Raw genomic sequence first — 54598 nt, forward strand, 5'->3', positions numbered from 1 at the left:
TCTCGAGCGCGAGGTGGCAGGCGAACTCCCCCACGATGGTCTTGCCCGAGCCGGTCGGTGCGGCGACCAGCACCGAGCGACCCTCCTCCAGCTCGCGGCACGCGCGCACCTGGAAGTCGTCGAGGGCGAACTCCTGGCGCGAGGCGAAGTCGGCCAGCACCGGGTGCTCTCGGCGCCGGCGGAACTCGGCGTACTTCTCGGCGGCGGTCATCGGCCGGCTCCCGCCACGACGCGCAGTGCCCGGGGCTCGACACCCACCGACAGCGGTAGCGCGCCGACGCGCTCGCCGTCGGCGTACGCCGTGATGCCGGGCGCCTCGATCCGCACCTGCCGCACCCGGTGGTGGGAGTACGACGGGTGGTCGACGTGGGTGCCGCGGAACAGCTTGGGGTAGGTGCGCACCAGCTCGCGCCGCGACATCGGGGCGATGACCACCACGTCGAGCAGGCCGTCGTCGAGCTCGGCTCCCTCGGTGATGCGCAGACCGCCGCCGAAGGAGGGCCCGTTGCCCACCGCCACCATCGTCGCCTCCAGCTGCTCGGTGCGCCCGTCGAGCTCGAGCACGTAGGGGATCGGGGCCAGGGTCCGCAGCTCGGCCAGCGTTGCGAGCGTGTAGCGGGCCTGGCCGCGCGGCCAGCGCATGGCGTTGGCGCGTTCGTTGACGACCGCGTCGAACCCGGCCGCCATCACGGTCAGGAAGCGCCGCTCACCCGTGGTCCTCCCCGCCTCGACGACCGCCACGTCGAGCCGCCGCTCCTCGCCGTCGAGGAGCACGCCGACGGCCGCGGAGACGTCGCCGCGGGGGACGTCGAGGTAGCGGGCCACGTCGTTGCCCGTGCCCGCCGGCACGAGTCCCAGTCGTACGTCGCTGCCGCTCACGGCCTGCAGCGCGAGGTGCACCATGCCGTCGCCGCCGACGACGACCAGCAGGTCGGGCCCGTCGGCGACCGCGCGACGCACGAGCGCCTCGGCCTCCTCGGCGTCGCGCCCGGCCAGCTCGACGACCTCGTGCCCGCGGGCGCGCAGCAGGTCGGCCGTCCGGGCCGCCACCCGTGCGCCCGTGCCCCTGCCCGAGGTCGGGTTGCTGATCACCACGATCTGCTGGGCCACGCACGCGACCCTAACGCCGACGTCCGTCAGATCGGGGACGCGGTGTCGTCGTCCCACTCCTCCCACTGGTGCTTGCCCTTGCGCTTGTCGAGCAGGCGGCAGATCGCCTCCGACAGCATCAGCAGCACCAGCAGCGGTATGGCGAGGAAGAGCATCGAGAAGGGGTCGGTCGACGGGGTCGCGACAGCCGCGAAGACGAAGGTGCCGACGACGATGAAGGGCCGGTAGCGGCCCAGCGCGCGGCCGGAGACGATGCCGGCGAGGTTGAGCATGATGACGAAGAGCGGGATCTCGTAGGCGATGCCGAAGACCAGCAGCATCCGCACCACGAAGGAGAAGAAGGCGCCGAACTCCGTCAGCTGCACGAGGTCGTCCTGCGTGAAGCCGATCAGGGTCGCGATGGCCCGCGGCAGCACCCAGTAGCCGGAGGCGACGCCCACGATGAAGAGCGGGCCCGCGATGAGGGCGAAGACGCGGGTGGCGCGCTTCTCCTGCTGGTGCAGCCCCGGCACGATGAAGGCCCAGATCTCGTACAGCCACAGCGGCGACGAGGCGATCACGCCCGCCAGGGCGCACAGCTTGATCTGCAGCAGCAGGGGCTGGCCGATGCCGGTGATGACGGGCTCGGTCTGGGTGTTGTCGGGCAGCAGCGCCGCGGCCTCCTGGTACGGCTCCAGGATCAGCGCGAAGAGCTGGTCGTAGAAGAAGAAGGCGATCGTCGTGGTGACGACGAGGTAGAGCGCGATCCGCATGACGCGGGCGCGCAGCTCGCGGAAGTGGTCGCTGAGGGCCATGCGGCCCCCGTCACCCACCGGGTGCCGGGGCTTGCCGCTGAACAGGCCGAGGACGCCGCTGATCGCGGACACGGCGGGGCGGCGCGGGTCAGCTGGTGGAGCCGGGTGCACCCGGCTCGTCGCTCCGGTTGGCCGGGTGGCGACGGTCGAACTCGGCCTCGCGCTCCTGGGAGTCGAGCTCGCGCTGGCGCTCGGTCTTGGCGTCGTCGTCGTCCATCAGGCCCTTGGTCTCGGCCTTGAAGATGCGCAGCGCCCGACCGGAGCCGCGGGCGAGCTCGGGCAGCTTGGAAGCACCGAAGAGCAGCACGATCACCCCGACGATGATGAGCAGCTCGGTGGTCCCGAGTCCGGCGATGTACGGCGTCAGCAGCTGGCTCATGTCGCAACTGTACGCCGCTCGGGCGAACGCCGAGGGTGTGGTGGGCGAGTCGATCGTGACCAGTGGGGCAACGGGTCACCCGGGCTCAGGCGTCGTACAGCGCGAGGGTCCGGGCGGCCTCGGCGGCCACCTGCTCGCGCAGCTCCGGCGGGGACACGACGTCGACGGCCGGGCCGAGCCGCAGTGCCAGCCGGACGACCCACCGGGGGTCGGCGTAGCGCAGGTCGACCTCGCACGCGTCGTCGCCGAGCTCGCGCAGGGCCTCGACGGGGTGGTACTCCGCGACCCAGCGCGCGTGGGGCGCGAGGCGGAGCGTGGCGAGGGCGTCGTCGGGCGAGGCAGCGAAGAGACCCTCGGCGAGGTCGCGCGGGGCCAGGTCGGGGCGGGTACGGGCGGCGTCGAGCACCTCGACGCGCTCGACGCGGTCGAGCCGGAACAGCCGACGGTCCTCGGCCAGGTGGCACCAGGCGTCGAGGTAGTCGTGGCCGTCGCGGGTCAGCAGCGCGACGGGGTCGACCACCCGCTCGGTGGTCTCGTCGCGGACCGGCACGTAGTAGGCGAGCCGCACCTGCCGGTCGTCGGCGACCGCACGCACCAGCTCGCGCGCGTGCTCGGCGCCCTCGGCCGGGCGCGGGGCCAGCTGCGCGGTCGGGAGCGGACCTGCGGAGGCGGCCTCCTCGAGCTTGGCCAGCACGCGGTCGACCACCTCGCGAGACTCGCCGGTGCCGGCCTCCCCCAGCGCCTGCAGCGCCACCATCAGCGCCGCCGCCTCGGAGCTGCCGAGGCGCACGGGACGGGGCAGGAAGTCGACGTTGTCGATGCGGACGGTGCCGCCAGGGTCGACGCGCACGGGCCGGTCGGCGGTGTCGTCGTCCGCGTCGTCGTCCGCGTCGTCGTCCCCGTCGTCCAGGGGCACCTCGAGCGCCTCCATGTCGACCTCGACCATGCGGTCGGGGGTCAGGCCGGGCAGCCCGCACATCCACAGCACCCGCAGGTCGGCGTGGATCTGCCGCGGGCTCACGCCGAACTCGGCCGCCACCTCCGACAGCGTGAGGTCGGTACGCCGCTGCAGGTACGGCACCAGCGCGAGAAGGCGGCTCACCTGGTCGCGTGCCCCGCCGGCCATCAGGCGCTCCCCGTGCCGAGCGCGGCGGTCAGGCCGCGCAGCCGCTCGAGCAGCTGCGCGCGCAGGTCGGCCGGCTCGTCGACGACGAGGGCGTCGGCGTACCCGAGCAGCTCCTCCAGGACCGCCCCGGTGTGGCCGTAGCGCACGCCGAGCCGGTCCCAGTCGTCGCTGCCGTCGGGGCCGGTGACTCCCTCGGCGAGGAGGTCGGCGCGTCGGCGCAGGCCGACGGCCGCGCCCCGACGGGCGCGCACGACGGCGACCCGGTCGCGCGCGGCGGAGGGGGCGAGGCCGGCCGAGAGCGCCCGGAGGTCGGTGCCCTCGGGCACGCTGAACGACCCGGGCCGACCCTCCTCGACGACGTCGCCGACCACGCGGCTGAGCCGGAACATCCGGGTGTCGTCGCGGTCGAGGTCGTGCCCCACGACGTACCAGCGGCCCTGCGCGGTGACCACGCCCCACGGCTTCAGGTGGCGCGTGTCGGCGGCCGCCTGGTCGCCCCGGCGGTAGTCGAAGCGCACCGGCGTGCGGCTGAGCGCGGCCTGGCACATCGGCTCGAAGGCCGGCTCCTGCGCCGTGACGGCGGGCTGGAGGGTGTCGAGCTGGTCGCGGTCGACCGGCAGGCCCGCCGCCTTGAGCTTGAGCAGGGCCTCGGAGGTGGCCGAGGCGAGGCCGGCGTGGCGCCAGACGCGGGCGGCGAGGCCGAGCACGGCGACCTCCTCGGCGCTGAAGTCGAGGGGCGGCAGCTCGAAGGCGTCCCGCGCGATGCGGTAGCCCTGCTCGTCCTCGAAGTAGGTGTCGACCGCGCCCGTCTCGAGGGGGATGCCGAGGGCGCGCAGCTCCTCCTTGTCGCGCTCGAACATCCGCTCGAAGGCCTCGGTGCTCGCCGTCTCGCGGTACGGCTCCATCAGCTCGCGGATCTGCTCCTTGGTGGTGTAGCCCCGCGAGACGAGCAGCAGGATGACGAGGTTGAGCAGCCGCTCCGACTTGCGGGCGGCCATGCCTGCGGCGACCGGGCTCATCGGCCACCGACCCTCGAGGTAGCCGCAGCCGTCATCCGACCCCCAGCACGTCGACGACGAAGACGAGCGTGGAGTTCGGCGGGATGTCCTCCCCCTGGCCCGCGGCGCCGTATGCCAGGTCGGGCGGGCACACCAGCACCACCCGCGAACCCTCGGGAACGCCTTGGAGCAGGCGGTCCCACGCCGGGATGACCCGGCCGAGCCCGATCGAGAAGGTGGTCGGCTCGCCGCGGCTGTAGGAGTCGTCGAACGGCTCGTCGCCGCCCCACACCTGTCCGAGGTAGTTGACCGTGACCCGGTCGGGGTCGGTGATCTCCGGGCCCTCGCCCTCGACGAGGGTGTAGAGGCGCGGCTTGGTGGGCGGGTCCTGGCGAGGGACGGTGAACCCGCTGGGGACGCCGTCGCTCTCCTGCAGTTGCGGCGCGGCCCGGGGGACGTCCTCCTCCTGGCCCTCGGGGGCGTCGAGGACGTCGGCGGGGTCGGTCGAGAGCACGTCGGCCACGATGACGACCGGGTCGCCCGCGTCGAGGCCGATCTGGGGCGAGCCGTCGGGGCCGTAGGCGTCCTCGGCGGTGGAGGCGATGACGACGCGGCTCTTGGCGTTCTGGCCCACCAGGCCCTGCACCAGCGAGGGGAACACCTGCTGGGTCAGGTCGACCTCCTGCGGCGCCTGGCCCTCGTCGTAGGTGCTGATCGCGACCTCGCCGCTCTGGCCGTTGACGATCGTCAGCCCGAGGATGGTCGTCGAGCTGGGCCCGACCTCGTCGCCGTCGCCCTCCTCCGCCGTCCACGAGCTGCTCTCGGAGATCTCGAGGGGCGCCTCGATGGTCACCTCGGGCTTCTCGTCGAAGGCGCCGCTCACCTCGACCTGCGCCCGCGCCTCCTCGGCTGCGGCCGAGTCGTCGTCGGAGGACTGGTCGTCGTCACCACCACCGCCACCGCCGCAGGCGGCGGTCAGCGCCAGCACGGCGGCCGAGGCCACCGCAGCCAGGCGGCGTCCTCGGCTCGTCGTACGGCTCGTGCGGGCGGTCGGACGGATGGGGTGGCGGCGGGTCACATTCCCTCGATGAGTCGTTCGACGCGCTCGTCGTGCGCCCGGAACGGGTCCTTGCACAAGACGGTGCGCTGGGCCTGGTCGTTGAGCTTGAGGTGCACCCAGTCGACGGTGAAGTCGCGGCGTCGTTCCTGGGCCTTCTTGATGAAGCTGCCGCGCAGCCGGGCGCGGGTGGTCTGCGGGGGCACCGACTTGGCGCGGTAGACGGCGAGGTCGTCGACCACGCGCTTGACCAGCCCGCGCTTCTCGAGCAGGTAGTAGAGCCCCCGGTCGCGATGGATGTCGTGGTAGGCCAGGTCGAGCTGCGCGACCCGGGGGTGCCCGAGCGGCAGGCCGTGCTTGGCGCGGTAGCGGTCGATGAGCTTCCACTTGATGACCCAGTCGATCTCGCGGTCGACCATCGACAGGTCGCCGGAGTCGACGGCCTTGAGGCCCCGCTCCCACAGGTCGAGGACCTGGTCGACGACCGGGGTGTGCAGCTCGCGGCGGTCGACGAAGTCGCGGACCCGACCGAGGTACTCCCCCTGGATGTCGAGCACGCTGGCCTCGCGGCCGTTGGCCAGGCGCACCTTGCGGCGGCCGGTGAGGTCGTGGCTGATCTCTCGGATGGCCCGGATGGGGTTCTCCATCGTCAGGTCGCGCATCACCACCCCCTCCTCGATCATCCGCAGCACCAGGTCACAGCTGGCGACCTTGAGCAGGGTGGTGGTCTCGCTCATGTTGGAGTCGCCCACGATCACGTGCAGCCGGCGGAACCGCTCGGCGTCGGCGTGGGGCTCGTCGCGGGTGTTGATGATGGGTCGCGAGCGGGTGGTGGCGCTCGAGACGCCCTCCCAGATGTGCTCGGCGCGCTGGCTCACGCTGTACGACGCCCCCCGCGGCGTCTGCGTGACCTTGCCGGCCCCGCAGATGAGCTGCCGGGTCACGAGGAACGGGATCAGCACGTCGGCGAGGCGGGCGAACTCGCCGTGCCGGCTGACCAGGTAGTTCTCGTGGCAGCCGTAGGAGTTGCCGGCGGAGTCGGTGTTGTTCTTGAACAGGTAGACGTCGCCCGAGATGCCCTCGTCACGCAGGCGTCGCTCGGCGTCGACGAGCAGGCCCTCGAGCACCCGCTCCCCCGCCTTGTCGTGGGCGACCAGGTCGACGACGTCGTCGCACTCGGGCGTGGCGTACTCGGGGTGGCTGCCGACGTCGAGGTAGAGCCGGGCACCGTTGGCGAGGAAGACGTTGCTCGACCGACCCCAGCTGACGACCTTGCGGAACAGGTAGCGGGCCACCTCGTCGGGGCTCAGCCGACGCTGGCCCTTGAACGTGCACGTGACGCCGTACTCGTTCTCGATGCCGAAGATGCGCCGGTCCACGACAGCCACACTATGCGCCCGGGTGATGCGGTGCCCGGCAGCCCACGCCCGCTGGGGATGCGGGAGGAGGCCCAGCGGTCCTAGGTTGGCTCTCCATGAGCGTGTGGCGCACCAAGAGCATCGAGCAGTCGATCGCCGACACCGACGATCCCGACGCCAAGCTCCGCAAGGACCTGGGCGCGGTCGACCTGGTGGTCTTCGGCGTCGGGGTCATCATCGGGGCCGGCATCTTCGTCCTCACCGGGACGGTGGCGGCGTCGAACTCGGGGCCTGCGCTCGCCCTCAGCTTCTTCATCGCCGCGATCGCGTGCGGCCTCGCCGGGCTCTGCTACGCCGAGTTCGCCTCGACGGTGCCGGTGGCCGGGAGCGCCTACACCTTCAGCTACGCCACCCTCGGCGAGCTCGTCGCGTGGATCATCGGCTGGGACCTCGTGCTCGAGTTCACCATCGGCTCGGCCGCCCTGGCCTCCAGCTTCTCGGGCTACCTCGAGCAGGTGCTCGGGATCGTCGGAGTGACGCTGCCGACCTCGCTGTCGTCGGCGTCCGAGGGTTTCGTCGACCTCCCGGCCATGGTGATCGCCCTCGTGGTGATGGGCATGCTGGTGCGCGGCACGAAGTTCTCGAGCCGGTTCAACCAGGTCGTCGTGGCCATCAAGCTGGTCGTCGTCGCCGCGGTCATCGTCGTCGGCATCACCCTCGTCGACCCGTCGAACTGGGTGCCGTTCATCCCCGAGTCGCAGCCCGCCGACAGCGGGGGCGGCAGCTTCCAGTCGCAGCCGCTCATCACCTCGATCTTCGGCCTGGAGCCGGCCGTCTTCGGCGTCGCGGGCGTCATCGCCGGGGCCTCGGTGGTGTTCTTCGCCTTCATCGGCTTCGACATCGTCGCCACCACCGCCGAGGAGGCCCGCAACCCCAAGCGCGACGTGCCCATCGGCATCCTGGGCTCGCTCGCCATCGTCACCCTGCTGTACGCCGCCGTCAGCCTCGTCGTGACCGGCGTGCAGAGCTACCAGGACATCGACCCCGCCGACGGCGCCCCGCTGGCGACCGCCTTCGACGCCGCCGGCGTCACGTGGATGGGCAACCTCGTGGCCGTGGGCGCCTGCGTCGGCCTCGTCGTCGTCGCGATGATCCTGATGCTCGGCCAGAGCCGCGTCGCGTTCGCCATGGCCCGCGACGGACTGCTGCCCCGCTCGCTCGCGCGGGTGCACCCGACGTACGGCACGCCGCACCGGATCACCCTGATCGCGGGCGTCGCGATCGCGCTGCTCGCCGGCTTCGTCGACCTGGCCACGCTGGCCAACCTGGTCAACATCGGCACGCTGTTCGCCTTCACCCTCGTCAGCATCGGCGTGCTGGTGCTGCGTCGTACCCGGCCCGACCTCCCGCGCGCCTTCCGCACCCCCGCCGCCCCGATCGTCGCCACGCTGTCGGTGGTCCTGTGCGTCTACCTGATGCTCAACCTCACGGGCGAGACCTGGGAGCGCTTCCTGATCTGGATGGCCCTCGGCGTCGTCGTCTACGTCACCTACAGCCGCCGCCACAGCCGCCTCGGCCAGCGCGAGGCCACCCCCGCCCCCTGAGAAGCCCCGCGAGGGGCGGGCACGCTACTGCCGCTCCTGAGACGCCCCGCGAGCGGTGAGCACGCGGCTGCCGCTCCCTGAGGAGCCCCGCGAGGGATGGGCGCATGGCTGCCGCTCCCTGAGGAGCCCCGCGAGGGACGAGCGGGGCGTCTCGAAGGGCGCGCCCCCTTCGTGGCTCGCTCCGCTCGCACCTCAGGGAGCGAATGCGCACTCACTGCTCCCCGCGAGGGGCGCACGCGACTGCCGCTCCCCTGAGGAGCCCCGCGAGGGACGAGCGGGGCGTCTCGAAGGGCGCGCCCCCTTCGTGGCTCGCTCCGCTCGCACCACAGGGAACGAATGCGCACTCACTGCTCCCCGCGGGACGAGCGATCGGCTGCAGCTTCCTGAGAAGCCCGCAAGGGCCGGGCACGCGACTGCCGCTCCCTGAGGACCCGCAAGGGCCGGGCACGCGACTGTCGCTCCCTGAGGAGCCCCGCGAGGGACGAGCGGGGCGTCTCGAAGGGTGCGCCCCCTTCGTGGCTCGCTCCGCTCGCACCTCAGGGAGCGAATCCGCGCTCACTGCTCCCCGCGGGGACGAGCGATCGGGCTGCCGCTCCCTGGGTAGCCCGCAAGGGCCGGGCACGCGACTGCCGCTCCCTGAGGACCCGCAAGGGCCGGGCACGCGACTGTCGCTCCCTGAGGAGCCCCGCGAGGGACGAGCGGGGCGTCTCGAAGGGCGCGCCCCTTCGTGGCTGGCTCCGCTCGCACCTCAGGGAGCGGCACCACAACCGCTGCTCCCCGCGAAGAGCGGGGCCAGGAGCCGGTCAGGCGTCGGGGGGGACCTCGCCGGGCGAGACCGACGGTGCGGTGTGGTCGGGGGCGTCGTCGGCGCCCGCGCTGCCGCCGAGCACCTCGCGCAGAGCCGGCAGGGTGAGCCGGCGGAACTTGCGCGGCTGGGTGCGCGTGCGGTCGAGCACGGCGACCTCGAGGTCGTCGGCGGGGATGTCACGGTGGCCGGTCTCGGAGTGGCCGAGCGCGGCCGCGGCGAGGCGCAGCGCGTCGTCGCGGGACATCCCGGCGGAGAAGCGCTCGGCGACGTAGGACGTCACCGCGTCGGCGGCACCGCCCATGACGGCGTAGTCGCGCTCCTCGACGACCTGGCCGTCGAAGGTGAGCCGGAACAGCTGGTCGGCCTCGGCGCTGTCGCCCACCTCGCCGACGAAGATCTCGATCTCGTAGGGCTTCTCACCACCGCTGGAGAAGATCGCGCCGAGCGTCTGCGCGTACGCGTTGGCCAGGCCCCGCCCGGTGACGTCGCGACGGTCGTAGGAGTAGCCGCGCATGTCGGCCAGCCGCACGCCGGCGATGCGCAGGCTCTCGAACTCGTTGTAGCGACCGACCGCCGCGAAGGCGATGCGGTCGTAGATCTCGCTGATCTTGTGCAGCGCCGCGGACGGGTTCTCGGAGCAGAAGACGAGGCCGTCGGCGTAGCGGACGGCGACGACGGACCGCCCCCGGGCGATGCCCTTGCGGGCGAAGTCGGCCCGGTCCTTCATCAACTGCTCGGGCGAGACGTAGAACGGCATGCTCATGCCTGTGGGCTCCTCAGGTCAGGGGGGCGTTGGGCCCGTCGGGCCGCTGCATCCGGGCGGCGACCACGGTGTCGGCGATCGCGGCCACCGCGTCCTGGCCGAGCCGCTCCTGGCCGTCGGCGGTCACGACGTGCACGACCGGGAAGATGCGGCGGGCGAGGTCTGGGCCCCCGGTCGCGGAGTCGTCGTCGGCGGCGTCGTACAGCGCCTGGACCACGGCGGTCACGGCACCCTGGGCGTCGAGGTCGTCGCGGTAGAGCTTCTTCAGCGCCCCGCGGGCGAAGATCGAGCCGGAGCCGACGGCGTGGAACGCGGTCTCCTCGTAGCGTCCGCCGGTGACGTCGTAGGAGAAGATCCGGCCCTGCTCGTGGTCGTGGTCGTAGCCGGCGAACAGCGGCACGACCGCGAGGCCCTGCATCGCGAGGCCGAGGTTGCCGCGGATCAGGGCCGAGAGCCGGTTGGCCTTGCCGTCGGTCGAGAGCGTGGTGCCCTCGATCTTCTCGTAGTGCTCGAGCTCGGTCTGGAACAGCCGCACCAGCTCGACCGCGAGGCCGGCGGTGCCGGCGATGCCGACCGCGGAGAACTCGTCGGCGGCGAAGACCTTCTGGATGTCGCGCTGGGCGATGACGTTGCCCATGGTCGCGCGGCGGTCACCTCCCATGACCACGCCGCCGGGGAAGGTCACGGCGACGATCGTGGTGGCGTGCGGCGCGAGCTGCGCCGCGTCGCCCGGGGGGAGGCTGCGCCGCGACGGCAGCAGCTCCGGCGAGACGGTGCCCACGAACTCCGCGAAGGAGCTGCTGCCGGGGGCCAGGAAGGCCCCCGAGAGCCGGGATCCGGTGGTCGGGTCGCCCATCGGTGTCACTGACCGCCCTTCTGGATGAAGGACTTCACGAAGTCCTCCGCGTTGGTCTCCAGCACGTCGTCGATGTCCTCGAGGATCGCGTCGATGTCCTCGTCGAGCTGCTCCTTGCGCTCGGCCGCGGCCTCGGTGGCGGAGTCCTGCTCCTCGACGGCCTCCTCGGCGTCGTGGGACCTGCGCGGCTGCTTGTGCTCCTGCGCCATGACGACCTCCTGCTGGGGAACGGGCGCCGTGCCCTGGCGGCGACGAGCCCTCTGCCACGACCCTAGCGGCCCGCCACCCACAGTCCGTGCACGCGGAGGGGCGGCTCAGCCGGCAGTCAGCGCCTCGAACAGCGACAACGCCGTCTCGTGCTGCTCGAGCAGCGCGCCGACGTGGGCGCGCGACCCGCGCAGCGGGTCGATGGTCGGGACGCGCTGCAGTGACTCACGTCCCGGCAGGTCGAAGATGACGGAGTCCCACGACGCCGCGGCGATGCTCTCGGGGTAGCGGGCCAGGCACCGGCCACGGAAGTAGGCGCGGGTGTCCTCCGGCGGCTCCGTCATCGCGGACACGACCTCGTCGTCGCCGAGCAGCCGCTCGACCCGACCGGCCCGGACGAGGCGCTGGTAGAGGCCCTTCTCGGGGCGGAGGTCGGCGTACTGCAGGTCGATCAGCGCGAGCTTGGCGTCACCCCAGCCCAGGCCGTCGCGGTCGCGGTAGGACTGCAGCAGCTTGAGCTTCGCGACCCAGTCGAGCTCGCGGGCGCACTCCATCGGGTCGCGCTCGAGGCGGGTCAGCACCGACTCCCAGCGACGCAGCACCTCGGCGGTCTCGGGATCGGGCTCGCCGCCCATGCGCTCGCCGACGTAGCGCTGCGCGGCCTCGAGGTAGAGCCACTGCAGCTGCACGGCCGTCATCATCCGGCCCGCCCCGACGTCGAGAAGGTGCGTCAGCGTCGGGTCGTGCGAGACGTCCTTCAGCGAGGCGACCGAGCGCGAGACGCGCCAGTCGTCGGTGAGGAAGCCGTCCTCGATCATCGCCAGGACCAGGCTGGTCGTGCCGACCTTGAGGTACGTCGACACCTCGGCGAGGTTGGCGTCGCCGATGATGACGTGCAGCCGGCGGTACTTCTCGGGGTCGGCGTGCGGCTCGTCGCGGGTGTTGATGATGGGGCGCTTGAGCGTCGTCTCGAGCCCGACCTCGACCTCGAAGAAGTCGGCGCGCTGGCTGAGCTGGAAGCCCTGGCCACGTCCGTCCTGACCCAGCCCCACGCGGCCGGCACCGCAGACGACCTGCCGGCTGACGAAGAACGGCGTCAGGTGGCGCACCACGTCGCCGAAGGGCGTCGAGCGGCGCAGCAGGTAGTTCTCGTGGGCGCCGTACGACGCCCCCTTGCCGTCGGTGTTGTTCTTGTACAGCACCAGGTCGCCGGTCACGTCGGTGTGCTCGACGTCGCCCGGCACCGCCGCGAAGCGGGCCGCGTCGAGCGCGACCTGCTCCCCCGCCTTGTCCCAGCGCACGACGTCGCGCGGGTTGGTGCACTCGGGCGTGGAGTACTCCGGGTGGGCATGGTCGACGTAGAGCCTCGCGCCGTTGGTCAGGATGACATTGGCGAGGCCGAGGTCCTCGTCGGTCAGCTGCGTCGGGTCGGCGACGGCCCGCGACATGTCGAAGCCCCGGGCGTCGCGCAGCGGCGACTCCTCCTCGAAGTCCCACCGCGCCCGCCGCGCCCGCAGCGTGCTGCTGGCGTAGGCGTTGACCAGTCGCGTGCTGGCCACCATCGGGTTGGCGTGGGGGTGGCCCACGACCGAGATGCCGAACTCGGTCTCGGTCCCCATGACCCGGCGCACGCTCACGCGGCGAGCCTACGCACCGCCGCACGACTGACCGGCACCTGCCGGGTCACTGACGGCGCGGGCGTGACTGGAGGGCGTGCACGACGTTGACCAGCAGGATCATCACCCAGGTGAGCACGATCGCGTCGCGGCTGTCGTGGACGATCGCGGTCAGCGGGATCGCGGCCACCAGGGAGACGATGGCCAGCGCGAGCTGTCGTGCCCCCGCGTTCTGGTCGACGTACGTCGTCACGACCTCGGGCGGTCGTGGGGCGGACCCCTCGGCCACCGCCTTCTCGACGCGCTCGACGAACGCCTCGAGGAGCGCGTCGTCGTAGTCCGGCCCGAGCTCGCGGCGGGTCGCGAGGAGCGCCTCGGCGTCCTCGCGACCCGGCCGCGACGGCTCGGCCATGCTCAGAGGTACTGCCCGGTGTTGGACACCGTGTCGATCGAACGACCCGGCTCGGTGCCCTGCTTGCCGGTGATGAGCGTGCGGATGAACACGATCCGCTCGCCCTTCTTGCCCGAGATGCGGGCCCAGTCATCGGGGTTCGTGGTGTTGGGGAGGTCCTCGTTCTCCTTGAACTCGTCGACGCAGGCCTGGAGCAGGTGGCCCACCCGCAGGCCCTTGCTCTGCTGCTCGAGGAAGTCCTTGATGGCCATCTTCTTGGCGCGGTCGACGATGTTCTGGATCATCGCCCCGGAGTTGAAGTCCTTGAAGTACAGGACCTCCTTGTCACCGTTGGCGTACGTCACCTCGAGGAAGCGGTTCTCCTCGGTCTCGGTGTACATGCGCTCGACGGTGGCCCGGATCATCGCCGCGACGGTCGCCTCGCGGTCGTCGCCGAACTCGGCGAGGTCGTCGGCGTGGAGCGGCAGCCGCGAGGTGAGGTACTTCGAGAAGATGTCGCGCGCCGACTCGGCGTCGGGACGCTCGATCTTGATCTTCACGTCGAGCCGGCCGGGCCGCAGGATCGCCGGGTCGATCATGTCCTCGCGGTTGGAGGCACCGATGACGAGGACGTTCTCGAGCAGCTCGACGCCGTCGATCTCGCTGAGCAGCTGCGGGACGATGGTGTTCTCGACGTCGGAGGAGACGCCGGAGCCGCGGGTGCGGAACAGCGAGTCCATCTCGTCGAAGAACACGATGACGGGCGTGCCCTCCGAGGCCTTCTCGCGCGCCCGTTGGAAGACCAGGCGGATGTGCCGCTCGGTCTCGCCGACGTACTTGTTGAGCAGCTCGGGGCCCTTGATGTTGAGGAAGTAGGACTTCCCCTCCTGGCCGGTCTTCGCCGCGACCTTCTTGGCCAGGCTGTTGGCGACGGCCTTGGCGATGAGGGTCTTGCCGCAGCCGGGCGGGCCGTACAGCAGCACGCCCTTGGGCGGGCTGAGCTCGTGCTCGACGAACAGGTCGGGGTGCAGGTAGGGCAGCTCGACGGCGTCGCGGATCGACTCGATCTGCGAGAACAGGCCCCCGATGTCGCCGTAGTCGATGTCGGGCACCTCCTCGAGCACGAGCTCCTCGACCTCGCTCTTGGGCACCTTCTCGTAGACGTAGCCGGAGCGGGCGTCGAGCAGCAGCGAGTCGCCCGCGCGCAGCCGTGCCTCGCGCAGCGGCTGGGCCAGCCGCACCACGCGCTCCTCGTCGGCGTTGGCGATCACCAGGGCGCGCTCGCCGTCGGCGAGGATCTCCTTGAGCATCACGACCTCGCCCACCTGCTCGAACTCGAGCGCGGTGACGACGTTGAGCGCCTCGTTGAGCAGCACCTCCTGGCCGCGCGTCAGCGCGTCGAGATCGACGTTGGGGCTGACCGTGACCCGGAGCTTGCGCCCGCCGGTGAACACGTCGACGGTGTCGTCGTCGTTGCGCTGCAGGAAGGTGCCGAAGCCGGTCGGCGGCTGCGCGAGCCGGTCGACCTCCTCCTTGAGCGTGATGATCTGGTCGCGGGCCTCGCGCAGCGTCTGGGCGAGCCGCTCGTTCTGCGAGGTGACCGCGGCGAGCGAGCGCTGCGTGTCCGCGAGGCGCTGGTCGACCGACTGGCTCCCCGAGCCGTACGGCGCCTCGTGCACGCGGCGGCGGAGCACCGCGACCTCGGCCTCGAGGGCGACCACCTGTGCGCGCAGCTCGGCCGCGCTCGGGTCCTGGGGGTTCTCTGGCACTGCGTCCACCTCCACCGGGGCTCTCGTCGACCCCGCACGCCGACCCTACTGCGGCCGGTCACGTGGTTCGCGGGTTGTCTGCCTCACACGCCGCACGGTGATGGACCCGTGACCTGCCGGTCACGTGAACGCTCCCATGGCGCGATGTCGCGAGGCTGAGGCCGTCCCCGGGGAGCTTTTCGAACGAGAAGCACGTCGATCCGCACGTTCCGACCGATCCGCTCCCCCTCCCTCGGCGTGTCGGGCGCTTTTCGTTCGAAAAGCCGGGGCGGAGCGCTCAGACGCCCTGCGGCCGGGGGCCCTGGTAGTCGTCGCCGTAGGCGCCGGGGGCGGGGCGGCGGGTCTTGCGCGGGGCGGCGGAGCCGACGCTCATGCGGCGGGCGGTGACGAGGAAGCCGGTGTGGCCGTTCATCTTGTGGCTCGGGCGCACGGCGAGGCCCTCGACGTGCCAGTCGCGCACCAGCGTCTCCCAGGGCTGCGGCTCGGTGAACTCGCCGTGGGCGCGCAGCGTCTCGACGACGCGGCCGAGCTGGGTGGTGGTGGCGACGTACGCGACGACGAGGCCGCCGGGGCGCAGCGCGTCGGCGACGACGTCGACGCACTCCCACGGCGCGAGCATGTCGAGCACGACCCGGTCGACGGTGCCGGGACCGGTGGCGCCGGGGAGCGACTCGACCAGGTCGCCGACGCTGAGCCGCCAGGCGGGGTGGAGCGTGTCGTGGCCGAAGAACTGCCGCACGTTGCGCTCGGCGACGGCCGCGAACTCCTCGCGGCGCTCGAACGACAGCAACCGGCCGGTCGGCCCGACGGCGCGCAGCAGCGAGCAGCTCAGCGCACCGGATCCGGCACCCGCCTCGACCACGGTGGCGCCCGGGAAGATGTCGGCCATCGCGACGATCTGCGCGGCGTCCTTGGGGTAGACGACCGCCGCGCCACGCGGCATGGAGACGACGAACTCGCTGAGCAGCGGACGGAAGACGAGGTACTCGCCGCCGTTGGTCGAGGTCAGCGTGAACCCCTCGTCGTGGCCGATGAGGTCGTCGTGGGCCAGGCCGCCCTTGTTGGTGTGGAACGTGACGCCGGGCTGCAGGCACAGGTTGTGCTTGCGGCCCTTGTTGTCGACGAGCCGCACCCACTCGCCCGGCTGCAGCGGTCCGCGGCGTACGCCGGACCAGTCGGCGCCGTCGGCGGGTGGACCGTCGGCGTCGGGCGGGGTCGGGTCGTGCGGGGCCGGGTCGTGCGTGGTCGGGTCGGTCACGAGCGGGCGGTCTCCTCGAAGGCGCGGTCGACGTCGGTGCTGGCGAGCACCCCGAAGATCGAGCCGTCGGGCTCGACCAGGACGTACTCCTCGGCGGGCAGGCGCGCCATCGCGCGCACCAGCTCCTCGCCGGTCAGGTCGGCGGGCACCAGCAGGCCCGCCTCGAGGGTGCGGGCCACCGAGGTCACCGGCACCCACGGCCGACGCTCGGCGGGGGTGGCCACGAGCGCGCGCTCGCTGACGACGCCGGCGGGGCGCTCGCTGCGGTCGAGGAGCACCACCCCGCCCGCGCCGGCCTCCTGGGCGCGGCGCACGGCCTCGGCCACCGAGAGGTCGTCGGGCACGGCGAGGGCGCGCCGCGCGAGCCGGCGGGCGTCGAGGGCCGGCAGCCGGCGGCGGATGCGGGCCTGCGCGAGCTGCTGGGTCGCACCCGCCCACAGGAACGCCGCCAGCACGAGCACCACCACGTAGGTGAGGACGTCGGCGCGCACGCCGTAGCCGAGCTCGAGCACGACCGGCCACAGCAGCACGAGCACCGCGACGACGCGGCCGCCCCAGGCGGCGGCGACGGTGCCCCGGTGCTGGTCACCACCGACCTGCCACACCACGGCCCGCAGCACGCGGCCGCCGTCGAGAGGCAGGCCGGGCACGAGGTTGAGCACGCCGACGAGCAGGTTGGCGACCGCGAGGCCCTCCACCGCGAGCCGGGGCAGCCCCTCGGGGCTCAACGGCGCCAGCGCCAGGGCTGCGCCTCCCACGGCCAAGGAGGTGAGCGGGCCCACCACGGAGATCCAGAACTCCTGCTTGGCGCTCTCGGACTCGCGGTCGATCTCGGTGGCGCCGCCGAGGAAGTGCAGCGTGATCGAGCGGACGCCGAGCCCGAAGCGCTGGGCCACCAGGGCGTGGGAGATCTCGTGCAGCAGCACCGAGAGGTAGAGCAGGACGGCGAAGACCACGCCCGCGACGTAGCGCAGGCCGCCGAGACCCGGCTGGACGACCTCGATGCGCGGGGCGAGCACCACCGCGATCAGGCCGGCGACCAGCAACCACGACGACGTCACGAGGACGTCGACCCCCGCGACCCGACCGATGCGCACGGCACCGCGTGGGGCGCGGCGCGCCGGGCCGCGGTCGGTCGCTGTCACCCGGCCAACGCTACCGGGGCGGGTTGTCCGACCCCGCACCTAGGTTGGGGCCCGTGGACACCCCGACGACCCCGGCGAGCGACCTGACGGTGGACCCGGCCGAGCGCGCACCGCGCGGCACGGTGGTCGACGGCGAGCAGGTGGTGGGGGCGCTGTCGCCGACGGCGATGGCCGAGTTCCGCGACTGCGCGCTGCGCTACCGGCTGCGGCGCATCGACCGGGTGCCCGAGCCGCGTGCGCCCGAGGCGCTGCGCGGCACCCTCGTGCACCGGGTGCTCGAGCTGCTCTTCGACCTGCCGGCCCCGGAGCGCGAGCCGGGCCGTGCCGACGCGCTGGTCGACGTCGCCTGGGCCGAGCTGGCGGAGGCCGAGCCCGACCTGGCCGACGCCGTCCCCGACGACGAGCGGGCCGCCTGGCTCGCCCCCTGCCGCGCAGCGGTGGCGGCGTACTTCGACCTCGAGGACCCGCGCCGCCTCGAACCCGCCGAGCGCGAGCTCTACGTCGAGGCTCTCCTCGGCTCCCGGCTGCTGCTCCGCGGCGTCGTCGACCGGCTCGACGAGAGGCCCGACGGAGCGCTGCGGGTGGTCGACTACAAGTCCGGGCGGGCGCCGGCCGCGGGCTTCGAGCAGCGGGCGCTGGCCCAGCTCCGCGTCTACGCCCTCGTGCTGTGGCGCAGCCGCGGCGTGGTGCCGCAGGAGCTCCGGCTGGTCTACCTCGGCGACGGCCAGACCATCAGCCACTCCCCCGACGCTGCCGAGCTCGAGGCCACCGAGCGCACGGCCGAGGCGCTCTGGGCGGCCGTCAGCGAGGCGTCCGCGACCGGTGGCTTCGAGGCCAACCCGGGCTTCGCCTGCCGCTGGTGCACCTTCCAGGAGCTGTGCCCGGCCTGGGGCGGCACGCCGCCGCCGTACGCCTCACCCGAGGAGCGCGCCGAGCGCCGCCGGCGTGAGGCCGACGAGGCTGTCGCGCACGACGCGGCGGCCCCCGGCCTCGACCTCGGCGTAGGCGGGCACGACCAGCACGGTGCACCCGGCGGCCTCGGCGGCGGCGGTGCCGGTGGGTGAGTCCTCGACCGCCAGGGTGCGCTCCGCGGTGACGCCGAGCTCGGCCATGGCGCGCAGGTAGGGCTCGGGGTGGGGCTTGCCCTGGTCGACGAGGTCACCGGTGACGACGACGTCGAAGGTGCCGGCGGGCAGCGCGCGCAGCACGGGCTCGGCGAAGCGCCAGTACGAGTTCGTCACCAGGCCGCACCGCACCGCGGCACCGCGCAGCGCGGCGAGCAGCTCCTGCGCCCCCGGCAGCCACGGCAGGTGCTCCTCGACCAGCACCAGCACGTCGGCGAGCAGCTCGTCGACGATCTGCTCCTGCGAGATGGTGAGGCCGGCGACGTCCTGCAGCACTCGAGCCGACGCCTGCAGGCTCTTGCCCAGCAGCCGCCCCTCGTCGGCCTCGGTCCACGTGCCGCCGTGGCGCTCGACGAGCGCGGTGGTGCAGCGGGCCCAGTAGGGCTCGGTGTCGACGAGCGTGCCGTCCATGTCCCACAGCACCGCCGCGGGCAGCTCGCCGCCCATCGGGCCGCCGGCCTCCGGGGCGCCGCCGTCAGTCATCGGGGTCGTAGCCGAGGTTGGCCGAGAGCCACTTCTCGGCCTCGGGCACCGTCCAGCCCTTGCGCTCGGCGTACGACGCGACCTGGTCGCGGCCGACGCGGCCCACCACGAAGTACTGCGAGGCGGGGTGGGAGAAGTACCAGCCGCTCACCGACGCACCGGGCCACATCGCCATCGACTCGGTGAGCGTGATGCCGGTGGTCCCCTCGACGTCGAGCAGCTCCCACAACGTGATCTTCTCGGTGTGCTCCGGACAGGCCGGGTAGCCCGGCGCGGGCCGGATGCCGCGGTAGCGCTCGGCGATCAGCTCGTCGTTGCGGAGGTGCTCGTCGGGCGCGTAGCCCCACAGCTCCCTGCGCACCCGCTCGTGCAGCCGCTCGGCGAAGGCCTCGGCGAGGCGGTCGGCCAGCGACTCGAGCAGGATCGCGGAGTAGTCGTCGTGCTCGGCCTTGAACTTCTCTACCCGCTCGGCGCTGCCGAGCCCGGCCGTGACGGCGAAGCCGCCCACGTGGTCGGCGAGCCCGGTGTGGCTGGGGGCGACGAAGTCGGCCAGCGAGCGGTGCGGCACGCCCTCGCGGTGCTCGCCCTGCTGGCGCAGGTGGTGCAGGACGGTGCGCACCTCGGTGCGGTCGTCGTCGGCGAAGACCACCACGTCGTCGCCTCGCGACGCGGCCGGGAAGAAGCCGTAGACGCCCTTCGCCTCGAGCCAGCCCTCCGCGACGACCGTGTCGAGCATCTCCTGCGCGTCCTCCCACAGCCGGCGGGCCGCCTCCCCGGTGGCGGGGTTGTTGAGGATGTCGGGAAAGCGCCCCTTCATCTCCCAGGCGTTGAAGAACGGCTGCCAGTCGACGTACTCACGCAGCACGGCGAGGTCCTCGGTCACCGCGTGCACGCCGGTGCCGACCAGGGGCGCCGGCGGCTCGTACGCCGCCCAGTCGAGGTCGGGCGCGCCGGCCCGGGCCCGCTCGATCGGCAGCAGGCGCCGCTGCTGCTTGCCGGCGTGGCGCTCGCGCAGCGAGGCGTAGTCGGCCTCGGTCTCGGCGAGCAGCTTCTCGCGGCGCTGCGGGTGCAGCAGCGCGGCCGCGACCGGGACCGAGCGGGAGGCGTCCTTCACCCAGAGCACCGGCCCGCCGTAGCGGGGCGTGACCTTGACCGCCGTGTGGGCGCGCGAGGTGGTGGCGCCGCCGATGAGCAGCGGGATGTCGAAGCCCTGCCGCTCCATCTCGGAGGCGAAGTGCACCATCTCGTCGAGCGAGGGGGTGATCAGGCCGGACAGGCCGATGATGTCGGCGCCGACCTCCCTGGCCTTGTCGAGCACCTTCTGTGCCGGCACCATCACCCCGAGGTCGATGACGTCGTAGTTGTTGCACTGCAGCACGACGCCGACGATGTTCTTGCCGATGTCGTGCACGTCGCCCTTGACGGTGGCCATGACGATGGTGCCGTTGGAGGAGCGCTCGTCGCCCTCCTCCATCTCCTCCTCGATGAAGGGGATGAGGTAGGCGACCGCCTTCTTCATCACGCGCGCCGACTTCACCACCTGCGGGAGGAACATCTTGCCGGCGCCGAAGAGGTCGCCGACGACGTTCATGCCGTCCATCAGCGGGCCCTCGATGACCTCGATCGGCCGCCCACCGCGCTCGGCGATGATGCCGCGCAACTCCTCGATGTCGTCCTCGACGTGGGCGTCGAGGCCCTTGACCAGGGCGTGGGTGATCCGCTCCTCGATCGGCAGCGAGCGCCACTCCTGGACCGCCGCCTCCTGCTTCTCCCCCGACCCGCGGTGCTGCTCGGCGAGCTCGAGCAGGCGCTCGGTCGCGGCCATCGCGTCGTCGGTGCGGTCGAGCACGACGTCCTCGATCGCGTCGCGCAGCGCGGGCGCCACCTCGTCGTACACCTGGAGCGCGCCGGCGTTGACGATGCCCATCGTCAGGCCCGCCTCGACGGCGTGGAAGAGGAAGACCGCGTGGATCGCCTCGCGCACCTCGTTGTTGCCGCGGAAGGAGAACGAGACGTTGGAGATGCCGCCCGAGACCAGCGCGTGCGGGAGGTTCTGCCTGATCCAGCGGGTGCCCTCGATGAAGTCGCGGCCGTACGACGCGTGCTCCTCGATGCCGGTGGCGACGGCGAAGACGTTGGGGTCGAAGATGACGTCCTCCGCCGGGAAGCCCTCCTCCTCGACCAGGATGCGGTAGGCCCGGGCGCAGATCTCCTGGCGGCGCTCGAGGGTGTCGGCCTGGCCGTCCTCGTCGAAGGCCATCACGACGACGGCGGCGCCGTGCTTGCGGCACAGCCGGGCCTGGCGCCGGAAGGGCTCCTCGCCCTCCTTCATCGAGATCGAGTTCACGATGGGCTTGCCCTGCAGGCACTTCAGGCCGGCCTCGATCACCTCGAACTTCGACGAGTCGACCATCACCGGCACCCGACTGATGTCGGGCTCGCCGGCGACCAGGCGCAGGAAGCGCTCCATGGCCGCGACGCCGTCGATCATGCCCTCGTCCATGTTGACGTCGATGACCTGCGCGCCGTTCTCGACCTGCTGCGCGGCGACGCTGAGGGCGGTGTCGTAGTCGCCGTCCTTGATGAGGTTGCGGAAGCGCAGCGAGCCGGTGATGTTGGTGCGCTCACCGACGTTGACGAACAGCGAGTCGCCGTCGATGGTCAGCGGCTCCAGGCCCGAGAGGCGCATGGCGGGTGCCTGCTCGGGCACCTCGCGCGGCGACTGCCCCTCGACGGCGCGCGCGACGGCAGCGATGTGATCGGGGGTCGTGCCGCAGCAGCCACCCACCAGGTTGACCAGCCCCGCCTCGGCGAACTCGCCCACCACGGCGGCGGTCTCCGACGGGCCCTCGTCGTACTCGCCGAAGGCGTTGGGCAGACCGGCGTTGGGGTAGGCCGAGACGAAGGTGTCGGCGACGCGCGCCAGGTCGGCCAGGAAGGGACGCATCTCCTTGGCGCCCAGTGCGCAGTTGAGCCCCACCAGCAGCGGGCGGGCGTGACGCACCGAGTGCCAGAACGCCTCGGTCGTCTGGCCCGACAGGGTGCGGCCCGAGGCGTCGGTGATGGTGCCCGAGATGACGACCGGCCAGCGGCGGCCGTGCTCCTCGAAGACGGTCTCGACGGCGAAGATCGCGGCCTTGGCGTTGAGGGTGTCGAAGACGGTCTCGATGACGAGACCGTCGGAGCCGCCGTCGAGCAGGCCGCGGGTCGACTCGGCGTACGCCTCGACGAGCTGGTCGAAGGTGACGTTGCGCGCCCCGGGGTCGTTGACGTCGGGGCTGATCGAGGCGGTGCGGTTGGTCGGCCCGATGGCGCCCAGCACGAAGCGCGGCTTGTCGGGGGTGCGCTCGGTGACGGCGTCGCAGGCCGCGCGGGCGAGGCGGGCGGACTCGTAGGACAGCTCGTAGGCGAGGTCCGACATGTCGTAGTCGGCCATGGCGATCCGGGTCGCGCTGAACGTGTTGGTCTCGATCAGGTCGGCGCCGGCCTCGAGGTAGCGCTCGTGGACCTCGCGCACGATTTCGGGCTGCGTCAGCGACAGCAGGTCGTTGTTGCCCTGCACGTCGGTGTGCCAGTCGGCGAACCGCTCGCCGCGGTAGTCGGCCTCCCCCAGCCTGCTGCCCTGCAACGCGGTGCCCATGGCCCCGTCGAGCACGAGGATGCGCTCGCGCAGCAGGTCGGCCAGCTGCTCGGTGCAGTCGGGCCGGTGGTGCGGCGGGAAGGCGTTCTCAGCAGCGTCGGACACCTGTCCAGGGTACGGACCGCGCCGGTCGCGGGGCCGTCGGTCCCGGATGGTGGCAGGCGCGGTGCCTAGGCTGGGGCGGTGATCGAGATCGAGGACGTCGCGCCGCTGCGCGACGCCGTGATGGTGGCCGCGTTCGAAGGTTGGAACGACGCCGCAGGGGCCTCCTCCGGGGTCGTCGACCACCTCATCGAGGTGTGGGACGCCACCCTGGTGGCCGCCATCGACCCCGAGGAGTTCTACGACTTCCAGGTCAACCGCCCGACCGTCGGCGCCGACGAGGCCGGCATGCGCCGCATCACCTGGCCGTCGTCGCAGGTGTACGTCGCCCGGCCCCCGGGCTCCGAGCGCGACGTGGTGCTGCTGCGCGGGCTCGAGCCCAACATGAAGTGGCGCCAGTTCTGCGCCGAGCTGCTCGCCCACGCCGACGACCTCGGTGTGCAGCTGGTCGTGACCCTGGGGGCGCTCCTCGCCGAGGTGCCGCACAGCCGACCGATCAGCGTCAGCGGCACCGCCACCGAGCTCGACCTCGAGGACCGCCTGCGGCTCGAGCCGTCGACGTACGAGGGCCCGACGGGGATCGTCGGCGTGCTCCAGGACGCCTGCGTGCGTCTCGACATCCCCGCCGTGTCGTTCTGGGCCGCGGTGCCGCACTACCTGCCCCAGCCTCCCTGCCCCAAGGCGACCCTGGCCCTGCTGGCCCAGGTCGAGGACGTCCTGCAGGTGACGGTGCCGCTCGGCGACCTCCCCGAGGACAGCCGGGCCTGGGAGCGTGGCGTGGCCGAGCTCGCCGAGGAGGACGAGGACGTCGCGGAGTACGTCCGCGCCCTCGAGGAGAGCCAGGACACCGCCGAGCTCCCCGAGGCCAGCGGCGAGGCCATCGCCCGCGAGTTCGAGCGCTACCTCAAGCGTCGCGACGACCCCCCCGCTCCCCCCACCCCCTGACCCCCGCTTCCGGCGAGGAGTCACTGCCTGACCGCCGAGGAGTCACTGCCTGACCGGCGAGAAGTCACTGCCTGACCGGCGAGAAGTCACTGCCTGACCGGCGAGAAGTCACTGCCTGTCGGGCCAGAGGCCAGGGACTGACCCCTCGACCGCCAGGGACTGACCCCTCGACCGCCAGGGACTGACCCCTCGACCGCCAGGGACTGACCCCTCGACCGCCAGGGACTGACCCCTCGACCGTCAGGGACTGACGCCTCGGCGGGGTGGGAGGCAGGGGTCAGAGGGCGACGCCGAGGGCGGCGTCGACGAGGGCGGTGACGGTGGCGCCCGCGGTGGGGTCGGAGGTGTCGCCCTCGGTGGTGGCGGCGGCCCAGGCGTCGACGAGCGCAAGCGCGCCGGGGGCGTCGAGGTCGTCGGCGAGGCGGGCGAGGACGTCGGTCACGAGGTCGGCGGTCGGGGCGCCGGCACCCCGGGCGACGGCGTCGCGCCAGGCGTCGAGCCGCTCGTGGGCGGTGCCGAGCTCGCGGTCCTCCCACATCCAGTCGGTGCGGTAGTGGTGCGAGAGCAGCAGCAGCCGCACCGCCATGGGGTCCTCGCCGGCGTCGCGCAGCCGCGAGACGAGCACGAGGTTGCCCTTGGACTTCGACATCTTCTCGCCGTCGAGGCCGACCATGCCGGCGTGCACGTAGGCGTGGGCGAAGCGGGTGCCGCCGTCGGCCACCTGGGCCTCCGACGCGCTCATCTCGTGGTGGGGGAAGACGAGGTCGCTGCCGCCGCCCTGCACGTCGATGGGGCCGAGGGTGGCGGAGTCGAGGTGGTGACGGGCGATGGCGGAGCACTCGACGTGCCAGCCGGGACGGCCACGACCCAGGTCGGTGTCCCAGGCGGGCTCACCCGGACGCTCCGACTGCCACAGCAGGCAGTCGAGCGCGTCCTTCTTGCCCTCGCGGTCCGGGTCGCCGCCACGCTCACCGAAGACCTCGAGCATCTGCTCACGGCTCCACCCCGAGACCTCGCCGAAGGCCGGGTCGGAGCCCACGGAGAAGTAGAGGTCGTCACCGTGGTCGGACCCCACCGAGTAGACGCTCCCGGCAGCACGCAGCTGCTCGACCATCGGCACGATCAGCGGGATCGCCTCGACCGCCCCGACGTAGGAGTCGGGCGGGAGCACGCGCAGCGCCTCCATGTCGGTGCGGAAGAGCTGCGTCTCGCGCTCGGCGAGGGCGACCCAGTCCTCCCCCGTGGTCTCGGCCCGCTCGAGCAGCGGGTCGTCGACGTCGGTGACGTTCTGCACGAAGCGCACGTCGTGACCGGCGCAGCGCCAGGCACGCTGCAGCAGGTCGAAGGTGACGTACGTCGCCGCGTGGCCGAGGTGGGTGGCGTCGTACGGCGTGATGCCGCAGACGTACATCCGGGCGGTCCCGGCCTGCGGCACGCTCTCGCGGAGCTCGCCGGAGGCGGTGTCGTAGACCCGGAGCTCCGGTCCGCGGGCGTCCCCGGGGAGCCGTCCCGGGCCGGGCGAGGTCCAGGAACGCATGCCCCGAAGGGTAGTCGCCGACCTCAGAACGGCGGCCAGGGGATGCTCGGCCAGCCGCCGCGGGGGCTCGGCAGCACCCCGCGCCGGAGCAGCCGCTCGCACCGTTCGGCGACGGCGTCGACCTCGTCGACGCGGAGCAGCTCCTCGAGCTGCTCGCGGAGGTCGCCGGCGAGGCCGGCCAGGACGTCCTCGATCGCCTCGCGCTCGTCATCCTCCAGCGGCATCCCGCCCCAGCCCCACAGCACGGTGCGGAGCTTGTCCTCGACGTGGAAGCAGACGCCGTGGTCGACGCCCCACCGGTGTCCCTCGGGGGCCGTCAGGACGTGGCCGCCCTTGCGGTCGGTGTTGTTGGTGACCACGTCGAAGACCGCGATGCGTCGCAGCGGGGTGGTGTCCTCGTGCACGAGCATGACCGGCTCGTCGTCGCCGCCCGTCGCGTCGAGCACGTGGAGGAAGCCGGCAGGGACCGGGCCGTCGGGCACGACGTCGACCGGGTCGCGGCCGGACCCGGTCTCCACACCGTCCTGCCACAGCTGCACCATGCCGCGGCCCGCCGGGCCGTCGCGCAGCAGCGTCGGGGGCACGACCGCCCACCCGAGGTGCTCGCTGACGACGCGGGCGGCGTACTCGCGCTCGGCGAGGGTGCCGTCGGGGAAGTCCCAGAGCGGTCGCTCGCCCGAGACCGGCTTGTAGACGCACCGGGGGCCGTCGGGATCGCCCAGCGCCGCGAGGAAGGTGTGGTTCGAGGCCGGCATGATGCGGCCCAGCACGTGCAGCTCGCCGCTGGTCAGCAGGTCGTCGGCGGCCGGGTCGGGGCGGGCCGGGTCGGAACGGGCCGGCTCGGGGCGGGGTGCCGTCATCCGGCCGAGCGGCGGTAGCCGTTGGCCCGGGGGCACAGGTGCCCCGCGGGATCCATCGGACCGCCGCAGAACGGGCACGGCTCGCGACCCGCCGCGACCACCGACTCGGCCCGCGCCGCGAACGCCCGCGCCATCGCGGGCGGCAGCCGGACCAGCAGCAGCTCGTCGGGCTCGGGCTCCTCGATCGGCAGGTCGACGAGCTCCTGCTCGGCGGCCTCCAGGGGCACCTCGACCTCGACCTCGGCGACCGGGAAGACCTCGATGACCACGCGCTCGTCGCTGGCGTCCCACGACAGCGTGATCGTGCCGGCGCGGAACTCCTCCTCGATCGGCTGGTCGAGCGCCTCGGTGTCGAGCAGCCCGACGGGCGTGACCGCCGGCACCGTCTCGCGGGTCTCCTCGCCGGCGATGAGCTCGTCGAGCAGCTCGCCGATGCGCTCACCGAGGATCTGCACCTGCTGCTTCTCCAGCGCCACCGACGTCAGGCGCACGCCGTCGCGCGCCTGCAGGAAGAAGGTGCGCTGGCCGGGCTCGCCGACGGTGCCCGCGACGAAGCGGTCGGGCGGGTCGAAGCGGTGCACGACGGGCATGGCTCGACTCTAGGGCCTGGGTCGTAGGGCTACGACGCTAGGACGCGCCCGCGGGACCGGCACCGCCACCGACGGCCGCGTCGCTGCTCGCCCGGCGCGTACGACGCCCCTTCCGCGGCGGCGCGGCGAGGTGCGCGAGCGACCCGGCCGAGGAGTTGCTGGTGACCACGAAGGCCCGCTCGGGGGTGTAGCGCACGACCGACAGGCTCGCCGGGTCGACGACAATGCGCTGGAAGGCGTCGAGGTGGATGCCGAGCGCGTCGGCCAGCACGGCCTTGATGACGTCGCCGTGGGAGACCGCCACCCACACGACGTGGTCGCCGTGCTCCGCGGCGAGCGCCGCGTCGCGGTCGCGGACCGCGGCGACGGCGCGCGTCGACATCTGCGCCATGGTCTCGCCGCCCGGGAAGCGGGCGGCCGACGGCTGGGCCTGCACCGTGCGCCACAGCGGCTCCTTGGCCAGCGCCGAGAGCTTCTGCCCGGTCCACTCGCCGTAGTCGCACTCGGTCAGGCCCTTGTCGACCACGGCGTCGTGCTCGGGTGCCAGCAGCCGAGCCGTCTCGCGGCAGCGGGTCAGGGGGCTGCTGACCACGGCGGCCAGCGGCAGGCCTTGCAGCCGCGCGCCGGCGGCGGTGGCCTGCTCGCGGCCCTTGTCGTCGAGGCGGACCCCGGGGCTGCGTCCGGCGAGGACGCCGCTGGCGTTGGCGCTGGTGCGGCCGTGGCGCGCCAGGATCACGGTCGGCATGGCTGCGAGCGTAGCCGTGCGGCGAGCGGCCCAGCAGTCGTCCCAGGACTCCTGCCGAGCGTCGTACGGTGTGCCCCGTGATCGTGGACAACGCGCTCTACCGCGACGGGCACCGGGTGGAGCTGGGGTGCGACGTCGACGACATCGGCGCCGTCGGCGACGAGCTCCGCGGGGAGCACGACTTCGTCTGGGTCGGGCTGCACGAGCCGACCGCCGAGGAGCTCGAGATCGTCCGCCGGAGCTACGCCCTGCACCCGCTGGCGGTCGAGGACGCGCTGACCGCCCACCAGCGCCCCAAGGCCGAGCACTTCGACGGCTCGTTGTTCCTGGTCCTCAAGACGCTCTGGTACGTCGACGAGCAGGACGCCGTCGAGACCGGCGAGATCAGCATGTTCGTGGGCCAACAGTTCGTGGTGACGGTGCGCCACGGCGAGGGGTCGTCGCTGCGCGACGCGCGGGCCGCCCTCGAGGCCAACGAGACCCTGCTCTCGCACGGACCCGCCGCGGTCGTGCACGCGGTCATCGACGACGTCGTCGACCGCTACGAGCAGGTCGCCAACGAGCTCGTGGAGGACGTCGACGAGGTCGAGACGTCGGTGTTCTCCGTGGAGCGCACCCGTGACAGCGCCCGCATCTACGTCCTCAAGCGCGAGCTCGCCGAGATGCGTCGCGCCGTGCTCCCGCTGCGGGCCCCGCTCGACCGCTTCGCCCGCGGCGACACGCCCCTCGTCTCGAACGAGGCGGCGCCGTACTTCCGCGACATCACCGACCACCTCGCGCGGGTCGCCGACACCATCGACTCGCTCGACGGCCTGCTGTCGACGGCGTTCGACGCCCACCTCGCACAGATCTCCCTGCAGCAGAACGAGGACATGCGCACCATCTCCGCCACCGTCGGGCTGGTGGCGGCGCCGACGTTGGTCGCGGGCATCTACGGCATGAACTTCGACCACATGCCCGAGCTGCACTGGACCTTCGGCTACCCCATGGCGCTGGGGCTGATGCTCCTCAGCTCGCTGACCGTCTGGATCATCAGCAAGCGCGCGGGCTGGTTGTGAGCCGTCGGCTCAGGGCGTGAGCACCCCGGCGCCCAGCAGCGCGAAGGTGAGCAGGCCGAGCGCGATCCGGTAGACCACGAACGGCAGGTAGCTGTTCTGGGAGACGTAGCGCAGCAGCCACGCGATGGCGGCGTAGCCGACGACGAACGACACCACCGTGGCGACGACGGTCGGGCCCCAGCCGTAGGCGTTGTCGCCCGACCCGATGTCGGGCAATGTGAAGATCCCGGCACCGACCACCGCCGGGATGGCGAGCAGGAAGGCGAAGCGGGTGGCCGCCTCCCGCTTCATGCCGAGGAACAGCCCCATCGAGATGGTCGCGCCCGAGCGCGAGACGCCGGGCACCAGCGCGAGGGCCTGCGCACCGCCCATCAGCAGCGCGTGACGTACGCCGATCTGCTCGACGCCGCGCTCCTGGCGGGCCGTGCGGTCGGCGACGCCGAGCACGACGCCGAGCACGATCAGCATGGACGCGACGATCCACAGGTTGCGGAAGTCGCGCTCGATGACGTCCTTGAGCAGCACCCCGAGCACGACGATCGGCAGCGAGCCGAGGATGACGTACCAGCCCATGCGGGCGTCGAGGTGGCCGCGGAACTCCGGCTTGACCAGCGACTTCAGCCAGGTGGTGGCGATGCGCCAGATGTCGTTGCGGAAGTAGATCAGCACGGCCAGCTCGGTGCCGATCTGGATGACCGCGGTGAAGGCGGCACCGGGGTCGCCCCAGCCGAACCACTCCGGGAAGATCCGCAGGTGGGCGCTGCTGGAGATCGGCAGGAACTCGGTGAGGCCCTGCAGGGTCCCGAGGACGACGGCCTTGAGGAGGTCGAGCACCCGCGCAGTCTAGGGACGCGCGACGACTCCCCGCCGCGCGCCGGTCCGCCGACCGACGGCGAGCCGTGGGGGGCGGGCTCCGTCGTGCTCGCTACCGTGCCGATATGCAGCAGCGTCGGCTGGGCCGCACCGGCCTCCGGGTCTCGCGCCTGGGCCTGGGCACCATGTCGTGGGGCACCAGCACCGACGAGCACGAGGCGCGCGAGCAGCTAACGGCCTTCGTCGAGGCGGGCGGCACGCTCGTCGACACCGCGCACGTCTACGGCGCGGGTGCCTCCGAGGAGCTGCTGGGCTCGTTGCTCGGCGCCGTCGTGCCGCGCGAGGAGGTCGTCGTCGCGACCAAGGCCGGGTTCGGCCAGCACCGGGGACAGCGCCGGCTCGACACCTCGCGGCGCTCGCTGCTCGCCGCGCTCGACCTCTCCCTGCACCGCCTCGGGCTCGACCACGTCGACCTGTGGCAGGTCCACGTGTGGTCCGACGACACCCCCCTCGAGGAGACCCTCGGAGCCCTCGACGCCGCGGTCGCGAGCGGCCGCACGCGCTACGTCGGCGTCTCCAACTACACCGGCTGGCAGACCGCGCAGGCGGCCACCTGGCAGTCCGCGGTGCCCGGACGGGCGACGCTCGCGAGCACCCAGGTGGAGTACTCCCTGCTGTCACGTGGCGTCGAGGCCGAGGTCGTGCCCGCCGCCCGGGCCCTCGGGCTGGGCGTGCTGCCTTACTCGCCGCTCGCCGGTGGGGTGCTCACCGGCAAGTACCGCACCGGCGTCCCGTCGGACTCCCGCGGGGCCGAGCACGCCGGCCTCGTCGCGCCGTACCTCGACGACCGCTCGGCGCGCGTCGTCGAGGCGGTGGCCCGCGCCGCCGACGGCCTCGGCTGGACCCCCGTCGAGGTCGCCCTCGCCTGGGTGCGTGACCGCCCGGGCGTCACCGCACCCGTCCTGGGCGCCCGCACGGCTCACCAGCTGCGTGCTGCGCTGTCGGTGGAGGAGTGCATGCTTCCCGACGAGATCACCGCTGCTCTCGACGACGTCTCACCACGCGAGGAGGTCCGTCCGTGACGTCTGCCAAGGCCCGCAAGATCGAGCACCGTCTCGAGCACCGCGCCCTGCGTCCCGGGGTGGAGTACGAGTTCGACAAGCTCGTCATCAGCCGCGACGAGTCCCGCAGCGCCGTCACCCGCCTGCTCGTCGAGCGCGCCGAGCACGGCGGCTGGGAGCTCGACCGGGTCCGCATCTCGCACGACGGCACCCGCCGCGTGCAGCTGCGCCGCCGGATCATCCGGCAGCGGATGGCCTTCGTCTACTAGACCTGGCTCAGATCCGGCCGAGGAAGCGGTCGAAGACCCGGGCGCCGAACTCGAGGGCGTCGACCGGGACCCGCTCGTCGACGCCGTGGAACAGCGCGGTGAAGTCGAGCTCCTCGGGCAGGCGCAGCGGGGCGAAGCCGAAGGCCCGCACGCCGAGCTCCTCGACGAACCACTTGGCGTCGGTGCCGCCGCTCATCAGGTACGGCGCGACCAGGGCGTCCGGGTCCTCCTCCAGCAACGAGGCGGTCATCGCCTCGGTCAGCGGCCCGTCCCACTCGGTCTCGAGGCCGGTCATGAAGGTGTCGAAGTCGACCCGCACGTCGGGGCCGGCGAGCTCGCGCAGGGTGTCCTCGAACTCCTGCTCGTGCCCCGGCAGGAAACGACCGTCGACGTGGGCGACGGCCTCGCCCGGCACGACGTTGACCTTGTAGCCGGCCTTGAGCATCGTCGGGTTGGTGGTGTTCTTGAGCACCGCGCTGATCATGCGCGCGGCGCTGCCGAACTCCTCGACCAGCTCCTCGGCGTTGTCGGGCGTCGCCTCGGTGCCGGCGAGCTCGCCCACCGTGGCGAGCAGGACCTGCATGGTCGGGGTCAGCTGCACCGGCCAGGTGTGCCGGCCGATGCGGGCCACCGCCTCGGCCAGCGCGGTCACGGCGTTGTCGGGGTGGCGCATCGAGCCGTGCCCGGCGTTGCCCCGCGCGGTGAGCCGGGTCCAGGCCATGCCCTTCTCGGCGGCCTCGACGAGGTAGAGGCGTCGGCCCCGCACGGTGGTGGAGAAGCCCCCCACCTCGCCGACGGCGTAGGTGCAGCCCTCGAACCACTCGCGCTTGGCGCGCACCAGCGGGCCGGCGCCACGGTGTCCACCCGCCTCCTCGTCAGCGGTGAAGCAGAGCACGACCGGGCGCTCCGGCACGGCGCCCGCCCGCGCCCGCGCGCGCACCACGGAGAGCAGCATCGCGTCGAAGTCCTTCATGTCGACCGCGCCGCGGCCCCAGACCTGGCCGTCGTGCACCTCGCCGCTGAAGGGGTGGTGCGTCCAGTCGTCGGCGTCGGCCGGCACCACGTCGAGGTGCCCGTGCAGCAGCACCGGGTCACCCTGCTCGCCGCCCCAGCGCGCGAGCACGTTGGTGCGCCCGGGCTCGTGCTCCCACAGCTCGGTGGTGATGCCGACGTCCTCGAGGAGGCCGGCGACGTGCTCGGCGGCCTTGCGCTCCCCCGGACCCTCGCCGTCGCCGTAGTTGGTGGTGTCGATGCGGATGAGATCGCGGCAGATCTCCACGACCTCGGCGTCGGGCTGGTAGGCGTCGCTCATGACCCCACTGTGCCCCGGACCCCGACGGACGACCCGGGCGGGCGGGCGCTACAGCGGCAGGTGGGCGCCGGCACGCGGCGACATCGACCGCGGCTCGGTCCAGCGCACCAGGCCGTCGGCGTCGATCATCCCGAGCTGCAGCACCTCGGCCACCGGGCGGTGGTGCTCGTCCTCCCACGACCGGGCGTGCCACCAGGTCTCCTCGAAGACCTGGATCTCGAGCACATCGGTGCCCTCGGCGGAGCGGGCGATGGTGCGCTCGCACCAGGCCCGCGCCGAGGCGAGGTCGGGCCAGCGGCGCTCGAGCACCGTCTCCTCGGCGCCTCCGGCCTCACGCAGCTGCAGCCGCGCGAGCGCCGTCGAGCCGATGCCCGACCGGGGCGTCACTGATGCGCGGGGTTCCTCCACGCGCCCAGGCTAGGCGCGACCTCGCGCCTGCACCCAGACCCCCGGGTCCGCGGTGAATGCCTGTCTAGCCCGGGTCGGGAGGGAGGTGTCGGTCTACCGTGTCGGGGAACGCCGCCCTCGGCGTCGTGCACCCACCGTCGGGCCCGCGAGGGCTGTGGGGTTCGTCACCCACCCCGCCTGGGCGGCCGGCGTACGGCGTGAGCGGGGCCACTCCCGGCTTGCAACCCCCGGGCCTGTCTGCGTCACTGGTGCGTGGGCGCCGTCGTGGCGTCCCCTGCCCACCCCGCGGTCCAGGTACGCCGACGCTCGTCGCCGGCCGCGGTGCACGCGAGCACGAGCCTCGCGACGAGCGGTGCGGCCCGGACGGACTCGGGACGCGTCCGCGGCCGGCGTACGAGGTCATCACCTGCCATGCCCGACCCCCTGAGCCCTGCCCGCGCGCCCCGGCGCCCCGCGTCGCGCGGACGCCACCGTGCCCGGCGCCGGCTGACGACCGTGCGGCCGCTCGCGCGTCCTCGTGCGCTCGTGCCCGCCACCGCCACGGTCCTGCTGGTCGCCACGACCGCCGCCGGCGGCGTGGATCCCGCGGCGGGCGAGAGCTCGTCCGGGGAGCGCGCCCACCTCGACGGCTCCCTCGCTCCCGCCGACATCACCCTGGCTGCCGTCGAGTCGCCCGCCGCGCTGACCGAGGCCGAGCTGCGGCGCGACCGAACCCGCCCCGGTGGCTCGGAGCTCACGGCGTCCGGCGTGAGCCGCCTCGTCGAGCCTGCCGACGTGGTCGCAGGGCGCCGGCTCGAGGAGAAGCCGCCGCCGCTGCAGCTGCCGGTGCAGGGCGCCCGGCTCACCGCTGGCTTCGGCGACACCGGCCTGTGGGCCAGCAGCCACACCGGACTCGACTTCGCCGCCCCCGAGGGCACGCCGCTGGTCGCGGTCGGCACCGCCGTGGTCGAGTCGGCGGCGTACGACGGCGCCTTCGGCAACAAGGTGGTGCTGCGGCTCGAGGACGGCACGGTGCTCTGGTACGCCCACCTCTCGTCGGTCGCGGTCTCCCCCGGCCAGGAGGTCGAGGCCGGGCAGCAGGTCGGCACCCTGGGCTCGACCGGCAACTCCACCGGCCCCCACCTGCACCTCGAGGTGCACCCCGCCGGCAGCGGACCGGTCGACCCCGCGGGGTGGCTGGCGGAGCGCGGCCTGCTCTGAACCCCTCTCAGTCGAGCTCGCCGATGTGCCAGTCGGTGCGCCCGGCGGGGTGGCGTCGCTCCCACTCGGACAGCAGCACCTCCCGGACCGCGGCCGCCTGCGCGGTCGCCAGCGGCTCGCGGCCGGAGACAGCGTGGCGGCTGGTCGCCCACGCCCGCCTCAGCTGGGCGTCGCTCCACTGCCGCACGACCAGGCGCACCCGGTCGGCGGGCTCCGGCTGCTCGGCGTCGTCCACTGCGCCCCCGGGCCGCGCGCCTAGGCCGTGCCGGCGAGGCGGCGCTCGTCGGCGCGCTGGTAGAGCGTGGTGCGCTGCACGAGGGGGCGTCCGGCCCGCGCCGCGAGACGGCGCAGGTCGTCGGGCGTGACCATCTGGCCGTGGGCGGCGCCCGCCGCGCGGCTGATGTTCTCGTCCATCAGGGTCCCGCCGAGGTCGTCGACCCCTGCCCGCAGCAGCTGCAGCGCACCCTGCTGGCCGAGCTTGACCCACGACGTCTGCACGTGGTCGATCAGGCCGCGGTAGGCGATGCGGGCGACGGCGTGCATCAGCACGACCTCGCGCCACGTGGGGCCACGACGGGCCCCGCGCTTGAGGTAGACCGGCGCCGCCATGTGCACGAAGGGCAGCGGCACGAACTCGGTGAAGCCGCCGGTCTCGCGCTGCAGCTCGCGCGTGCGCAGCAGGTGACGTGCCCAGTGCACCGGCCGCTCGACGGAGCCGAACATGATGGTGACGTTGCTGCGCAGGCCCACCTGGTGGGCCGTCCGGTGCACCTCCAGCCACTGGTCGGTGTCGATCTTGTCGGGGCACAGCACGGCGCGGACCTCGTCGTCGAGGATCTCGGCGGCCGTGCCGGGCAGCGTCGACAGCCCCGCGTCGCGCAGCCGGGCGAGGTAGTCGGCCAGGGGCTCCTCGAGCCGGCGCGCGCCCTCGTGCACCTCCAGCGCGGTGAAGCCGTGCACGTGCATGTCGGGCACGCGCTCCTTCACCGCGCGCGCCACGTCGACGTAGAAGTGGCCGTCGAAGTCGGGGTGGATGCCGCCCTGCAGGCAGACCTCGGTGGCGCCGTCAGCCCAGGCCTCGGCGGCCCGGTGGGCGACGTCGTCGAGGGTCAGCAGGTAGGGCTTGCCACGCAGGTTGAGCGAGAGCGGACCCTTGCTGAAGCCGCAGAAGGTGCACCGGAAGGTGCAGACGTTGGTGTAGTTGATGTTGCGGTTGACCACGAAGGTGACCTCGTCACCGACGGCCTCGGCGCGCAGCTCGTCGGCGAGGGCGGCGACGGCGGCGACCTCGGGACCACGGGCCCCGAACAGCGTGACGAGCTCGGCCTCCCCCGGCTCCTGGCCGGCCCGCACGCCGGCGAGCACCTCCGCCACGGCACCGCCGGCGCGCGGCGCGGCCGGCACCAGCACCGGCGGAGCGGTGTCGGCGCCGGAGTACCAGGCCGTCGAGCGACGACCGATCTGCACGACCTCGGCACCGGTGCCGACGTTGGCGGCCTGCTGGTGCCGCTCGGGCCACGTGGCGCCCGGGTCGTCGCGCGCCAGCAGGTCGGCGTCGGCCCGGTCGAGCACGGGGAACCGCACCCGTTCGTCGAGCCACCGCCCGGGGTCTGCGGCGTACGACGGGTGCACGGTGAGGCGCGGCGCGAGGGTGAGCCCCCGCTCCTCGGTCGCGTCGCGCAGCGTCTCGAGGGCCGGCCACGGCCGCTCGGGGTTGACGTGGTCGGCCGTCACGGGAGACACGCCGCCCCAGTCGTCGAGGCCGGCGTCGAGCAGGTCGCCGAGGCGCTCGACCTCGGAGAGGTTGGGCGGGGCCTGCACGTGCACGTCGGCGGGCAGCAGCAGCCGGGCGAGGGCGATCGCACGGTGGTGCTCCTCGGGCGGGCAGGGAGCGGCGTCGCGCATCGCGGTGCCCGGCTTGGGCAGGAAGTTCTGGACGATCACCTCCTGCACGTGCCCGTGGCGGCGGTGGCTCGCGGCGATGGCGAGCAGCGCCTCGACCCGGTCGGCCTCGGTCTCGCCGATGCCGACGAGGATGCCGGTGGTGAACGGGATCGCCAGGTCGCCGGCCGCCTCCAAGGTGGCCAGCCGACGCGACGGGATCTTGTCGGGCGCCCCCCGGTGGGCAGCCAGGTCGGGACGCAGCGACTCGACCATCATCCCCTGCGACGGACTGACCTGGCGCAGCAGTGCGAGGTCGTCAGCGCTCACGGCACCCGCGTTGGCGTGCGGCAGCAGGCCGGTCTCCTCGAGCACCAGGCCGGCGACGTGGTGGACGTAGTCGACGGTCGACTCGAAGCCGCGCTCCTCGAGCCAGGCGCGCGCGCTGTCGTAGCGCAGCTCGGGCAGCTCGCCCAGGGTGAAGAGCGCCTCGTGGCACCCGGCGCCCGCCCCTTCGCGGGCGATGGCGAGCACCTCCTCCGGCGAGAGGTACGGCGCGTCGAGGTGCCGCGGTGCGGTGGCGAAGGTGCAGTAGCCGCACCGGTCGCGGCACAGCCGCGTGAGCGGCACGAAGACCTTCGGCGAGTAGGTGACCCGGGTGCCGGTCGTCGCCGCCCGGACGGCGCGGGCCCGCGCGGTCAGCTCGGCGGTGGGCAGTGCCGTCAGGTCGGTCCCGCGGGCGGTCTCGTCGTGCTCGTCATCCCTGCGTGCCACCCGGCGAACATAGCCCGTGCCCCCGACGGCCGGCGCCACCGGCGGGGGGCCACCCCGTCCGTGCGGTGTGCTCAGCCGTGGACGACGTCGACGACCACGCGGGTGGGGCTGTCGAGGGCGAAGACGCGGAAGGGGCGGCGCTCGCCCGCGAGCCCGACGAACGCGAGCTGCTGGCCCTCGAACACGCCGCCCGGCAGCACCTCGGTGACGCTGCGGGTCCCGTCGCCCTCGACCGGCTCGGGACCGACCTCCTCGACGCCGGTGTCGGAGGGCAGGCCCATGTTGCGGAGGTCGACCTGCAGGAAGGAGTCGCCCCGGAGGTCGAGCTCCTCCCCCGACCCGTCGGCGCGGGGCACGTCGACGTACTCCACCCGCCAGCCGGGCCGCCCCGTGCCGTCGAGCTGGAAGACGACCCGGTCGAAGCCGTCCTGACGACCGACGCGCACCTCGGTGAGCGTGAGGCCGTTGCCGGCACCGGGACGGACGCCACCGGTGTCGGGTCGCAGGTCGGCCTCGAACGGCGCGCCGTCGCGCGACGGGGACGGGGTCGCACTCGTGGGTCTGGTCGGGCCGTCCTGCGACGGCGACGGGTCCGCCGGGGAGGACGCGGGGGCGGGCGGGTCGGTCGGCCCGGCGTCTGGGGCGGGGTCGTCGCCCCCGCAGCCAGCGAGAGAGACGACCAGGGCGAGGCCGGCGACGACCGGCGCGGTCTTCCTGAGCACGTGGCACCTCCGAGAGTGGTCGTGCGTGGCGCGACGGTACCGCTGCCGGAGGCGTCGGCCCCACACCTGGCGGGCCCCGGAGACGACGATGGGCCCCGCGGAGCGGGGCCCATCTGCTGTGTCCGAGGGGGGACTTGAACCCCCACCCCCTAATACGGGGACTAGCACCTCAAGCTAGCGCGTCTGCCTATTCCGCCACCCGGACGAGCGAGGGAACACTAGCAAGACCCGGACCCCGGAGCCGAATCGGGGCCCGACGATCCCCCGGCGACTGCGCGGCTCACCAGCCGCCGGGCAGCGGGCGCCCCTCGGCGAACCCGGCGGCCGACTGCACGCCCACCACAGCCCGCTGGTGCAGCTCCGCCAGGTCGCCGGCGCCGGCGTACGTCGCCGCGGAGCGGACGCCGGAGCAGATCTCGTCGACGAGGTCCTCGACACCCGGGCGCGCCGGGTCGAGGTACATCCGCGAGGAGCTGATGCCCTCCTCGTAGAGCGCCTTGCGAGCCCGGTCGAAGGCCGTGTCGGCCGCGGTGCGGTGGGCCACGGCCCGCGCGGACGCCATGCCGAAGCTCTCCTTGTAGGCCCGGCCGTCGGGTCCGACGTGCAGGTCGCCGGGCGACTCGTGCGTGCCGGCGAACCAGGAGCCGATCATCACCTGGGAGGCGCCGGCGGCCAGCGCGAGCGCGACGTCACGGGGGTGCCGGACCCCGCCGTCGGCCCAGACGTGAGCCCCGAGCCGGCGGGCCTCGGCGGCGCAGTCGAGCACGGCGCTGAACTGCGGCCGGCCGACACCGGTCATCATGCGGGTGGTGCACATCGCGCCGGGGCCGACCCCGACCTTGACGATGTCGGCCCCCGCGTCGACGAGGTCGCGCACGCCCTCGGCCGAGACGACGTTGCCCGCGACCACGGGCACCGACGGCGACTGCCCGCGCACGGTCGCGAGGGCCTCGAGCATGCGGTCCTGGTGGCCGTGGGCGGTGTCGACCACGAGGCAGTCGACGCCGAGGTCGAGCAGCGTGCGAGCGCGCCCGCCGACGTCGCCGTTGACACCGATCGCCGCCGCCACGCGGAGCCGCCCGTCGGCGTCGACCGCGGGTGCGTAGATGGTGGAGCGCAGCGCTCCGGTGCGGGTGAGGATGCCGACCAGCGACCCGTCGTCGTCGACCGCGGGGGCGAGCCGGTGCCGCGAGGAGTGCAGGACGTCGAAGGCCTCGCGCGGGTCCATCGTGTGCTTCAGCGTCGTCATGTCGGTCGTCATGACGTCCTCGACGAGCGTGAAGCGGTCGACGCCGTGGCAGTCGGCCTCGGTCACCACCCCGACCGGCCGGCCGTCCTCGACCACGACGGCGGCGCGGTGGGCGCGCTTCGGCAGCAGCGCCAGCGCGTCGCTCACGGTCTGGTGCGGGTCGAGGGCGATGGGCGTCTCGAACACCGGGTGGCGCGACTTCACCCACGCGACCACGTCGGCCACCACGTCGAGCGGGATGTCCTGCGGCAGCACGGCCAGGCCTCCTCGGCGGGCCATCGTCTCGGCCATCCGGCGCCCCGACACCGCGGTCATGTTGGCCACCACGAGCGGCACGGTGGTGCCGGTGCCGTCGGAGGTCGCGAGGTCGACGGCGTAGCGCGAGGTGACCGCCGACCGGCGCGGCACCATGAAGACGTCGTCGTAGGTCAGGTCGTGCTCGGGCGACTGGTCGTGGAGGAAGTGCACGACGCGCCAATCTACGCGTCCCGCGGCCACCGCCTAGGGTGTGGCGGTGCCGAAGACCACCACGGGCGTCGCGCCCGGCCGCGTCAACCTCATCGGCGAGCACGTCGACTACAACGGCGGACGGTGCCTGCCGTTCGCGCTCGAGCAGGCCACCACCGCCGTGCTGGTCCCCCGTGACGACGACCGGCTCGGTGTCCGCAGCGGCGACCTGCACTGGGAGGGTCGCGTCGACGACCTCGGCGGGGCGCCGTCGTGGGCGACGTACGTCGCGGGCGTCTTCGTCACCCTCGACGTGCCCGGCGGGTACGACGTCGAGGTCTCCAGCACCGTGCCGATCGGCGCCGGCCTGTCCAGCTCCGCCGCCCTCGAGTGCTCGGTCGCCGTCGCGCTCGACGCGGCCGCCGGTCTCGGTCGCACGCGCGGCGAGCTCGTGGAGGCCTGCGTGCGCGCCGAGAGCGAGGTGGTCGGCGCCCCCACCGGCGGTCTCGACCAGGCCGTCTCGGTGCACGGCGAGGAGGCCCACGCGCTGCTCCTCGACTTCGCCACGGGGGCGCAGGAGCAGGTGCCGTTCGACGCGGCGGCCGCCGGTCTCGCCGTGCTGGTCGTCGACACCCGGGTCAGCCACGAGCTCACCGACGGCGGCTACGGCTCCCGGCGCGACGAGGCGTGGGAGGCCGCCCGGCAGCTGGGCGTCCCGCACCTCTCCGCGGCCAGTCCCGAGGCCGTCGACGACCTGGCCGAGCCGCTGCGCCGACGCGCCCGCCACGTCGTCACCGAGGTGCGCCGGGTCGACGACTTCGTCGCGGCTCTGCGCGCCGGCGAGTGGGGGTCGCTCGGCCCGCTGCTCGACGCCTCCCATGCCTCGCTGCGCGACGACTACGAGGTCTCCTGCGAGGAGCTCGACGTCGCGTGCGACGCGGCCCGGGAGGGCGGCGCCGTGGGCGCTCGCATGACGGGCGGCGGCTTCGGCGGGTCCGCGATCGCCCTCGTGGCGGTCGACCGGCTCGACCAGGTGCGGTCCGCGGTCGCGACCGCGTTCGCGGAGCGCAACTGGGGCGAGCCCGACTTCTTCGTCGGACGTCCCGGCCCCGGCGCCCGCGTCGTCACCGCCTGACCCACCCGGGAGGGCACCTCGCGGCCCGGCTCCTCCGGCTTTGCCGGACCTGCGGCGGTCCACTGGTCCACGTCCGGACCCCGGCGCGCTAGACCGCTCCGGGTTGTGGCGTGCGCGATGGCACTTGATGTGCCGGACTGTCCCTTCGTCCAGCTCCGGGGAGGAGACCCACATGCCCACCACCCGCCCACCGAGACGCCGTACGACGCTCGGCGCGCTCGCCGCGAGCGCCGCCCTCGGCCTCGGCGTCACCTCAGGTACGGCTGTCGCCGCGCCTGCCGGCGACCGGCCGAGCCCGACCGAACGAGCCCCGGGGCGGGTCGTCGCCGACGGCCTCGCCACACCGTTCGGGATCGCCCCCGCGCGCTCCGGGTCGCTCGTCGTGGCCCAGGCCGCCGCCGGTGAGGTCACCCGGATCGGCCGGCGTGGCGTGACCACGACGGTCGTGAGCGGCGTCCCCGGCGTGGCAGGCGTGGCCTCGCGCGGCAGGTACGTCTGGAGCGTCCTCGGGGGTCCGCAGGAGGACGCGCCCGACGAGAAGCAGCTGAGGGTCGCACCGGGTGCCGCGCGGGGGGCGGCGCCCGTCTTCGGGCCCACGTCGGTGCTGCGCACCAACCTCGACACCGGTCGCACGGTGAAGATCGCGGACCTCGAGGCCTACGAGCTCGCGAAGAACCCCGACGGCCAGACCCAGTTCGTCGGCGGCGCCCCCGTCGACGCCCTGTCAAACCCGTTCAGCATGACGCTCACCCCGCGCGGCCTCCTCGTCGCCGACGGAGGCGCCAACGACGTGCTGCGCATCGACCCCTGGAGCGGCAAGGTCAGCACGTTCTACGTGCCGCCCAACGCCACCACCCCCGAGTGCCTCGGTGAGGACGCGCAGGCGAACCCCGGCACGGTGGGCTGCGACTCCGTGCCGACGGGCGTCGACTTCCGCGGGGGCTCGGTCTACGTCAGCACGCTCGGTTCCGGGGCCCCGGGCGCCGGAGCGATCTACAAGCTCTCCGACCGGACCAGGAAGCTCCAGCGCGCCTGGAAGGGCCTGGAGTCGCCCACCGGGGTCGCGGTCGGTCCCGGTGCCGTCTTCTACTCGCAGGTCTTCGGGGGCGGCAGCGGCAGGATCGTCCGGGTCGGCAACGCCGCCCGGGTGAGCGAGGCGAGCTACCCCACGCCCACGGGCCTGCTGCACGCCCGCGGCCGGCTCTTCGCCAGCGTCGGCAGCCTGTCGCCGTCCGGCTCGGTCGTGGTCGTGCCCCGCGAGGCGTTCGGCGCACCACGCTGAGCGACCGGCACGCGGCCTGACCCGGGGTCGCCGCGACCGGGCCCTCGGGCTCAGGTCGCGGCGACCCCGATGCGTCCGGCCCGGAAGGCGTCGACGAACAACGCGTGGTCGGCGCGCACCGTGGCGGCGTACAACGCGGCGAACTCGACGAGGTGGTCGGCGAAGGCCCGCCGGCGGCCCTGCAGGCTGGCCACCACGGCCTGCTCGACCTGGAAGTCGACGAGGTCCTGGTCGCTGTCCTCGTCGGCCGCGCAGTGCACCTTGGCCGTGGCCCGGCCGAGCAGGTCGACGACGGCCGCGATGTCGCTCGGCTCGGTGAGGTCGTCCCAGGCAAGGTCGACCTCGTACGGCGAGACCTCGGCCACCACGAAGCCGACGCCGCCGATCTCGGTGTGGCCGAGCAGCGGGTCGGTGTGCACCTGCAGCGCCCGCTGGCTCACCACCGTGCGGTGGCCCTCGTGGTGGAAGTAGGCCTCGACGGCACTGCGGTCGACGAAGCGGCTGACCGCCGGCACGTTGGCCTGCTTCATCGAGAGCACCACGTCGTTGTCGAGAGCCTGGCTGTAGCCCTCGACGAGCAGGTTGTACGCCGGCAGCCCGGCGCTGCCGATGCCGAAGCCCGACTTGCCGACCACGTCGCGCAGGTCGTAGAACAGCTCGCGGTCGAAGCGCTTCGAGGTCGGGATCGTCTCCAGGTAGCCCTCGAACGCCTGCTGCACGGCACGCAGCTCGCGCTTGCCGAGCCGGCGCACGGTCGGGTGGTCGCTGAAGCGACGGGCCCCCTCCTCGACCACCGTCATGGTGTCGAGCAGGTCGGCGCGCCGGATCGAGCGGGCCGCGACGAGCGCGAGCTGCACCGGGCCGTCGGTGTTGTCGAGGTGCAGGCCGAAGTCGTCGTCCTCGCCGGTGCCGGCGTAGTGGTCGACCTGGGCGAGGTAGGCCCGCAGGTAGCGGCGGACGAGTCGCTCGACCTCCGCCTCCGGCAGCGCCTTCTGCCACCCCACCAGGGCGAGGCTGGCGGCGAAGCGACGCAGGTCCCAGGTGAAGTGACCGATGTAGGCCTCGTCGAAGTCGTTGACGTCGAAGACGAGGCGGCCGTCGGAGCTGAGGTAGGTGCCGAAGTTCTCGACGTGCAGGTCGCCGTGGATCCAGATGGCCCCGCTGCGCTCGTCGACCCACGGGTCGTCCGCCGCGGTCTGGTCGGCGTAGAACAGGCAGGCCGAGCCGCGGTAGAAGGCGTGCGGGTCGGCCGCCATCTTGCGGAACTTGCCGCGGAAGGCGACGGGGTCGGCCCGCACCAGCGGGGCGAAGGCGTCGTGGAAGGTCGAGACGATCAGCTCGGTGCGGTCGCTGCTCACCCCGGCAGCATGGCACCGCCGGCCTCGTGCGTCAGCGATGCCACGAGCCCGCCGCTCCCCGGGGCGGGGGGCGGCGGGCTCGTGGCGCGGACGCGCAGGTGCTACTTGAGCTCGGCGGAGCTCAGCCCGAGCAGACGGCGGGCCACGATGAGCTGCTGGATCTGCTGGGTGCCCTCGAAGATGTCGAGGATCTTGGAGTCACGGCCCCACTTCTCGAGCAGCTCGGACTCGGAGTAGCCGAGGGTGCCGGCGAGCTCGACGCAGCGCAGCGTGACCTCGCTGCCCATGCGGCCGGCCTTGGCCTTCGCCATGGACGCCTGCATCGAGTTGGGCTGGCGGTTGTCGGCCATCCAGGCCGACTGCAGCGTCAGCAGGTAGGCCGACTCGAACTCCGCCTCGAGCGCCAGGAAGGTCGCCGCGGCGGCCGACTGGTTGAGGCCCGGCCGGTCGTAGTCGACCTCGACGCCCGCGTCGCGCAGCAGGTCGCGGGTCAGGTCGAGCGCCGCACGGGCGCACCCGAGCGCCATCGCCGCCACGAGCGGGCGGGTGTTGTCGAAGGTCGCCATCGCGCCCGCGAAGCCCTGCTTGGTGTCGATCTCGGGCGAGCCGAGGAGGTTCTCCGCCGGGACGCGGCAGTCCTCGAAGATGATGACGGCGGTGTCGGAGGCGCGGATGCCGAGCTTGTGCTCGAGGCGCTCGACCCGCATGCCGGGGGTGCCCTTCTGCACCACGAACGACTTGATCGCGGCACGCCCCTTGGCCTTGTCGAGGGTCGCCCACACCACGACGCTGTCGGCCCGGTCGCCGGAGGTGACGTAGATCTTCTCGCCGTTGATGACGTACTCGTCGCCGTCCTTGACGGCCGTGGTCGTGATGTTGGCCGAGTCGGAGCCGACGCCGGGCTCGGTGATCGCCATCGCGGCCCAGGTGCCGGCGAAGCGCTCGAGCTGCTCGTCGTCGGCGACCGAGGCGATGGCGGAGTTGCCGAGGCCCTGACGCGGCATCGACAGCAGCAGCCCGACGTCGCCCCAGCACATCTCGAGCACCGACAGCACGCTGGCGAGGTTGGCGCCGTTCTTGTTGCCGGGCTTCTCGTCGGGCTTGTCGCTGCGACGTACGCCGCTCGCGCCGGCGCCGCCGGTGGCGCCCGACTCGCTCACGCCGTCGATCATCGCGGCGAGCATGTCGAGCTCCTTGGGGTAGGCGTGCTCCTGCTCGTCGTACTTGCGCGAGATCGGCCGCAGCATGTTCATCGCGACCTGGTGGGCCTGGTCGATCAGCGGGCGGTGCTTCTTGGGGGTCTCGAGGTTGATCATCGTGTGCTCCTTCGTGGGGGTCCTGGTGGTCGGGGCGGCGGCCGGTCGCCTCAGACCAGGACCACTCCCTCCATCAGGCCGACGGCACGCAGGTCGCGGTACCAGCGCTCGACCGGGTGCTCCTTGACGAAGCCGTGGCCACCGAGCAGCTGCACGCCGTCGAGGCCGATGCGCATGCCGTGCTCGGAGCACAGCCGTCGTGCCAGCGCGATCTCCTTGGACGCGTCGCGGCCCTGGGCGACGAGCGACGCGGCGCGCCACGTCGCCAGGCGCATGCCCTGGAGCTCGATGCCGATGTTCGCGACCATGAAGGCCACCGACTGCCGGTTGGCGATCGGCTCCCCGAAGGCCTCGCGATCCTTGACGTAGGGGATGACGTAGTCGAGGACGGCCTGGCCGGTGCCGACCGCGAGGGCGCACCACGCCAGGCGGGAGAAGCGCACGCAGTCGACGTAGTCGGACGGCTCGCCGAGCAGCGCGATGGCCTCGACGGCGACGTCGTCGAGCACGAGCCTGGAGAGGCTGGCGGCGCGCAGGCCCATGGACGGGTCGGACTCGACGGTGACGCCGGCGGTGCCCGACTCCACGACGAAGAGGCGAGGCTCGCCGTCGAGCAGGGCGCCGACGACGAACAGCTCGGCCTTGTCGCCGCGGACCACGGCCGACTTGCTGCCGTTGAGCACGAAGCCGTCACCGCGTCGCTCGGCGGTGGTGGCCGGGTCGAGCGGGTCGAAGAGCGGGCGCGGCTCCGACAGCGCGAGCGCTGCCGCCGGCACCTCCTGGCCGGTGAAGTGCGGCAGGTAGGTCTGCTGCTGCTCCTCGGTGCCCCACAGCGAGATCGCGGTGGCCACCGCGCCGGGCGCCAGGGCGGCGACGGCCAGGCCCATGTCGCCGTGCGCGAGCGCCTCGTGGACCAGCACGCCGCCGACGGCGGAGCGCTCGGTGGCGATGCCCTCGAGCTCCTCCGGCACGCCCAGGATCGGCAGGCCGATCTCCAGGGTGGCCTTGAGCAGCTCCTCGGGGGCCGCGCACTCCTCGTTGGCCGCGGAGGCGGCGGGTCGCACGACCTCGTCCGCGAACTCCCTCACGACGTCGGCGATCATCTGCTCGTCCTCACCGGGGGTGAGGTCGAACTGGTCGATGCGCTTCGCGCTGGGCACCCGGTTGCCACCGCTGCGCTTGCCGGCGCGGGCGAAGGTGCGGCCCACGGTGCCGGCGGTGCGGAAGCCCGCGCTCGTCACCTTGTAGACGCCCTGCTCGGTCTGCTTGCGGATGCCGAGCCGGTCCATGATGTCGCTGGAGGCCAACCGGTTGAGCGCCGCGATGGCGAGGCCCATCGGGTCGCGGGTCTCGCCGTCGGCGAGGCCGTGCCGGCCGCCCGCGCGCAGCAGGGTCCAGGACAGTCGCAGCGGCGACGCGGCCTGGTCGCCCGTGCCCGAGGTGGTGTCGGCCGTCTTCGGGGTCGTGGAAGCCATGACTCCGAATGTAACTGCGAGTTACACATCGCGCCACAGGCCCTGCGCGTGTCCGAGGTCACGCGCCCCCGCGCCGCCCCGCGGGGGTCCTAGGATCGGCCCATGCGTGAGACCAGCGACCTGCCCGCGGCCCCCGGCTCGGCCGAGCTGCCGACCGGCGGCACCGTGCTGCCGATCACGCGCTGGGGCACCGAGGTGATGCATCGCCCGGCGCGTCGGGTGACGACGTACGACGCCGACCTGGCGCGGTTGGTGACCGACATGGTCGCCACGATGTACGCCGCCGACGGTGTCGGGCTGGCGGCGTGCCAGGTCGGCGTCGACCTGGCGGTCTTCGTCTTCGACTGCCCCGACGGCGACGGCCTGATCCACCGCGGCGTCGTGTGCAACCCGGTGCTGGAGGTGCCCGAGGGCCGCGACCGGCGCCTCGACGACGACGACGAGGGCTGCCTGTCCTTCCCTGGCGGGTTCGTGCCGTGCGCCCGGCCCGACCACGCCCGCGTGACCGGCACCGACCACACCGGCGCCCCGGTCGCCTTCGAGGGCGACGGCCTGCTGGCGCGCTGCCTGCAGCACGAGACCGACCACACCCGCGGCACCGTCTTCGGCGACCGGCTCTCGGCCAAGGTCTTCAAGAAGCTGCGCAAGCAGGTCGAGGCCGAGGCCGACGACTTCCCGCTCGACTGGCCCGTCGGGGCCGCGCCGCAGCCCCAGGCAGGCCGAGCCTGACCCGCGCCCGGGGTCCCGCCCTCAGGGTCCTGACGGGTCGGGGACCGGCTCGGTGGCGGCGCGAGGGTCGGGAGACGTCGCCGCAGGCAGCGTGACGGTGACCCGGGTGCCCTCGCCGACCGCGCTGCGGATGTCGATGGCGCCGCCCTGCTGCTGCACCAGGTCGCGGGCGCTGGCCAGGCCGAGCCCGGACCCGCCGTCGTCGGTGGCCATGCGACCGCGCTCGAACTGGTCGAAGATCGACGACAGGTCGTCGGCGTGGATCCCCCGGCCGTGGTCGGAGACGGTGATCACGACGTCGCCGCCCGTGCGCCCGAAGCCGACCTCGACGCGGACGTCGGGCTCGGAGTACTTCAGCGCGTTGACGACCAGGTTGGTGACCACCCGGGTCATCGCCTCCCCGTTGGCCCGGGCGAGCGAGACGGCCGGCTCGACGACGACGCGCCCCTCCGCGGCGGGGCCGAGCGCCAGCACGGCACGCCGCGCGACGTCGGCCACGTCGATGTCGTCTACCTGCACGTCGGCGTGGGCGACGCGCTGCTGCGCGAAGTCGACCAGCCCCTGCACCATCGAGAGCAACCGGTCGGCCCCGGCGTCGATCCGGTCGAGCAGGTCGTCGCGCAGGCCGGGGTCGTCGCCCGCCTCGCGCAGCGCCTCGACGAAGCCCTTGATGACCGTCACGGGCGTGCGGAAGTCGTGGGTGAAGCTGGCGTAGAAGGTGTCCTGTGCCTCTTCCAGGCGCTTGACGTCGGTGCGGTCACGGGTGACCTTCGCGTAGCCGGTGAGCCGGCCCTGGGCGTCGTGCAGCGCGGTGATGGTGACGTCGGCCCAGAACCGCGAGCCGTCACGGCGCACGCGCCACCCGGTGCTGTGGACCCGGCCCCGCCGGCGGGCGGCCTCGAGCAGCCGGGCCGGCAGACCGTCGCGCTGGTCCTCCGGCAGGTAGAACATCGCGAAGGAGCGGCCCACCGCCTCGTCGGCGGTGTAGCCCTTGAGCCGCTCGGCGCCGAGGTTCCAGGTCTCGATGGTGCCCTGCGGGTCGAGCGCGATGATGGCGTAGTCGACGACCTGGCCGACGAGCAGGCGCAGCCGCTCCTCGCTGTCGCGCAACCGCACCTCGAGGTCGTGCTGTGCGGTCAGGTCGCGGGTCACCTTGACGAAACCGGTGGGGCGGCCCTCGGCGTCGTGCAGCGCGGTGATGACGACGTCGGCCCAGAACTGCCGGCCGTCCTTGCGCACCCGCCAGCCGCTGTGCGCGACGTGACCCTTGGCGCGGGCCTCACGCAGCAGGTCTCCCGGCAGGCCCAGGCGGCGGTCCTCCGGGGTGTAGAACACGGTCCAGCTCCGCCCGACCGTCTCGTCGGCGGAGTAGCCGTTGACCACCTCGGCGCCGGCGTTCCAGCTGGTGATGGTGCCCTGCAGGTCGAGACCGATGACGGCGTGGTCGGAGATCTGGTCGACGAGGGCAGCCAGCATCTCGACGCGCGCAGGGGCGTCGCCCGCTGCTGGGTGCTCGGGGACCACGGGGCCAGGGTAGGCGCGACCAGCCCCTCGTGACACCCGGACCGCGGAGCGCGCCGCTCCCCCGGCGCGCGATGGTCAGCCGGAGCGGCGTACGGCGACGTAGCACGCGACCGCCGAGGCGGCGGCGACGTTGAGCGAGTCGACGCCGGCCGCCATCGGGATCACGGCCCGGCGCTCGCAGGCGGCCTGCCAGCGCGTCGAGAGGCCGTGCCCCTCGCTGCCGAGCACCAGCGCGAGCCGGTCGGCGCCGTCGACGGCCTCGTCGACCGGCACGGCGTCGGGGGCCAGGCAGAGCGCCACCGTGCGGTAGCCGCGGCGCGCCAGCTCGTCCATCGCCCCCGCCCAGTCGTCGAGACGTGTCCAGGGCAGCGAGAAGACCGTGCCCATCGCGACCTTGACCGCTCGTCGGTACAACGGGTCGGCGCAGCGAGGTGACAGCAGCACGGCGTCGACGCCCAGGCCGGCTGCGTTGCGGAGCACCGCACCGACGTTGGTGTGGTCGACGACGTCCTCGAGCACCACGACCGTGCGCGCGCCGTCGAGCACCTCGTCGAGCGACGGCAGCGGCTCGCGGTGCAGGCTCGCCAGCGCGCCGCGGTGCACGTGGAAGCCGGTCACCTGCTCGGCGAGCCGCTCCTCGACGACGTAGCAGGGCACGTCGTGGCGCTCCAGCACGTCGGCGAGCCCGTCGAGCCAGCGCGGGGCCATGAGGAACGACCGGGGTCGGTGGCCTGCGTCGACGGCGCGTCGCACGACCTTCTCGCCCTCGGCCAGGAAGAGCCCGTGCTCGGCCTCCAGCGAGCGCCGCAGCTGCACGTCGCGCAGGTCGCGGTAGTCGGCGAGGCGGGGGTCCGCCGGGTCGTCGACCTCGACCAGCCGGGCCACGGCTAGCGGGCCGCGACCGAGGGGTGGGCGACGCCGACGACCTCGCCCACCACGATGATCGCCGGCGGCCGCACCGACTCGGCCACCAGCGCGTCGGCGAGCCCGCCGAGCGTGGTCAGCACGGTGCGCTCGGTGGGCATGGAGCCGTCGCAGACGACCGCGACGGGCGTGTCGCCGGCGCGCCCGCTCTCGAGCAGGGCGGCCGCGATGGCCGGGGCGTTCTCGACCGCCATCATCAGCACCACGGTGCCGCGCATGCGCGCGAGCGCGTCCCACTGCACCAGCGAGTCGGGGTGGCCGGGCGGCAGGTGGCCGCTCACCACCGTGAACTCGTGGGTCACGCCGCGGTGCGTCACGGGGATGCCCGCGAGGGCCGGCACGGCGAGCGGGCTGCTGATGCCCGGCACCACCGTCACCGGCACGCCCGCGGCCTGGCAGGCCTCGATCTCCTCGTAGCCGCGCCCGAAGACGAAGCTGTCACCACCCTTGAACCGCGCCACCCGGTGACCGGCGAGCGCCTCGTCGACGATGACGCGGTTGATCTCCTCCTGCATCGCCGAGCGCCCTCGGGGCAGCTTGGCGACGTCGACGATGCGGGTGCTCGCGGGCAGCTCGGCCAGCAGCTCGCGGGGCGCGAGCCGGTCGGCGACGACGACGTCGGCCTCCATCAGCGCCTTGCGGCCGGCGACGCTCACCAGCTCGGGGTCGCCCGGTCCGCCGCCCACCAGGACGACGCCCGGCCCGGCGTCGCGGCGCGCGCCCGCGGCCAGCCGGCCCTCGCGCAGCGCCGTGACGACCTCGTCGCGCAGCGCCGCATGGTGCATCGGGTCACGATCGGCGGCCCCCGTCGCCATGACGGCCACCGTGTCGCCGTGGTGCCGCCCGACCGCGGGGGTGTACGCCGTACCGCTCGCGGCGTCGTCGGCCCGCACGCACCAGGTGCGTCGCTCCTCGGCCAGCCGGCTGACCAGGGCGTTGACCTCGGGGTCGTCGGTGGCGGCCAGGGCGTACCAGACCTCGTCGAGGTCGCGCTCCTCGAAGCCGCGCTCGTGCCAGGTGATCTCCCCCGCCCCGGCCAGGCCCTCGATCGCGGGCGTCACGGCCGGCGACACCAGACGCACCTCGGCGCCGGCGGCGATGAGGGTCGGGACCCGGCGCTGGGCGACGTTGCCGCCGCCCACGACCAGCACGGGACGTCCGGCCAGGCGCAGGCCCACCGGGTAGGTCGGGTAGTCGGTCTGCTCGCGCACCACGCGCCCATTCTCGGGGGTCGGCTCTCGCGCGGCGCACCGGGCGTCGCACCGTGGACGGTGCACGCGCGTGCTCGCGCCCAGCGGGTGGGTACGTCCCGCGCATGAGTCTCGACCGACCCGTGCACCCCGACCCCTACGAGTTGCTGCCGCAGGTGCCGTCGTTCACCGTCACCAGCGACGACGTGACCGACGGGCAGCCGATCAAGGACGACCAGGTGGCCGCCGAGGGCAACACCTCGCCGCAGCTGTCCTGGAGCGACGCCCCCGAGGGCACCAAGAGCTTCACCGTCACCTGCTTCGACCCCGACGCCCCCACCCCGTCGGGCTTCTGGCACTGGGTCCTCGTCGACCTCCCGGCCGACACCACCTCGCTGCCCACCGGCGCGGGCGCCGCCGACGGCGACCTGCCGGCCGGCGCCTTCATGTGCCGCAACGACGGCAGCAGCAAGGACTTCATGGGCGCCGCCCCGCCCGAGGGCGACCAGCCCCACCGCTACTACTTCGTCGTCCACGCCGTCACCGAGGAGCAGCTCGGCGTCGACTCCGACGCCTCCCCCGCCGTCGTCAGCTTCAACCTGGCCTTCAAGACCGCCGGCCGCGCGATCCTGCACGGCACCTACCAGCACTGATCAGCTGATCGGGGAGGATCTCCCGCACCTGGTGCGGAGGATCCTCCCCGATCCGCGTCGTCCACAGGCGCGCCGAGCAGCGCTGGCCAGCACCGCGACGGCGGGGCACCGTGGCGACGTGCTGGAAGCCCTGCGACGACTGCGAGCCGAGCAGGACGGTGTCGTCAGCCGCCGTCAGCTGCTCGACATCGGCGCCACCGATCCCGACGTCGACCGCTGGCGACGTCGGCGTCTGCTCACGACCGTCCACCCGGGGGTGTACGTCGACCACACCGGCCCGCTGGCCTGGACTCAGCGGGCCTGGGCCGCGGTCCTCGCCGTCGAGCCCGCTGCCTTGGCGGGTTCGTCGGCGCTGCGGGCCGAGACCGGCCCCGGACGGCGTGACCACGAGGACGACGGGCCCGTCCACGTGGCCGTGGACCACACCCGTCGGGTGACGCCACCCGAAGGCGTGGTCGTGCAGCGCGTCCGCGGGCTCGACGAGCGGGTGCGTTGGGCCGGGCGCCCGCCACGGGTACGGGTCGAGGAGGCCGTCCTCGACGTCGCCCAGGAGGCCGCCACCGACGACGCGGCGATCGCGGTCCTGGCCGATGCGGTGCAGGCGCGGCTGACGACGGCTGCGCGTCTCGCCGACGCCCTGGCGGCCCGCTCGCGCGTACGTCGCCGAGCGTTCCTCCGCTCGGTGCTCGGCGACGTCCTGGCCGGGGCCTGCTCGGTCCTGGAGCACGCCTACCTGCGCGACGTCGAGCGAGCGCACGGCCTGCCGCGCGGTCGGCGGCAGGCACCCACGACGGCCGGACGGCCCGGGTTCCGGGACGTCGTCTACGACGCGCTGGGGCTGGTGGTCGAGCTCGACGGGCGGCTCGGTCACACCCGTCACGCCGATCAGGACCGTGACCTGGAGCGCGACCTCGACGCCGCCACGGTCCTGCTCCGCACGCTGCGGCTCGGACACGGCCAGGTGGTCGGGCGGCCGTGCGAGACCGCGGCGACCCCGGGCCGCATCATGCGGGCCCTGGGGTGGGACGGCGTCGTCCGCGCCTGCACACGCTGCCCCGCGCCGGTGGCCGCCTGATCGGGGAGGACCGTCCGCACCTGGTGTGCAGGATCCTCCCCGATCACCACGTCACGGGTTGCCGACGACCATCCAGCCGAGCACGGGGGTCGACTGCAGGCCGACGAGGACGCACATGCCGAGCAGGAGCACGAGCGACCAACCGATGACCTTGCGGAAGATGTCGCCCTCCTTGCCGGCGAGGCCGACGGCGGCGGCGGCGATCGCCAGGTTCTGGGGGCTCACCATCTTGCCGAGCACGCCGCCCGAGGTGTTGGCCGAGGCCATGAGCACCGGGTCGAGGCCGGCCTGGGCGGCGGTCTGCACCTGCAGCGCGCCGAACAGCGCGTTGGCGGAGGTGTCGGAGCCGGTCACGGCGACGCCGATCCAGCCGAGGATGGGGCTGAGCACGGCGAAGAAGGCGCCCGTCTGCGCCAGCCAGGCACCCAGCGAGGTCGTCATGCCGGAGAGGTTGAGCACGTAGGCCAGGGCGAGCACGGCCATCACCGTGACGATGGCCCACTTGAGCTCGGCGTAGGTCTTGCCGTAGGTGCGCAGCCCCTCGGCGGGCGAGACCTTGAGGATCAGCATCGTGACGAGCCCCGCGATGATCATCAGGGTGCCGGCGGCGGGCAGCCAGTTGAAGGTGAAGTTGGTCGTCGCGACCGGGTCGCCCGCGGGGTTGAGCACCTCGAGGCCGGGCCAGGCGAAGACCGTCGTCCAGGGCTCCTCGGCGAAGAACGCCTTGACCGCCGGGATGTTGGTGATCGAGAAGATGGCGATGATGACGAGGTACGGCGCGTAAGCCTTGGCGATCTCGCCACGGGTGTCGTCGACGGCCGCGTCACCGGTCGCCACCGCGCCGCCCGAGGTCGCTCCGGTGCCCGAGCCGCTGCTGCGGGCGACCTCGCGGTCGCCGGAGTCGGCGGCGGTGATCACCTCGGCGGGCTGCCACACCCGGGTCAGCCCGACCACGGCGACGGCGCCGGCGAGCGCCGCGATGATGTCGGCCAGCGGCACCGAGATGAAGTCGGCGGCCACGAACTGGGCGAGGCCGAAGGCGGCACCGGCCGCGAGGGCGGGCAGCCACGTCTGGCGAACCCCACGCTTCCCGTCGACGATCAGCACGAGGATGAGCGGCACGAAGATCGCCAGGATCGGGGTCTGGCGCCCGACCATGGCGCCGAGGGTGTCGACGGCGATGGAGGACTCGAGACGGGGGTCGTCGCTGACGCCCGAGGTGACGGCGCCGAGGGTGACGATCGGGGTGGCGAGCGCGCCGAAGGCGACCGGTGCGGTATTGGCGACCAGCGCCACGACGGCGGCCTTCATGGGCTCGAAGCCGAGGGCCAGCAGCATCACGACCGTGATCGCCACCGGCGTGCCGAACCCGGCGAGCGCCTCGAGCAGCGCGCCGAAGCAGAAGGCGATGATGATCGCCTGGATCCGCTGGTCGGGGCTGACCTTCTCGAACGACCGCCGCAGCACGTCGAAGTGCCCGCTGGCGACGGTGAGGTTGTAGACCCAGATCGCGTTGATGACGATCCACAGGATCGGGAAGAAGCCGAAGACCGCACCCTGGGAGGTGGCGAGCAGCGCCTGGCCGACGGGCATCCCGAAGAGTGCGATCGCGAGCACGATCGACACGACCAGCGACACGAGGCCGGCCTGCCACGCCTTCATCCGCAGCACGCCGAGCAGCACGAACAGCGTGATCAGCGGTACGGCGGCCACGAGCGCGCTGAGCGTCAGCGAGCCGCCGACGGCCTCGAGGTCCTGCTGGAACATGGGTCCTCCCAAGAGGGGTGTGGTGCCGCGTCGGGCTCGGCGGCAGGTCGGGCAGCGGTGGTGCGGGTCGTGCGGTGGTGCAGGGTCAGCGGTCGGGCAGCAGCGCGCTCACGGGCGCACCGTGGATCGAGGCGTCGAGCACCTCGATGGTGTGGGCCATGCCCATCGGGCGGGTGCCGTTCTGCTCGGCGTGACGCTCGAGCGCGGAGGTCACCTGCATCAGGCAGCCGGGGTTGGCGGTGACCAGCAGCTCGGCACCGGTGCTGACGATGTTGGCGGCCTTGCGGTCGCCCAGCTCCTGGGCCGGCTCGGGGTTGAGGATGTTGTAGATGCCGGCCGAGCCGCAGCAGATGTCCGCCTCGGGGATCTCCTTCAGCGTCAGGCCCGGGATGTCGGTCAGCAGGTCGCGCGGCTGCGTGCGGATGCCCTGGGCGTGCGCGAGGTGGCAGGCGTCGTGGTAGGCGATGGTGACCTCGAGCGGGTGCCGCTCGGCCCGCGACCCGAGCTCGAGCAGCACCTCGGAGACGTCACGGGTCTTCTCGGCAAAAGCCCGGGCGCGCTCGGCGTACGCCGGCTCGTCGGCGAGCAGCTCGGCGTACTCCTTCATCGTCGAGCCGCACCCGGCCGCGTTGACCACGATGCGCTCGACGCCGGCGTCGTCGAAGGCGTCGACCAGGGCCTTGGCGAAGGCCTTGCCCTCGGGCTCGCGGCCGGCGTGCACCGACAGCGCGCCGCAGCAGCCCTGGTCCTGCGGGACGACGACGTCGCAGCCCTCGGCCCGCAGCACGCGGGCGGTGGCGGCGTTGACGCCGGGGAAGAAGGCTCCCTGCACGCAGCCGACGAGCATGCCGACGGTCATGCGCCGCTCCCCCAGCGCCTCGATGTGGGCCGGGAGCGGCATCGGCTTGCCGAGGCGGGGCGCGAGCTTCTCCATCGCCGCCAGCTGCGGCGCGAGCCGCTCGAGCAGGCCGGTGCGGCGTACGGCCTTGTCGAGGCCGGTGCGCTGCATCAGCTTGAGCGGGCCGCGCGCCAGGCGGAGCCGCTTGGGGTGTGGGAAGAGCGAGAAGATCAGGCCACGCAGCGCCTTGTCGGCGACGCCGCGGTCGTGGTTGCGCTCGACCTGGGCGCGGGTCTGCTCGATGAGCCGGTCGTACTGCACGCCCGACGGGCACGCGGTCACGCAGGCCATGCAGCCCAGGCACGCGTCGAAGTGGCCGACCATCTCGTCGGTCATGGGCTCCCCCTCGAGCCCCTCCTTCATCAGGTAGATGCGGCCGCGGGGGCTGTCCATCTCCTCGCCCCACAGCACGTACGTCGGGCAGGTCGGGAGGCAGAACCCGCAGTGCACGCAGTCGCCGATGAGGGCGGCGTCGGGCGGGTGGTGCTCGTCGAAGGCGCCGGACGCCAGCTCGCCGAGCACGTCCTGCGGCTCGACGACGGCACCGGTCTCACCGCCGGGAGCGGGACGGTCGATCTCCTGCGTCACGGTCAGATCCCTCCTACGAATCGGCCCGGCGCGAGGCGCCGGTCGGGGTCGAACTCGCCCTTGACGCGCTGCATCAGCCGCAGCGCCGGGACGGGGCCCCAGGTGTCGACGACCTGCTTGACCTCGGCCGGGGCGTCGAGCACGACGGCGGCGCCGCCGCGCGCGGTGCACACGGCGCGGAGCCGCTCGGTCGCGGCGGCGGCGTCGGACGGGGCGACGACAGCG

Annotated in this window: 48 protein-coding genes, 1 tRNA gene and 2 pseudogenes (1 of these 51 only partly in view); 12 read left to right on the forward strand and 39 right to left on the reverse strand. The window is 73.3% G+C overall.

Annotated elements, in window-relative coordinates; genetic code table 11:
• The 8 genes from ACYU8I_RS11385 to pafA all read right to left on the reverse strand — a co-directional run.
• Positions 1–211, reverse strand: partial view of a DEAD/DEAH box helicase gene (locus ACYU8I_RS11385; RefSeq protein ID WP_460840759.1) — the beginning only. The gene continues 2591 nt to the left of window position 1, outside the view; the window shows 211 of its 2802 coding nt (coding positions 1–211); the start codon lies at positions 209–211; its stop codon lies beyond the left edge, outside the window.
• Complete coding sequence (locus ACYU8I_RS11390; RefSeq protein ID WP_460840761.1) at positions 208–1110, reverse strand: diacylglycerol kinase; 903 nt, start codon at positions 1108–1110, stop codon at positions 208–210. The genes ACYU8I_RS11385 and ACYU8I_RS11390 overlap by 4 nt, the downstream gene beginning before the upstream one ends.
• Positions 1111–1136: 26 nt before the next feature.
• A complete protein-coding gene (gene tatC, locus ACYU8I_RS11395) occupies positions 1137–1976 on the reverse strand; it encodes a twin-arginine translocase subunit TatC (protein WP_460840763.1) in 840 nt (279 codons plus the stop codon).
• Positions 1977–1992: 16 nt separating this feature from the next.
• A complete protein-coding gene (gene tatA / locus ACYU8I_RS11400) occupies positions 1993–2283 on the reverse strand; it encodes a twin-arginine translocase TatA/TatE family subunit (RefSeq protein ID WP_460840766.1) in 291 nt (96 codons plus the stop codon).
• Between the two features lie 85 nt (positions 2284–2368).
• Complete coding sequence (locus ACYU8I_RS11405) at positions 2369–3385, reverse strand: helix-turn-helix transcriptional regulator (protein WP_460840768.1); 1017 nt, start codon at positions 3383–3385, stop codon at positions 2369–2371.
• 23 nt (positions 3386–3408) lie between these two features.
• Positions 3409–4428 carry a helix-turn-helix transcriptional regulator gene (locus tag ACYU8I_RS11410; protein ID WP_460840771.1) on the reverse strand — a complete coding sequence of 340 codons (1020 nt, stop codon included), beginning with the start codon at positions 4426–4428 and terminating at the stop codon, positions 3409–3411.
• Between the two features lie 31 nt (positions 4429–4459).
• The gene (locus ACYU8I_RS11415; protein WP_460840774.1) at positions 4460–5485 is read right to left on the reverse strand and encodes an FKBP-type peptidyl-prolyl cis-trans isomerase; all 1026 of its coding nucleotides are present in this window, start codon (positions 5483–5485) and stop codon (positions 4460–4462) included.
• Positions 5482–6843, reverse strand: coding sequence for a Pup--protein ligase (gene pafA / locus ACYU8I_RS11420; RefSeq protein WP_460840776.1), 1362 nt, complete (start codon positions 6841–6843; stop codon positions 5482–5484). Before pafA ends, ACYU8I_RS11415 begins: the two co-directional genes overlap by 4 nt.
• A gap of 95 nt (positions 6844–6938) precedes the next feature.
• On the opposite strand from pafA, the gene ACYU8I_RS11425 reads away from it, so the two are divergent.
• Positions 6939–8426 carry an amino acid permease gene (locus tag ACYU8I_RS11425; protein ID WP_460840778.1) on the forward strand — a complete coding sequence of 496 codons (1488 nt, stop codon included), beginning with the start codon at positions 6939–6941 and terminating at the stop codon, positions 8424–8426.
• Between the two features lie 803 nt (positions 8427–9229).
• Here ACYU8I_RS11425 and prcA read toward each other — a convergent pair.
• The 8 genes from prcA to ACYU8I_RS11465 form a co-directional block, all read right to left on the reverse strand.
• Entirely contained in the window at positions 9230–9997 is a 768-nt protein-coding gene (prcA, locus tag ACYU8I_RS11430; RefSeq protein WP_460840780.1) for a proteasome subunit alpha, read from the reverse strand.
• Positions 9998–10010: 13 nt separating this feature from the next.
• Positions 10011–10853 (reverse strand): proteasome subunit beta, encoded by an 843-nt coding sequence (prcB, locus tag ACYU8I_RS11435; RefSeq protein ID WP_460840783.1) that lies wholly within the window; start codon positions 10851–10853, stop codon positions 10011–10013.
• 5 nt (positions 10854–10858) lie between these two features.
• Positions 10859–11062, reverse strand: coding sequence for a ubiquitin-like protein Pup (locus ACYU8I_RS11440; protein ID WP_460840786.1), 204 nt, complete (start codon positions 11060–11062; stop codon positions 10859–10861).
• Positions 11063–11167: 105 nt separating this feature from the next.
• Positions 11168–12697 (reverse strand): depupylase/deamidase Dop, encoded by a 1530-nt coding sequence (gene dop / locus ACYU8I_RS11445; RefSeq protein WP_460840789.1) that lies wholly within the window; start codon positions 12695–12697, stop codon positions 11168–11170.
• A 46-nt stretch (positions 12698–12743) separates the two neighbouring features.
• The gene (locus ACYU8I_RS11450) at positions 12744–13088 is read right to left on the reverse strand and encodes a hypothetical protein (RefSeq protein ID WP_460840792.1); all 345 of its coding nucleotides are present in this window, start codon (positions 13086–13088) and stop codon (positions 12744–12746) included.
• Between the two features lie 2 nt (positions 13089–13090).
• Positions 13091–14836 (reverse strand): proteasome ATPase, encoded by a 1746-nt coding sequence (arc, locus tag ACYU8I_RS11455; RefSeq protein WP_460840795.1) that lies wholly within the window; start codon positions 14834–14836, stop codon positions 13091–13093.
• 277 nt (positions 14837–15113) lie between these two features.
• Positions 15114–15986, reverse strand: a complete 873-nt coding sequence (locus ACYU8I_RS11460) for a tRNA (adenine-N1)-methyltransferase (RefSeq protein ID WP_460840871.1) — start codon at positions 15984–15986, stop codon at positions 15114–15116.
• 104 nt (positions 15987–16090) lie between these two features.
• Positions 16091–17239 (reverse strand): site-2 protease family protein, encoded by a 1149-nt coding sequence (locus ACYU8I_RS11465; RefSeq protein WP_460840798.1) that lies wholly within the window; start codon positions 17237–17239, stop codon positions 16091–16093.
• A 53-nt stretch (positions 17240–17292) separates the two neighbouring features.
• Here ACYU8I_RS11465 and ACYU8I_RS11470 point away from each other — a divergent pair, with 53 nt between their 5' ends.
• Entirely contained in the window at positions 17293–18303 is a 1011-nt protein-coding gene (locus ACYU8I_RS11470) for a RecB family exonuclease (protein WP_460840800.1), read from the forward strand.
• A gap of 6 nt (positions 18304–18309) precedes the next feature.
• On the opposite strand, the pseudogene ACYU8I_RS11475 reads toward ACYU8I_RS11470, so the two are convergent.
• Positions 18310–18846, reverse strand: a pseudogene (locus ACYU8I_RS11475) (HAD family hydrolase); the annotation flags it as partial.
• Entirely contained in the window at positions 18839–22591 is a 3753-nt protein-coding gene (gene metH, locus ACYU8I_RS11480) for a methionine synthase (RefSeq protein WP_460840804.1), read from the reverse strand. The gene metH and the pseudogene ACYU8I_RS11475, both read right to left, overlap by 8 nt.
• A 78-nt stretch (positions 22592–22669) precedes the next feature.
• Between metH and ACYU8I_RS11485 the strand changes: the two genes are divergently transcribed.
• The gene (locus ACYU8I_RS11485) at positions 22670–23533 is read left to right on the forward strand and encodes a PAC2 family protein (RefSeq protein WP_460840807.1); all 864 of its coding nucleotides are present in this window, start codon (positions 22670–22672) and stop codon (positions 23531–23533) included.
• A 277-nt stretch (positions 23534–23810) separates the two neighbouring features.
• On the opposite strand, the gene mshC is transcribed toward ACYU8I_RS11485, so the two are convergent.
• Genes mshC through ACYU8I_RS11505 form a run of 4 tightly spaced genes read right to left on the reverse strand, consistent with a single transcriptional unit; the run spans position 23811 to position 27265 of the window.
• Positions 23811–25070, reverse strand: a complete 1260-nt coding sequence (gene mshC / locus ACYU8I_RS11490; protein WP_460840810.1) for a cysteine--1-D-myo-inosityl 2-amino-2-deoxy-alpha-D-glucopyranoside ligase — start codon at positions 25068–25070, stop codon at positions 23811–23813.
• A gap of 23 nt (positions 25071–25093) precedes the next feature.
• Entirely contained in the window at positions 25094–25930 is an 837-nt protein-coding gene (locus ACYU8I_RS11495) for an SCO1664 family protein (RefSeq protein WP_460840813.1), read from the reverse strand.
• A complete protein-coding gene (locus ACYU8I_RS11500) occupies positions 25927–26520 on the reverse strand; it encodes a DUF3090 family protein (RefSeq protein ID WP_460840816.1) in 594 nt (197 codons plus the stop codon). The genes ACYU8I_RS11495 and ACYU8I_RS11500 overlap by 4 nt, the downstream gene beginning before the upstream one ends.
• 37 nt (positions 26521–26557) lie before the next feature.
• Positions 26558–27265 (reverse strand): histidine phosphatase family protein, encoded by a 708-nt coding sequence (locus ACYU8I_RS11505; protein WP_460840819.1) that lies wholly within the window; start codon positions 27263–27265, stop codon positions 26558–26560.
• A gap of 77 nt (positions 27266–27342) precedes the next feature.
• On the opposite strand from ACYU8I_RS11505, the gene corA reads away from it, so the two are divergent.
• Positions 27343–28323 (forward strand): magnesium/cobalt transporter CorA, encoded by a 981-nt coding sequence (gene corA, locus ACYU8I_RS11510; protein WP_460840823.1) that lies wholly within the window; start codon positions 27343–27345, stop codon positions 28321–28323.
• Positions 28324–28332: 9 nt separating this feature from the next.
• Here the strand turns inward: corA and ACYU8I_RS11515 are convergent, their stop codons facing one another.
• On the reverse strand, positions 28333–29157 hold the full coding sequence (locus tag ACYU8I_RS11515; RefSeq protein WP_460840826.1) for an undecaprenyl-diphosphate phosphatase: 825 nt from the start codon (positions 29155–29157) through the stop codon (positions 28333–28335).
• Positions 29158–29261: 104 nt separating this feature from the next.
• Here ACYU8I_RS11515 and ACYU8I_RS11520 point away from each other — a divergent pair, with 104 nt between their 5' ends.
• Complete coding sequence (locus tag ACYU8I_RS11520; RefSeq protein ID WP_460840829.1) at positions 29262–30218, forward strand: aldo/keto reductase; 957 nt, start codon at positions 29262–29264, stop codon at positions 30216–30218.
• Complete coding sequence (locus ACYU8I_RS11525; protein WP_460840831.1) at positions 30215–30466, forward strand: DUF5703 family protein; 252 nt, start codon at positions 30215–30217, stop codon at positions 30464–30466. Before ACYU8I_RS11520 ends, ACYU8I_RS11525 begins: the two co-directional genes overlap by 4 nt.
• A gap of 7 nt (positions 30467–30473) precedes the next feature.
• Here ACYU8I_RS11525 and ACYU8I_RS11530 read toward each other — a convergent pair whose 3' ends face one another.
• Both ACYU8I_RS11530 and ACYU8I_RS11535 read right to left on the reverse strand, forming a co-directional pair.
• Positions 30474–31778 carry a M20/M25/M40 family metallo-hydrolase gene (locus ACYU8I_RS11530; protein ID WP_460840833.1) on the reverse strand — a complete coding sequence of 435 codons (1305 nt, stop codon included), beginning with the start codon at positions 31776–31778 and terminating at the stop codon, positions 30474–30476.
• 48 nt (positions 31779–31826) lie between these two features.
• Positions 31827–32186 carry a hypothetical protein gene (locus ACYU8I_RS11535; protein ID WP_460840835.1) on the reverse strand — a complete coding sequence of 120 codons (360 nt, stop codon included), beginning with the start codon at positions 32184–32186 and terminating at the stop codon, positions 31827–31829.
• A 525-nt stretch (positions 32187–32711) separates the two neighbouring features.
• Here ACYU8I_RS11535 and ACYU8I_RS11540 point away from each other — a divergent pair.
• The gene (locus ACYU8I_RS11540; protein WP_460840837.1) at positions 32712–33386 is read left to right on the forward strand and encodes a M23 family metallopeptidase; all 675 of its coding nucleotides are present in this window, start codon (positions 32712–32714) and stop codon (positions 33384–33386) included.
• A 7-nt stretch (positions 33387–33393) separates the two neighbouring features.
• On the opposite strand, the gene ACYU8I_RS11545 is transcribed toward ACYU8I_RS11540, so the two are convergent.
• The 5 genes from ACYU8I_RS11545 to ACYU8I_RS11565 form a co-directional block, all read right to left on the reverse strand.
• Positions 33394–33621 (reverse strand): hypothetical protein, encoded by a 228-nt coding sequence (locus tag ACYU8I_RS11545; RefSeq protein ID WP_460840839.1) that lies wholly within the window; start codon positions 33619–33621, stop codon positions 33394–33396.
• Positions 33622–33641: 20 nt separating this feature from the next.
• On the reverse strand, positions 33642–36041 hold the full coding sequence (locus tag ACYU8I_RS11550; RefSeq protein ID WP_460840841.1) for a bifunctional FO biosynthesis protein CofGH: 2400 nt from the start codon (positions 36039–36041) through the stop codon (positions 33642–33644).
• A gap of 71 nt (positions 36042–36112) precedes the next feature.
• Positions 36113–36763: an AMIN-like domain-containing (lipo)protein gene (locus ACYU8I_RS11555; protein ID WP_460840844.1), complete on the reverse strand. Its 651-nt coding sequence runs from the start codon at positions 36761–36763 to the stop codon at positions 36113–36115.
• Positions 36764–36882: 119 nt separating this feature from the next.
• Positions 36883–36968 (reverse strand) — tRNA-Leu (locus ACYU8I_RS11560).
• Positions 36969–37043: 75 nt separating this feature from the next.
• Positions 37044–38480: a GuaB1 family IMP dehydrogenase-related protein gene (locus ACYU8I_RS11565; RefSeq protein ID WP_460840845.1), complete on the reverse strand. Its 1437-nt coding sequence runs from the start codon at positions 38478–38480 to the stop codon at positions 37044–37046.
• A gap of 46 nt (positions 38481–38526) precedes the next feature.
• Here ACYU8I_RS11565 and galK point away from each other — a divergent pair, with 46 nt between their 5' ends.
• A complete protein-coding gene (gene galK / locus ACYU8I_RS11570) occupies positions 38527–39594 on the forward strand; it encodes a galactokinase (protein WP_460840847.1) in 1068 nt (355 codons plus the stop codon).
• A gap of 172 nt (positions 39595–39766) precedes the next feature.
• Positions 39767–40876: a ScyD/ScyE family protein gene (locus ACYU8I_RS11575; protein WP_460840849.1), complete on the forward strand. Its 1110-nt coding sequence runs from the start codon at positions 39767–39769 to the stop codon at positions 40874–40876.
• Positions 40877–40926: 50 nt separating this feature from the next.
• Here ACYU8I_RS11575 and ACYU8I_RS11580 read toward each other — a convergent pair whose 3' ends face one another.
• From ACYU8I_RS11580 to ACYU8I_RS11590, 3 genes are all read right to left on the reverse strand, one after another.
• Complete coding sequence (locus ACYU8I_RS11580) at positions 40927–42234, reverse strand: DUF2252 domain-containing protein (RefSeq protein ID WP_460840851.1); 1308 nt, start codon at positions 42232–42234, stop codon at positions 40927–40929.
• A 101-nt stretch (positions 42235–42335) separates the two neighbouring features.
• Positions 42336–43550, reverse strand: coding sequence for an acyl-CoA dehydrogenase family protein (locus ACYU8I_RS11585; protein WP_460840853.1), 1215 nt, complete (start codon positions 43548–43550; stop codon positions 42336–42338).
• A gap of 50 nt (positions 43551–43600) precedes the next feature.
• Positions 43601–45025 carry an acyl-CoA dehydrogenase family protein gene (locus tag ACYU8I_RS11590; RefSeq protein WP_460840855.1) on the reverse strand — a complete coding sequence of 475 codons (1425 nt, stop codon included), beginning with the start codon at positions 45023–45025 and terminating at the stop codon, positions 43601–43603.
• 102 nt (positions 45026–45127) lie between these two features.
• Here ACYU8I_RS11590 and def point away from each other — a divergent pair, with 102 nt between their 5' ends.
• Positions 45128–45754: a peptide deformylase gene (def, locus tag ACYU8I_RS11595; protein WP_460840856.1), complete on the forward strand. Its 627-nt coding sequence runs from the start codon at positions 45128–45130 to the stop codon at positions 45752–45754.
• Positions 45755–45775: 21 nt separating this feature from the next.
• Here def and ACYU8I_RS11600 read toward each other — a convergent pair whose 3' ends face one another.
• From ACYU8I_RS11600 to cobA, 3 genes are all read right to left on the reverse strand, one after another.
• On the reverse strand, positions 45776–47278 hold the full coding sequence (locus tag ACYU8I_RS11600) for a sensor histidine kinase (RefSeq protein ID WP_460840857.1): 1503 nt from the start codon (positions 47276–47278) through the stop codon (positions 45776–45778).
• A 75-nt stretch (positions 47279–47353) separates the two neighbouring features.
• Positions 47354–48163: a TrmH family RNA methyltransferase gene (locus ACYU8I_RS11605; protein WP_460840860.1), complete on the reverse strand. Its 810-nt coding sequence runs from the start codon at positions 48161–48163 to the stop codon at positions 47354–47356.
• A gap of 2 nt (positions 48164–48165) precedes the next feature.
• Positions 48166–49416, reverse strand: a complete 1251-nt coding sequence (cobA, locus tag ACYU8I_RS11610; RefSeq protein WP_460840862.1) for a uroporphyrinogen-III C-methyltransferase — start codon at positions 49414–49416, stop codon at positions 48166–48168.
• A gap of 101 nt (positions 49417–49517) precedes the next feature.
• Between cobA and ACYU8I_RS11615 the strand changes: the two genes are divergently transcribed.
• Both ACYU8I_RS11615 and ACYU8I_RS11620 read left to right on the forward strand, forming a co-directional pair.
• A complete protein-coding gene (locus ACYU8I_RS11615) occupies positions 49518–50045 on the forward strand; it encodes a YbhB/YbcL family Raf kinase inhibitor-like protein (protein WP_460840864.1) in 528 nt (175 codons plus the stop codon).
• A 118-nt stretch (positions 50046–50163) separates the two neighbouring features.
• Positions 50164–51120, forward strand: coding sequence for a hypothetical protein (locus tag ACYU8I_RS11620; RefSeq protein ID WP_460840865.1), 957 nt, complete (start codon positions 50164–50166; stop codon positions 51118–51120).
• A 51-nt stretch (positions 51121–51171) separates the two neighbouring features.
• Here ACYU8I_RS11620 and ACYU8I_RS11625 read toward each other — a convergent pair whose 3' ends face one another.
• From ACYU8I_RS11625 to ACYU8I_RS11635, 3 genes and pseudogenes are all read right to left on the reverse strand, one after another.
• A complete protein-coding gene (locus tag ACYU8I_RS11625; protein WP_460840867.1) occupies positions 51172–52887 on the reverse strand; it encodes an L-lactate permease in 1716 nt (571 codons plus the stop codon).
• An 85-nt stretch (positions 52888–52972) separates the two neighbouring features.
• Positions 52973–54373: a glycolate oxidase subunit GlcF gene (glcF, locus tag ACYU8I_RS11630; RefSeq protein WP_460840869.1), complete on the reverse strand. Its 1401-nt coding sequence runs from the start codon at positions 54371–54373 to the stop codon at positions 52973–52975.
• A gap of 2 nt (positions 54374–54375) precedes the next feature.
• A pseudogene (locus ACYU8I_RS11635) lies at positions 54376–54598 on the reverse strand (hypothetical protein); the annotation flags it as partial.

This window comes from Nocardioides marmoraquaticus, from assembly GCF_054777915.1.

Excerpts from the sequence above, each read along its gene's own strand:
- tatA (WP_460840766.1), bottom strand. The coding sequence starts at position 2,283 with ATGAGCCAGCTGCTGACGCCGTACATCGCCGGACTCGGGACCACCGAG.
- ACYU8I_RS11410 (WP_460840771.1), bottom strand. The coding sequence starts at position 4,428 with ATGAGCCCGGTCGCCGCAGGCATGGCCGCCCGCAAGTCGGAGCGGCTG.
- ACYU8I_RS11425 (WP_460840778.1), top strand. The coding sequence starts at position 6,939 with ATGAGCGTGTGGCGCACCAAGAGCATCGAGCAGTCGATCGCCGACACC.
- prcA (WP_460840780.1), bottom strand. The coding sequence starts at position 9,997 with ATGAGCATGCCGTTCTACGTCTCGCCCGAGCAGTTGATGAAGGACCGG.
- prcB (WP_460840783.1), bottom strand. The coding sequence starts at position 10,853 with ATGGGCGACCCGACCACCGGATCCCGGCTCTCGGGGGCCTTCCTGGCC.
- ACYU8I_RS11440 (WP_460840786.1), bottom strand. The coding sequence starts at position 11,062 with ATGGCGCAGGAGCACAAGCAGCCGCGCAGGTCCCACGACGCCGAGGAG.
- ACYU8I_RS11450 (WP_460840792.1), bottom strand. The coding sequence starts at position 13,088 with ATGGCCGAGCCGTCGCGGCCGGGTCGCGAGGACGCCGAGGCGCTCCTC.
- mshC (WP_460840810.1), bottom strand. The coding sequence starts at position 25,070 with ATGCGTTCCTGGACCTCGCCCGGCCCGGGACGGCTCCCCGGGGACGCC.
- ACYU8I_RS11495 (WP_460840813.1), bottom strand. The coding sequence starts at position 25,930 with ATGACGGCACCCCGCCCCGAGCCGGCCCGTTCCGACCCGGCCCGCCCC.
- ACYU8I_RS11500 (WP_460840816.1), bottom strand. The coding sequence starts at position 26,520 with ATGCCCGTCGTGCACCGCTTCGACCCGCCCGACCGCTTCGTCGCGGGC.
- ACYU8I_RS11505 (WP_460840819.1), bottom strand. The coding sequence starts at position 27,265 with ATGCCGACCGTGATCCTGGCGCGCCACGGCCGCACCAGCGCCAACGCC.
- ACYU8I_RS11520 (WP_460840829.1), top strand. The coding sequence starts at position 29,262 with ATGCAGCAGCGTCGGCTGGGCCGCACCGGCCTCCGGGTCTCGCGCCTG.
- ACYU8I_RS11530 (WP_460840833.1), bottom strand. The coding sequence starts at position 31,778 with ATGAGCGACGCCTACCAGCCCGACGCCGAGGTCGTGGAGATCTGCCGC.
- ACYU8I_RS11575 (WP_460840849.1), top strand. The coding sequence starts at position 39,767 with ATGCCCACCACCCGCCCACCGAGACGCCGTACGACGCTCGGCGCGCTC.
- ACYU8I_RS11585 (WP_460840853.1), bottom strand. The coding sequence starts at position 43,550 with ATGATCAACCTCGAGACCCCCAAGAAGCACCGCCCGCTGATCGACCAG.
- ACYU8I_RS11590 (WP_460840855.1), bottom strand. The coding sequence starts at position 45,025 with ATGGCTTCCACGACCCCGAAGACGGCCGACACCACCTCGGGCACGGGC.
- def (WP_460840856.1), top strand. The coding sequence starts at position 45,128 with ATGCGTGAGACCAGCGACCTGCCCGCGGCCCCCGGCTCGGCCGAGCTG.
- ACYU8I_RS11615 (WP_460840864.1), top strand. The coding sequence starts at position 49,518 with ATGAGTCTCGACCGACCCGTGCACCCCGACCCCTACGAGTTGCTGCCG.
- ACYU8I_RS11625 (WP_460840867.1), bottom strand. The coding sequence starts at position 52,887 with ATGTTCCAGCAGGACCTCGAGGCCGTCGGCGGCTCGCTGACGCTCAGC.